Here is a 57,671-nt window from a genome sequence, read left to right on the forward strand (position 1 = left end):
AACTGTACGGTAGGCTGCCCGTAGTTCTTTTCATAGTGAAGCTCAATGATATCATTGGGAAGCTCAAGGGTAATATTTCCAATAGGGGTATCAATAAAGCCGTCGGTGATCAGTTTATACAGGCCTTCGACATCGCCGTTTAAGTTTAAGAACGAAAAAGACCTGAAAGTATTCAGATTAGCCGTATTCAGATCCTGGTAATTAATGGTAAATTTATCTTGCTTTTTATAGAGACCCACTGAGTTATCTTTACCAATTTCCACTAAAGTTTCATTTTTTAACACTTTGATTTGTGAGAAAACAGAAATACCGAATAAGCAGGTAAGTAGTAGAATTATTTTCCTCATTTTGCTGAATTTTAATGTTTTATAAAATTGGTGTGTTTAAACTATACATGAAAACGCTAAGAACCATCTCTGTTTCTTTAAGCAAAAGTAGCATTTTTTTTTAATATTTGTGAATAGCAATATATTGATGTTATGCATTTCGTTTTATCCGGGATATGCTGAAAACTGTCTGTTTAAAAGATTATCCAGAAACATGCCATTATAGGATACGTAAATGAATTTTTTGTAATAATAAATTATTTTGTTTCTTAATTTGTTAAAATACAGAAAAATAAGTTTTCTAATTCGTAAATTAAAATTTATTTTGATCTTTTTAATTAAATCTTGCCTCCTTGTTAAAGATCAAAAAAAGAAATAATAAAAGTATATGATATGAAAAAAGCTCTGAGTAAATCTCAGAGCTTTGTGAGCGCGGGAGGAGTCGAACCCCCAACCTTTAGAGCCGTAATCTAACGCTCTATCCAATTGAGCTACGCACCCGTTTTTAGGTTTGCAAATATAGCACTTTTTTGCTTTCTTTGAAAGATGAAACTGAGAATTTTACTATTATTTACGTTTTGGATTCTAATTTCCTGTAAAAGAGAACAAAAAATATCAGCTGCAGACTGGGTTTCCATTTCAGACAGGCTTCAGTACAAGGAACACAATGGTGTGCTGCAACTGAAATCAGGAAATTTCACCTATGATTTTAAAGCCGGGAAAGTTCCGTTTAAAAGAATTGTCCTGCTCAATGCGAGTATGGCCGGCTATATTACCGAATTGGAGGCTGAAAACCTGATCATAGGAGTCTCAAGCCCGGAATATATTTATTCTGAGAAAATTCACAGCCTTCTTAAACAGGGCAGAATTCAGAACATAGGAAGCGAACAGAAATATGAAGTGGAAAAGATCATTTCCCTAAAACCTGATGCTGTTTTCACCAATTACATTGCCAGTTTCGACAATACCTACCAGCTTTTGAAAAATAATGGCATTCAGGTAATTTTTCTGGATGAATTTATGGAACAGAAGCCCCTTGAAAAAACAGCTTATATTAAACTTTTCGGAAAGCTTTTAGGGAAAGACAGGGAAGCCGGGGTCAAATATCAGGAAATTCAAAAAAATTATACTAAGTTGAAGCAGATGGCTTTAAAAGCTAAAACAAAGCCCATTGTACTGGCCAACGAAATGTATGGAGATGTCTGGTATCTTCCGGGCGGAAAAACCTATACGGCCAACTACATCTCAGACGCCAATGCCGAATACATCCTGAAAAATAATCAGGATGAAAAAGCCGTGACGATGAGCTTTGAAGAAGTTTTTGCAAAATCCGGCACAGTGCAGTATTGGGTAAATGCAGGAAATCATACTTCCAAACAGGAAATGCTGAAAGGAAATCCTTTTTACGGTAAACTGGAGGTTTTTAGCAAAGGAAAAGTATATGGGATCAACGGAAAAGAGAAGCAGAAGGCCAATGATTTCTTTGAAAGCGGGGTGGTAAGGTCAGATCTTGTTCTTAAAGATTATATCAAAATTTTCCATCCGGAACTTTTACCGGAATATCAACTCACTTATATGAAAGAATTACAATAGATCAGAGTATTTTATTTACTTTTGTACTTCCTTTTAGAAAGTTATGTGGAAAAAAATTAAACAAATTCTGTTTATCATTCTAATACTGAACGTAGTATTTATCATTTGGGGAAGATTCCTCAATCCACCTATTACGATAACGCAGATCGGCGGGCTGTTCGAATATGGAAAGCTGCAGCGGGATTATATTTCCTCTGAAGAGATGGGAAATAATGTGAAAAAAGCAGTCATTGCTTCCGAGGACCAGAAGTTCTTCACCCATAACGGTTTCGATTATACGGCGATAGAAAAAGCCATGAAGCATAATGAAAAAGGTAAAAAACTGCGTGGCGGAAGTACAATTTCCCAACAGACCGCAAAAAACATTTTCTTATGGCAGGGAAGAAGCTGGGTGAGAAAAGGTCTTGAGGCCGTTTATACATTCATTATAGAGAAATTCTGGGGCAAAGATATTATCCTTGAAAGATATCTGAATTCCATCGAAATGGGGCAGGGAGTCTTCGGAGTGGAAGCTGCGGCAGAATATTACTTTGGGAAACCATCCAAAGACCTTACGGCATCAGAAGCGGCGTGGATAGCGGCTGTACTTCCCAATCCTAAAAAATATGACCCTAAAAATCCATCGCCTTACCTTAGAAAGAAGCACAGCTGGATCATGAGGCAGATGAGGAATGTAAGTTTGAAATAGTATCTTTGTACTGATGATATTTTTAAATACCGGTACGAAAACTGTTCAGAATGTTCTTAAAAAATATTTTTCTTTTAAGAATGAAACCCTCTCCCTAGAGCCGTTGGCAGAGTTTTTGGAAACGGTAAAAAAAGCAAATTTTGCCGATGTTCTCCGCTTTCTTAAAGATCATCCTGATTACACGGAAAATTTCAGATACTACATCCATAATATCTTTGCGGGAAGGCCTTTCAACCTGTCTTTGACGGAAGCCAATATCCTTTCCGAAAATGCTTTTTTTCCGGAATTTAAAAAAAGGATTCTTAATACCCTTTTACCGCCTGTAGAGAATGAGAAAACGGTCTGGTATATGATCGATAACATCAGCCTGAGGCCTAAAAAGGATCTGAAATACCTGCATAATCTTCCGGAAAATGAGCTTGATGAGCTTTTAAAGATGCTGGAAGCTTCGGATTTTATCATAAAACCGGAAGTAAAAAAGGAAATGCTTTTTGCCGTCAGCATTCTTTCATGGAGGGTTACAGGAATGGCCATGGAAGTGGAGGTCGTAAGGATGGCACCGGAGTACAGGAACTTTGATAACCCTTTTATCGCATTACAGAACGAATTAGAGGTGTTGGCAGAAGCCTTGGAAAATGATCCCGGACTTCAGCTGCATTCCAAAGACGACCGGTATAAACAGATCAAAATATACATTCATCAATGTCTGGAATTCGTTAATATTGCTTTTAAAAATTCATCAAAATATGGGATCTCAGGGAAGATCAACCAATCCCTTCTTAAGATCAGGCAGCAGATCCAAAGGATCTATGAAATTGTAAAGCTGCTGGTTATTAATAATGAAGAAGATGTTTTAATTAAATCCAAACAGTTGATATTTAATGTATTAAGCTATAAATCCCATAAAAATAATATTTCTGAACTCATTAATGACAGCACAAGGCTGATTTCCCACCTGATCACCAACCACACTGCCGAAACAGGGACCCATTACATTACTTCCACCCGGAAAGAATATATGGAAATGTTCTATAAGGCAAGCGGCGGCGGGATCATTGTAGGCGCATTATGTATTCTGAAAATGCTTTACGGGTATATTCCCGGAAGTGATTTTTCCCATGCATTCTTATATTCCATGAATTACGCAATGGGATTCATCATGATCTACCTGATGGGCTTTACCCTAGCGACAAAACAGCCTGCGATGACGGCAGCTACCATGACCAAAGTATTAGCAGAAGAAGAGAACAGCAAGAGGAACAATACGGAATTCGCCCATCTCGTTTCCAAGCTTTTCAGAAGCCAGTTCATTGCATTTGTAGGGAATGTGCTGCTGTCCTTTCCGATAGCTTTGGCAATCATCTATGGACTGGATGTCTTTTTCTCACAGAATCTGGCCGTTGAAAAATCAGATAAGCTTCTTAAAGACCTCGATCCGTTCGAATCGAAAGCTATTTTACATGCCAGTATCGCTGGGTTTTATCTTTTTATTTCAGGAATAATCTCGGGAAACATAGGTAATAATTCTGTTTTCTACCAGATCCCTGAAAGGATTGCCAAAAACCTTTCCATACGGAAGCTTTTCGGAGCCGGATTTGCCAAAAGCCTCTCAGGATATTATGCCAGGAACTGGCCGGGGATAGTTTCCAACTTCTGGTTCGGGATCTTTCTTGGGGCTACGGCTCCTGTAGGGCTGTTCCTTGGGCTGGATCTGGATATCCGCCACATCACCTTTGCTGCAGGAAATTTTGCCATAGGATTATATGGGAAAGATTTCTCTGTGGATTCCTATACTTTCTGGATATCTTTTGTTACTGTTTTCTTAATAGGTTTCTTTAATTTTCTGGTAAGTTTCGGATTATCTATGTTCCTGGCGTTCAGGTCCAGAAAACTGAATTTCGGGCAGGTAAGCGAAATTTATAAAGAAATATTCAGGTATTTTTTCAGGAATCCGTTGAAGTTTTTCCTTCCGATACGTTCAAGGCTGGATAAAAAGGCAGATAACCTCATGAGCAATACCCTGCCTACAAAATCTGAAGGTCATTAAACTTTTCAGCCCCGAATCTATCCTGGAATTTTTTGAGATAGAAGCTTCGGCGCATTTTAAAATCATTCTTCAATAAAGGAGAATTGATCCTGATGATAACGTTCTTTTCTTTAAGATCCACACTTATGACCTCTTTAAACAGGCTTTCATCAAGATATTCTTCAAGAAAGTCTTTAATTTCAAATGCAATCAGCTTATCCTCGAAACCATATATTCTGGCAAAGGACAGTACAAGCTCTGAGGATTGATATTCGCGTTTTTTCTTCTTCATCGTATTCAGTTTATAAGCAGTGAAGTTGGTCGTATATAAAAAACTTTTACATTTTTCAAACCTCAAAGATCACACTTTTTTCATTAATTCTTTTTACTACGCTTTCCGTACGTTCTTTATGCGTATCCGTAATAAACATTTGTCCGAAATTTTCCTTATTGACGAGCTCTATCAGGTGCGAAACCCTCTGGTCATCAAGTTTATCAAAAATATCATCCAGTAAAAGAATTGGGCTTTTTCCCGTCAGCTCTTTCACGAGGCTCATCTGGGCTAATTTCAGAGAGATCAGGAAAGATTTTTGCTGCCCCTGGGAGCCGGTTTTCTTTATTAAAACATCATCCATCTCAAAAAGAAGATCATCCTTATGAATCCCTTTGGAAGTATAAGTGAGCATCCTGTCCCTTTCAATATGCTGATTTAAAAGCTCTTTAAACACTTTGTCAGGCTGAGCAGAGCCGAAGCCTTCACTTAGATCCGATTGATAATAAACGGAAACAGCCTCTTTCCCCCCGGAAATAATGTGATAAAAATTTCGGACGATCGGATTCAGCCGGGAAGCAAATTCTTTTCTTTTTTCAAAAATTTTAGAACCGAATCTGGTGATCGGATCATCATAAATTTCCAGTGAATCCCTGTCAAAAACCCGGTTCTTGGCAAAGTATTTTAACAAGGCATTTCTCTGCTGGATCGTCTTCTGATACTGGATCAGGTCAAAAAGATATTCCGGATCCGTCTGGGAGATCATGGAATCCAGAAATTTTCTTCTGCTTTCCCCGGAATCCGAGATCAGGTTAGAGTCATAAGGAGAGATCATTACACTGGGCAGATAACCGATATGGTCTGCGAGCCTGTCATAGCTCTTATCATTCTTTTTAATGATCTTTTTGGCTTCTTTTGGCTGGGAAATTTTAATGATGTCTTCGCTTTCTTCATTCAGGATCTCCGCATCGATGGTGAAAAAATTTTCATCATTTTTAATGTTATTAAGATCTGTATTTCCTAAAAAGCTTTTTCCTACGGATAAGTAATGCAAAGCATCCAGGATATTGGTTTTTCCCACACCGTTGTTTCCCACAAAGCAATTGATCTGCGGTGAAAACTCGAACTTTTTCTCAGAATGGTTCTTGAAATTGTAAAGGGAAAGTCTCTTAATAATCATTTGTCAAAAATACTTCATTATTACCAGAAATAAAAAGGGAAGTGCAGCGCAGCTTTCCACTCCGAAAGAAAAATAAGCATCATCCCTTTCGTTCTCGGCGTAATAAATAAGAATACAGGTAATGATACAGGCCATAAAAAATGCCGGAGAATACACAAAATCCAGATAAAAAATAGCCAGGATATTACTTACAAAAATCAGTAAATAAGCAAGATACTTTGTATTTTGAATCCCCATTAATTGTGGAAAGGTACGCACCGTGTCTTTTTTCATATCCCTGATATCAAAAGGAAGTACGAGAGCCGTAACGAAAAAGAAACTTATGAAAAATACTGGTAAATTGAATTCCGGTAAAGTAAGCCAGCAATTGACAAGTGCCCAGACCAACCCTACATAAAAAACCTTTAAGAAAGGGATCTTCCGGATATATACCTCAAGGAAAAAGCTGTTGTACAGAAGCCCCAGAATGACAATGATGAACCATTTTATCAGCCTCGATTCATTGTGATTATTAATGATCAGAAGGGCACATACGATCCCTGCCAGGGCATTTAAGATCAATATTTTCGAGAAATGCTGGGTATGCTGGTATTTTGTATACAGATAACCGCTGAAATAAGTGATGAAAATAAGGAAAACAGAAGGGAAACGGAACGTGTTTTGCTCTTCCATGAAAAACACTGCAAAAAGGGTTCCTGTTATAGAGACATAAAACTGGCTTTCTATGACGGATTTTTTCAGTATTTTTAAAAGGTTCATCGATCAAAAATAATATTTATGAAAAGAATTTCCAAGATTTTTATGCTTTTGCTTCTCATGCTGAATCTATCGGCAGTTTCCGGTCAGAAATATTACGATGACCAATGGAAAAAAATAGAAGATAACAGTAAGAAAGGAGCCTATAAATCTAATCTTCCCATCGTTTTAGACATACAAAAGCAAGCCATGAAAGAAAACAATGCCCTTCAGCTTATCCGCTCCCTGAAAGCGGAATTCAGTATTGTGAATCAGACTAGAGATGATGATCAGAACGATGCTTCTTCTCAATTTTTCAGTAAGCTTCAGAATGCAGAAAAGCAATTGAAAGGCGAAGAATATCTGGTGTATAAAGTATTACTGAATGAGTTTTTCATGGATTATTATAATCGAAACTCCTGGAAGATCAACAGCAGGACCAATCTGAATTCTCAGGACATCTCACAGATTGAAACCTGGAGTAAGCTTGATTTTAAGAATTACTTGGATAAGAGTTATCAGGAGCTTGACCAGCAGAAACAGGCAATGAAAACCATCTCTTTGGGAAGATACAAAGATGTTTTTTCCAATACGAAGGATATGGCTTATTTTCCCACCTTATTGGATTGGTATTCCCTGAAAAAAGTAGATTTCTTTTCCAATAACGGGCTTTTTACAAAGAATGAGCTTACGGAAAACCGAACAAAGATCAATGCTGTTTTTGATGAACTGATCACTCAGAATAGCGGGAACTCCAGATTGTACTTTATGCATCAGAAAGTAGCGGAGAACTGTAATTTCACCCCATGCAAAGATCGGCTTGAACAGCTTCAGAGCCTTATAAAATCTGACATAGAAGGAGACTATAAAGTTCTGATCATGGAAGAAATCATGAACGAACTTACGGCTAAAAAGAAAGAAAAGGAGGCGCTTGCTGTTGCAGATCAGGCTAAAAAACAATATCCGAAATCTCCTTTCATAGAAAATATTAAAAACAGGGAAAAACAGATCATTAATCCGTCCCTGAATATTAAGTATGAGCAGCAGGCCCAAAGCAATCTGCCGATTCATCTGGTAGCAGAACATAAAAATGTTTCTGAATTTTCATTGGCCATTTATGAGGTGAAAGAAGAATTTGCAATCTTCTTGCAATATGCGCAGAATTCTTACGGGAATATGTTCGGAAAAGTGAATAAGAATCTGGTAAGAAAAGAAGTTTTCCAGTTGCCGGATCTCAAAGATTACCAATCTCATAAAACTTCTCTGGAGATCAAACCACTTCCGTCCGGGATCTATGTTGCAGAATATTCTGTGGCGGATTCAGATGCCCGAAACAACGGAAACGGGCAAAATTTTTATTTCCTGGTTTCCAATAACAGGATCATTTATCAGTCTAAAACAGATAGAAACCAGCTTTCCAACGAATTAAAATTGGTGAACAGTGAGAACGGGAAACCCATTGCAAATGAAAACCTGGCTTTTTATGAATTTGTAGCCAATAAAACTTTAAATAAAATAGAAGGTAAAACGGATGATAAAGGTATTTTCAAATTTCCGTCAACAGCAAGCAAGGATTATTACAGAACATTCCTGATACGGCAGCCTAAGACCAATGACTACCAGATCATGCAGGTGTATGGGAATGATGGTTATGCAGAAGGCTATAATCCGAATAAGCAGTCCCGTACCAAAGCCCAGATCTTTACCGACCGGGGTATTTACAGGCCGGGGCAGACCGTATATTTTAAAACGATCAATACAAGAATTGATAAAGAAATTGAATCCGTAGCTTCAGGTTTAAAACAAAAAATAACCCTGATTGATGCCAATGGAGAGGAAGTTTCTTCACAAAGCTTTACAACTAATGAATTTGGCTCTTATCATGGAAGCTTTATCCTTCCCAAAGGAAAACTGAACGGAGTGTTTTACCTGAGAACAGATAGTGAAGAAGGCTATAAAGACTTTAGGGTTGAAGAGTACAAAAGGCCAAAATTTGAAGTGACTTTTGATCCGGTAAAAGAGGAGTATAAATATGGACAGACCATTGAGCTGAAAGGAAAAGCCATGATGTTTTCTGGTGTTGCATTAAGCAATACTACTGTAAATTACGAAATTAAAAAACGCAACATCCGCTGGAGGTATTTCTGGTGGTATCCTCAGGAAGATGATAATGAAAATTCGATCCTGGGAGAAGCAAAAACAAATGAGAAAGGTGAATTTGTGATCCGTTTGGATCTTAAAAAAGATGAAAAACTTGAAGGGATCCAGATCGACAATTATGAGATCAATGCTTCGGTAACGGATATTAACGGGGAAACCCAATCTGCGGATACCCAATTGAAGGTTGCATCAGTGTCTCATTACATTCAGGCAGATCAAATTAAAAATGTATTTGCCAACGAAAATATAAAGCTGAAAGTCGAAACAAAAAATTATAATGAACAAAACCTGAAAAAACCATATCAGGTAAAATTATCCAGATTAGAAGCCCCGGACAGGATCTTCAGGGAAAACTTCAGATCCGAGGTTCAGAATCTGCCGAAATTCTCAAAAGATGAATTCATCAGCAAATTCCCACACGATCTGTATGATAAAAATGATGAACTGAAAAACTGGAAAGTTGAAAAAGTTCTTTTCAGTAAGACACAGGAGCCATCAGCTGACAACTCTCAACTCTCAACTCATCTGGACTTAGGGAAATTAGAAGCTGGCGATTATCAGCTGGAATTATATAATATTGAAGGAAAAGACACCATAAAATCTTCCCAAAACTTTAGTGTATGGGATAAGAACTCATTAAAGCCTAATCAAAAGACCTTCTTAACGGTTTTGGAACCTAAAGAAGAATTTTTAAGAGGAGAAAAAGCAAAAGTATATGCATATTCTAGCGTTCCTGATGCATGGGCCTATGTTTTTGTACAGGATGGTTCCGGGAAAACAGTTTCGGAAGTGCATCGTTTTAAAAACGGTATTTTGGAATATGTTGCTGAGATCCCGAAAGATAAAAGTGTGTCTGTTCTGAATATCCAGTTCCAAGTGGTGGCCTTTAATGATGTACAGACGCAATCTGTCAATCTGAAAATAAAAGATACCGAGCAGCCTTTGAAAATAGAAACGGTTACTTTCAGGGATAAATTGGAGCCGAATTCCAAAGAAAAATGGTCAGTGAAGATCTCAGGAAATGATAAAGAAAAGATCAATGCTGAGGTATTGGCCAATATGTACGATATGTCATTGGATCAGTTCGCAGCCAATAGTTTCAACTGGTATAAATTATATGTTCCTTATTCTGTTGTGACATCTTATGACGTCCGACAATATCTGCTTCAGAAGTATTATCAGAAAAGAATAGAATATGTCAATGGAGCGTATGTGGAAGTGCCTAATTTTAACTGGTTTGATGGCAATTTATTTTATGGAGGATTGAGAGGCGACTTTGCTGGTTTAGCGGTTCAGAATGCAGCTCCGGCTCCTGCAGCCATAGCTAAAGAAAAAAATATAGAAGAAGTAGTAGTTACGGGATATCGTACAGTATCAAAAAAGGCAGTAACCGGCTCAAATGTTCAGGAGGTTGAACGTGATGGAGATGGTGCTATAGACAAAGAAGATACAAAAGAATCCTTAGAGAAAATTCCTGTTCGTCAAAACCTGAACGAAACAGCATTCTTCTATCCCGACCTGAAAACCGATGCGGAAGGAAACGTAAATTTTGAATTTACTTCACCGGAAGCCCTTACAAAATGGAAGCTGATGTTCCTTGCCCATACCAAAGATGCAAGAGCGGCAACACTGGAAAAAGTAGTGGTGACCCAGAAAGAATTTTCAGTAACCCCTAATTATCCGAGATTTTTAAGAGAAGGTGACGAACTGAATCTACAGTCAAAACTGTCTAATTTATCTGATAAGCGATTAAGCGGTTCAGCCGTTTTACAAATATTGGATGCATTTACCAATGAAGATATTTCCTCTAAATTTGGATTGAACGCAGGAACTCAGAATTTTGACCTGAATGAAAACGGAAATACGGCTTTAACCTGGAAACTGAAAGTTCCGAACAATGTTTCTTCCATCATCGTAAAAGTGATAGCCAAAGCAGGTGCTTATTCCGACGGCGAGCAGCAGGCTATTGCAGTATTGCCAAACAGGATGCTGGTTACTGATGCCGTTCCGGTATTCGTAAAAGAAGGAGAAACAAAAACGTTTGAACTGGATAACCTTAAAAATACAAACTCTACAACGGTTTCCAATGTTTCCAATACACTGGAGCTTACGACAAACCCGATCTGGGAGATCATGTTTGCACTGCCAAGCCTGAAAAATGACCAGAATAATTCGGCAGATGTGGTCTTCAACAAATGGTTTGCAGATGTGCTGGCTTCGGAGATCTTCAAAGCGAATCCTAAAATGAAAACCGTTTTTGAAGAATACCAGAGCAAAGGATTACTGAATTCAAACCTTGAAAAAAATCAGGAACTGAAACAATTGCTGCTGGAAGAAACCCCTTGGGTACTGGAAAGCAGGAACGAAGAAGAGCAGATGCAGAAACTTGCATTACTGTTTGATACTAATACCATGAGAAATTCCATTAATCAGGACTGGAGCGATCTGGTAAAAACGCAGAATCCGGATGGCGGCTTCTCTTGGTATTCAGGATATCCGAGTTCTTACGGAGTGTCCATGTACATTCTTAAAAACTTAGGAAAGATCAATGTATGGCTGAAAGACAATGTGAAAGACTATCAGAGTTCTGCTCAAAATGAAATGGTTGCCAGACTGGTTCAGTATGTGGATAATGAGATCGATAAATACTGGGAGCCGAAAAAGGAAAATGTATGGAACAACTGGACATTGGATTACCTGGATACCCGAAACTATTGGGAAAAACAATATCCGTTGAAAGGAAAAGGAGCAACATTGAAGTCATTGGTAAAGCAAAAAGCAAAAACAGCTAAACTTACCGATTTCACTTTCTTCGTGCTGCATCGTGCTGCATTATTAATGAGTGATTACGGATTAAAAGATACTTCCGATAAGCTGATGAATTACCTTAAAGAAACGTCTACAGATACCAAAACACAAGGCGTGTACTGGAAGCAGAATCTTAATGACTGGGGCTGGTTCAGCTCAAAAGTGGTAAACCATGCCGGAGCGTTGGAAGTGTTCAGCAAACTGAAGCCAAACGATCAGAAATTCATTGAGGACATGAAGATCTGGCTGGTTACCCAAAAAGAAGTCAATTCATGGGGCAGCTCAAGAAGTACTTCCGAAGTGATCTTTACAATTCTGAATTCAGGGAAATCATGGACCAGTGCTGAAAGCGATAAAGCCACGATCGTTTGGGGCGGAAAAGAATTAAACCCTAAGACTCAGGCGACAGGATATGTAAAATCAGCAGTGAAAACCGATGTAGTGGATAAAAACTTAGGTACAGTGACCATAACAAAACCAGGTCCCGGAATTGTTCAGGGAGGATTGTTCTGGCAGTATTATGAAGATCTGGACAAGATCAGATCATCGGAAAGCTACATCTCCATTACCAAAGAACTATACCGAAAAGTAAAAACGGTAAACGGAGAAGAATTGCAGAAGATCTCATCCGAAACACCGTTGAAGGTAGGAGATAAAGTAACCGTAAGAATGATTTTGAATACCGATCGTCCGATGGAGTTTATCCATATTAAGGATATGCGTGCCGCAGGATTTGAGCCTGTGGATGTGTTGTCAGGCTACCAGTGGAAGAATAATTTAGGATACTATCAGTCAACAAAAGACGCTTCTACCAACTTCTATATCGAGTATATGCCGAAAGGAAAATATGTTTTCGAATATGATTTTACAGCTAATGCATCAGGGAAATTCTCAAACGGGATCACGACGATGCAGAATTACTATGCACCGCAGATGAATGCCCATACAAAAGGCACCAATATTCAGATTTTGGAATGATTTTTGGCTATAGGGTAGGAGTGAAATTTTAAAAATAAAATAAAATGAAATTTTCGAAAACCTTAATTACAGGATTGATTATGTTGGTGGGTGTAAATACTTTTGCCCAAAAGAAAAAAGCAGAGAAATTTGAAAAACTGGAGATAGAAATGTTTCCTAAAGCAAAAGAAGGTTATAAGCAGGTGTATATTCAGCTTCCTGTTGCGAAAAACGAAAATGACCTGAAAGTTGAATTTTTTGTGGGAACGGAAAAAATGCTGGACTGCAACAAACATTTTCTGATGGGGAACGTAAAAACTCAGGATCTGCAGGGCTGGGGATACAATTATTATGAAGTGGAGTCTAAAGGAGAAACCGGCGGTACCCTTATGGCCTGCCCGGATCAGAAGCTGACAAAGAAATTTGTTACCCTTCAGCCGGAAATCGTAAGGTATAACAGCAAATTACCTTTGGTATTTTATATTCCTAAAGACTTGGAAGTCCGTTACAGGGTATTGCGCCCTGATGCTGCTATGAAAAAAGCGGTTCAAAAATAATTTAGATTTAATTTTAATTATAGAAAAGCTTCCGGCAAATTGCGGGAAGCTTTTTATTTTTTATATATGACAAAAAAATCAAACACTAAAATAAAGCAGGTTTCTCATAAAGATCTTAGATAACCTATCACTCATCATTCATAACTTATCACCTGCCCACTTTTTCAGGGTTTTTACGGTTTTTCAAAAAGTATATAAAATCATTGAAAAAAACTGATATATTTGTTTTCGAAAGAATTAAACAAACTATGGAAAATGTATTTGATGCTAAAGATGCTCAGAACTATATTGACAGGATAAATAAGCTTATTCCGGACACTCACGGACTGTGGGGGAAGATGACCGTTGATCAGATGCTGGCTCACTGCAATGTTTCCTATGAAATGGTTTATGAGCCTGAAAAACATAAAAAACCGGGATCTATTGCCAAGTTTATTTTAAAAACTTTTGTAAAATCCAAGGTGGTAGGTGAAAAGGCGTATTCCAAAGGAGGACCTACCGCACCGCAGTTTATCATTACAGGAAGGAGAAACTTTGACGATGAAAAGAAAAGGCTTATCGGCTTTATCCAGAAAACACAGCAGATGGGGTCTTCGGCTTTTGATGGTAAAGAATCTTTCTCCTTCGGAAAGCTCAATGCGCAGGAATGGAATAATATGTTTGCAAAACATCTGAACCATCATCTGTCTCAATTCGGAGTTTAAAATTCAAAAAACAATATGAAAAAATTTTTATTATTCCTCCTTTTTATTTCTAACCTTGTCTTGGCACAGCAACAACAGATGCCGGATATTTCCAGCGTATGGCTGAATAACAGTAAACCTTATGTCGGTACAATAGGTAACGGGACACAGGAAATTAAGCTTAAGATCAATATTTCTGAGCAGAACAAGAAAAATAATCAGGAGTATTTCGTTTCAGGGTATTCAGTGGTAGATACAAACTACTCAAAATTTGAAGGAAAAATTACGGTCACCAAATACAAGGACTTTAAAAAGAAAGGAACCGTATTTGGGGAATATGAACTGGCAGAAGAAAATAAGGGGAAGCACTCCGGGATTTTCAAAGGCAAATTCATTTACACCTTCAAATGGAACAGGAAAACTGAGAAGATCGAGGGCCAGTACATAGAATTCATCGGAAACTGGGAAAGCTACGATAAAACCCTTGATTTTAAGACACGCTTGAAAAACCAATAAAAAACTTATACATCATGTTAAGAAAAATATTATCAGTGGTAGCAGGCATCATTGCAGGTTCTGTAATTGTAGGCCTCGTTGAATGGCTGGGACATTATCTGTACCCGCTGCCGGCAGGAATGAAAAGCAACGATATGGAAGCAATGAAGGAATATATTCCCAATGCACCTTTTATGGCCTTGTTTTTTGTGATTATTGCATATGCCTTGGGAGCCTTGGCTGCAGGTTTTGTTTCTACAAAAATTGCCAGAGACGGAAAGAACATATATGCCATTATTTGCGGGATCATCTTTGTCATAATTACCATCATTAACCTGGCTATGCTGCCTACCCCGGCGTGGTTCTGGGTTCTTGGGATTCTGGTCTGGGTACTCGTATTAGCAGGATATAAATTAGCATTAAATAAAAACAGAGCATGAAACTAGGAGCATTTTCAATTAGCTTAAGCGTTAAGGACCTTCAGAAATCTAAAGAATTTTACGAAAAACTGGGTTTCAGTTCCATGGGAGGAAACATGGAACACAACTACCTGATCATGAAAAACGGAAGCACTTTGATCGGGTTATTTCAGGGAATGTTTGATGGCAATATGCTTACATTCAATCCCGGGTGGGACGAGAACGCCCAGAATCTGGAATCTTTTGATGACGTTCGTGATATTCAGAGACATCTGAACAAAAACAATATCCAGCTTGATAAAACAGCGGACGAAGCGACTTCAGGACCTGAACATATCTTTTTAAAAGACCCGGACGGGAATATGATCCTGATCGATCAGCACAGATAACATTAAAAACATATAATTATGAAAATATTAAAAAGAATTATATTATTTCTGGCAGGACTGCTTATCATCTGGCTCATCATAGCCGCTTTTATTCCAGGTGATTGTAAATATGAAAAATCCATATCCATCAACGCGCCGGCAGAAAAAGTATGGAAGAATACCAATACCTTAAAGGCAATGGACCAGTGGAGTCCATGGAATGATCTGGATCCCAACATGAAAAAAGACTGGATGGGAGTAGCAGGCCAATCCGGTGAAAAAGTATGCTGGGACAGTAAAAAAGAAGAGGCAGGAAAAGGATGCCAGGAAGTAAAAAAAATAGATGCGGCAAACAAAAGGATAGACACATCAATCCGGTTCCTGACCCCTTATGAAAGTGAAGCAAATGCTTATGTGACTATCGTTCCGGAAGGAAACGGAAGTAAGGCAACATGGGGATTTACCTCGCAGATCCCTTATCCGTTTACCGTAATGAAACTGTTTATGAATATGGAAGATCAGATAGGAGATGATTACCAGAAAGGACTTTCGAGATTAAAAGCACTGTCTGAAAAACCTTAATTAAAAAATACAAATTAAAACTAAACATTAAAAACATTATGGCAACAGTAAACGTTTACTTAACATTTGACGGGAATTGCAGAGAAGCATTCGATTTTTATAAATCTGTTTTTGGAGGAGAATATCCTTATATCGGAACTTTTGGGGAAATGCCTGCTATGGGAGGGCAGGAGACTCCTGAAACAGATAAAGACAAGATCATGCACGTTTCACTTCCTATTTCCAAAGAAACGGTATTGATGGGGAGTGATACCGGAGGTGAATGGGCATCTCATTATAAAGCGGGAAATAATTTCTCTGTTTCCGTAGGTGCAGAATCCAAAGAAGAGGCAGATAAATTGTTCGGAGGTCTTTCTGCGGGAGGTCAGGTTACAATGCCTATGGCAGATACCTTCTGGGGCGCTTATTTCGGAATGTTTACAGATAAATTCGGGATCAACTGGATGGTTAACTATGATGATCCTGCGAAAATGCAGCAATAATAATTAATATTTTATATACGAAATATAGTTAAAAATAACCGGTGGATCATCCATCGGTTTTTATTTTGTAATACCTTTGATATCTCAAATTTTAAATCAATACAATTATGAATAAAATAGCAGTCGTTACCGGTGGAAACCGCGGTCTGGGAAAAGATATGGTACTGGCACTTGCCAAAGAAGGTAAAGATGTCATTTTTACCTACAACAGTAAAGAATCAGAGGCAGGAGATGTAGTAAAGGAAGTGGAAAACCTGGGAAGAAGATCCGCAGCTATTCAGTTAAGCGTAGATCGTCAGGAAGGCTTTGATGCATTTTTCAATGAGCTGTCCCGGGTTTTGAATGAAAAATTCAATGGAGCCAAAATAGATTACTGGGTCAATAATGCAGGAATAGGCCTTCCGACTGTTTTAGGAGCAACTGATGAAAGCTCTTTTGACACCTTAATGAACATCCACATGAAAAGCCCTTATTTCCTTGTTCAGAACGCGCTGAAAGTCATGAATGACGGTGGAGCAATTGTTAACATAGGAACTGGCTTAACGAGGTTTTCCATGGCAGGATACTCTGTATATGGCAGCCTTAAAGCAGCTATGGAGACCATGACGAGATACTGGGCGCTGGAACTGGGCAAAAGACAGATCAGGGTAAACGCTGTTGCTCCGGGAGCTATTGAGACAGACTTTGGCGGAGGTATGGTTCGGGATAATGATGAGATCAACAAAACCATTGCGGCGGCTACTGCGCTGGGCAGAGTAGGGCTTCCTGATGATATTGGATCTGTGGTTGCATTTCTTTGTTCCGACAGTGCCAAATGGGTGAACGGACAAAGGATTGAGGTTTCAGGAGGGATACATTTATAAAAAGTTGAACCTTTCAGAAGCAAAAGAATTGATTATTCCCGCATTTTCCTATTCCGGATCTGCAGAAAAATGGGCAGATCTGGGATGTGGAAGCGGGTTATTTACCAATGCACTGGCCACACTTTTATCCGACGGAAGTAAAATTTATGCCATAGACAGGAACTTTCAGACTATACAGTCTGTTAACAGAGAAGTTGAAATAGAATTCATTCAGGATAATTTTGAAGATGGAGTTTCAGATATTCAGGATCTTGATGGGATTTTAATGGCCAATTCTCTCCATTACATAAGGGAAAAGGAAAAACTGATTCAAAACCTGCTGCACAACCTGAAACCGGGCGGAAAATTCATCATAATCGAGTATGATACGGAGAATGCAAACCAATGGGTTCCTTATCCTGTCAGTTTCGGGAAATTAAAACTTCTTTTCTCAAAAGCAGGATTTCAGGATATTGATAAAACTGGTATAAGAAAATCTGTATACAATGATGATCTGATGTATGGTGCGGTGATATCAGGTTTAGAAGGAGGACAATAAAAACAGACAATTAAAAAAATAAAAGATGAAATTTACAATTGACGAAATTAAAACGGAGCATCAAAAAGTAAAAAGCGGTGCAGACTTTCCAAAATATATTCAGGCTATTAAGAATTTAGGAGTTTCTCACTATACAAGTTATGTATCGGACGGCAATACGGAATATTTTGACGAGGAAAACCAATCCGCTTCTACAGGAAGCAAATACGAAGCCTTAACGATTTCAGAAAACTTAAACCCGGATAATTTCAAATCCAGACTGAAATTGCATCAACAGGGCGGAACAGATTATCTTACATTCTGTAAGGACTGTGCAGAAAATGGTGTTGAAGGCTGGAGGATGGACCTGAACGAAATGACATGTACTTATTTCGATACCGCCGGAAATAATATTTTGGTAGAACAGATTCCATCATTATAAAGTACAATAACTTTAAGCTATTGATTAGCTTTTCTATTTTATTAAACCTGTGAGGTTTGGATCCAAACTATTTCTGTTTAATCATACCAAAATTTCCATATCAAAATTTTTTTCCTTATTATTGATAATTCATATTAATAATGTTTAATATGATAGATGATAATAATAAAGTTGAAATCAATTATGAAGATTGTAAAGTCACTGGCTTTGATTATTTTCAGCCTGGGTACTGCGTTATTCCATGCTCAGGATAATGACCTGGGAGCCTGGTATATGTATTTTGGAAATAATAAGATCAGTAAAAAATGGAACTGGCATAATGAGATACAGTACCGTAACTTCGATGCGGGTGGAGATCTGGAACAGCTTCTGATCCGTACCGGGATAGGATACGACCTTACGGAGAATAATAACAACGTATTGTTAGGGTATGGTTTTATCCTGAGCCAGCCTTATGTAAACGGAGAAAAGAAAGAAAATATTGAACACCGTATTTTTCAGCAGTATATTACAAAGCAAAAGTTCGGGCGTTTCAGTCTTCAGCATCGTTACCGGCTGGAAGAGCGCTTTTTGGAAGATGATTTCAGAATGAGATTCCGTTATCTCCTGGGACTGAATATTCCGATCAACAGAAAGGAAATGCTCCCCAAAACATTATATGCTTCGGTATATAATGAGATATTCCTGCATTTCAACAGTCCGGTCTTCGACAGGAATAGAGTGTATGGAGCTTTGGGATATGTTATCAGTAAGAATTTGAGGATCGAGGCTGGATATATGAACCAGATTCAGGAGAATAAAAACCGCGGACAGGTCCAGATCGGTTTTTATAATAATATTCCGTTTAACAAAAATTAAAAAACACTATGCATTCAGGAAAAAGATTTGGCTTTCGGGAGTTCGTGATGTGGACGAGGAGAAGTATTTATGTTCTGACGATTTTGGCGGCGATCCCCACAGTATTATATTTCTTCGGATGGAAGTTCCTTTCCTTTCCGTGGCAGCCCATTGCCATTATGGGAACAGCTGTTGCGTTTATTGTCGGGTTCAAAAATAATGCAAGCTACAGCCGGCTTTGGGAAGCCAGGCAGATCTACGGAGCCATCATCAATGACAGCCGAAGTTTTGGATATATTGTAAGAGACGCACTTTCTGAAAAAAACTCAGATAAAGTAAAAGAGATATTCAAACGTCATTATGCATGGTTAACTGCACTTCGTTTTCAGCTTCGTGAGCCAAGAGCCTGGGAAAATATGAATACGGTGCAGTTTGAAGAATATGCAAAGTATTATGAGATCCCTGAAAAGCTTTCCAAGCTGGATGATGAGCTGAAGAACTATCTCTCAGAGCAGGAACTTCAATATATCTTAAGCAAGAAGAACAGGGCAACACAATTAATGGCAAGCCAGAGTAGGGATTTGTCCGGAGTTTATGCAAGAGGAGAAATTAATGATTTCCAGTGGACGCAGATTAATCAGCAGTTGGTAAAGTTCACCGATAATCAAGGGAAAGCGGAAAGGATCAAAAACTTTCCCTATCCAAGGAATTTCTCGTCCATTACGACTTATCTTCTTTTGCTTTTCATTCTTTTTGTGCCTTTCGGGTTGTTGAAAGAATTTGATAAGCTGGGCGAAGGAACTGCTTTTGAGGGTTTGACCGTGTGGTTCAATATTCCGTTTTCACTATTGGTAACATGGTGTTTTCATACGCTGGATAATGTGGGGGAGGCTTCCGTAAACCCGTTTGAGGGAAGCGCGAATGATGTTCCGATCACCCAGATCAGCCGTACCATAGAAATTGATATGAGGGATATGCTGGATGAAGACAATCTTCCACCTGCCATCACCCCGAAAAATAACATTGTATTGTAAAGAGGAAAGATAAATTTCTTTTTATCTGCCTTGAAATTCAGATTCTAATAAAATAAAGAGAAATAAACGATGATTCACAATTATGTCATAATATCGATTGCAGTTTTACTCTCTGTGATGATATTGGTAATGATAGGGCAGAAACTGAAAGTAGCTTATCCCATTTTCCTGGTTATTGCAGGATTATTGATCAGCCTGATCCCGGGAATGCCGCATATAGAGATAGAGCCTGACTTGGTTTTCCTTATTTTCCTGCCTCCGATTCTTTTCGAGGCTGCATGGTTTACCTCCTGGCAGGATTTTCATAAATGGAGAAAGCAGATTTTTTCAATGGCTTTCGGGTTGGTTTTCCTTACTTCCGTAGTCGTGGCTTACCTTTCTTCCTCCATTATTCCGGGGCTTACCGTAGCCATGGGATTCCTGTTGGGAGGAGTGAATTCTCCACCCGATGCGGTGGCTGCAACATCCGTACTGAAGCACATGAAGATCCCAAGAAAGATCACAAGCATACTTGAAGGTGAAAGCCTTATCAATGATGCTTCGAGTTTAATTGTATTTAAATTTGCTTTGGCAGCGGTAGTCTCCGGGCAGTTTATCTTTGGAGAAGCAGTCAAAGACTTTTTTAGCATGGCTGTCGGAGGAATAGCAGTAGGAGTGGGATCCGGCTTACTTTTCGGAGCTTTGTTAAAGATCATTCCGTCCAATTCCAATATAGATACTATCATTACCCTGATCGTTCCATACATCATGTACATCGGTGCCGAACACTTTCATTTTTCAGGAGTATTGTCGGTTGTTACAGGAGGATTATTAATGTCATACAATTCACACTGTTATCTGAGTCATACCTCAAGGATACAGTCCGGGAATGTATGGAGTGTACTCATATTCCTGATGAATACCCTGATCTTCATCCTTATCGGGCTTGAGTTGCCGGTTGTAGTAGCCGCCATGAAGGACTACACCATTTCCGAAGGGATTTTATACAGTATTGTAATTGGCGGAGCGATTATCCTGACCAGGATTCTATACAGCTATGCCCTGATGTATTTCCCAAGGATTTGTTCCAAGGAATTAAGGATGAAAGTCCCTAAACCGGACTGGCGGGAACCCTTTATCATCAGTTTTGCAGCCATGAGAGGGGTGGTTTCTCTGGCAGCAGCATTATCTATTCCTGCATTCTTACCCAATGGAGAAGCATTTCCGCACCGTAATATTATTTTATTCGTGACTTTTGTCATTATTTTGATTACTTTAGTAGGGCAGGGACTACTTTTAACCCCGATTCTAAAGTTGTTAAAAGTAAATGATGCAGGAAGCGAACTACCGGCGGAGAAACAGGAAATTATCCTGATGAAAAAATTGAAAGAAACCGCTTTGCAAAAGCTGGATTCTGACTTTTCCGAACTGGCCGAAAAAAACAGCCTGATACGCCACCAAAAACATAAATTGGAAAATGAAATGATGATGATGGCGGATAAAGCCGAATGCATGGCTTCTACGGGAGATTATATAGCAGCTGTTAATGAGACCAAAGATGCCCTTCGCCAGATCATTCAGGCACAGAGAAACGAGCTTCACAGAATGAAGAAAGAAAAAATATTTGATGACCATGTGATGAGAACCATAGAAATGCAGCTTGATTTTGAAGAAGCCAAGATCACCGGTTTTTCACATGGATAGAACCATAATACTGAAAATATTAATATGAGTACTCCGATCCTTGTACAGTATAAAATAAATGCTCCCATTGAAAAAGCATGGAAAGCACTTACCGATAAAAGTGAAATGAAATCCTGGTATTTCGATATACCCGATTTCGAACCGGAAGTGGGAAAGCAGTTCAATTTTTACGAACCCGGTGATGCGAAAAAATACTACCATCAATGTGAGATCTTAGAGATCATTTCAGGCCGGAAGCTGAAGCATACCTGGGCTTATCCGGAATTTTCTAAAGAAAAAACCATTGTAACATGGGAGTTGCAGCCTGAAGACGATGGAACCTTGCTAAAACTCATCCATGAGGGTACCGATAGCTTCACAGATCTGGGTAAGGATTTTTCAAGAGAAAGTTTTACAGGAGGCTGGAACGGAATTATCGGGCAAAGCATGAAATCCTATCTGGAAAAATAACAGCATAAACGCAGAGAATAATTTTCTTTGCGTTTGATCTTATAAATCAGTAACCAGGTAAATTTTAATTGATAACTACAAAAGACATAAAAAGCTTTTAAATGAACTTTAAAAAGTACATAAGAAGAAAATCAGATATTTTCAAGAGTTAATGTATACTTAAATATACTTTTCAGAGATCTTCCAAAGAAACTTAAGTGTCTCAAAAACTTTTGCGCTTTTTGTGGTTTGATTTTTTTTTACAGAGAACATATGGCAAAATACAGCTTTCTCCGTCTGATACTCTGGACAGAAAATTTAGATGAAACAATAGGATTCTATACCCATACTTTAGGGTTTTCCCTTTTGGGAAAGAATGAGGACTGGCAATGGGCTTCCCTTCGTAAAGATGATGTTCAGATCATGCTTTCTAAGCCTAATGAGCATGAAAAATTGGAAAGAATAGGCTTTACCGGATCCTTTTATTTTAATGTGGATCATGTGGATGAACTTTGGGAAGACCTGAAAATGAAAACAAAAGTTTGTTATGAGATCGAGACCTTTGAATGGGAGATGAGGGAATTTGCTATCTACGACAATAATGGTTATATATTACAATTCGGACAGCCTGTAAATGAAATTAGCAAAGCGGAATAAAATTTGCTATTTTTGGGGAAATATTTAGAAATTCAATGAAAAAAAATATAATAGCGGGTTTTGCTGCCATTTTGTTGCTGGCATCATGTAATAAAGATGAAAAGATACTGAATAGTCTCAGTGACTATAACAACTCTATGGAAGGTAAAGGATATCATTTCGGGGATAAGCTGCAGCTTCCGAAAGAGGTTACGGACAATGCAGAAAGCATTACCATAAGCTTTGGAGATAAGGAAACCTCAGATCTTACAGTAGATTCTAAATTCTATACCTTAGGAGATAACGCTGTTACATTCAATATCAAAACAAAAGGAGGTGAAACGCTAAATCAGGATGCAACCATCAATGTTTTTGCAAAAAATCCTGAAAAAAACATGTCCTATCAGATCGTAGCCGAATATCCGCATGAACCTAAAAATTTTGTACAGGGTTTCCAGCTGGAAGGGAATACAGTTTACGAAAGTGATGGTCAGAACGGAGCTTCTCAGATTTTAAAATACACACTGGGAACTACAACCCCTCTTGCGTCAACTAAACAGGCACAGGAAGACTTTTCCGAAGGAAGCACTATTGTGGGGGACAAAGTCTATCAGCTGACATGGCAAAGCAAAAAAGGATATATCTATGACAAAAATTCATTAAAATTGGTATCCGAGTTTGCCTATCCTAATGTATTGGGAGAAGGTTGGGGGTTAACATATGATGGTAAAAGCCTTATAGCTTCCGATGGCAGCAAATTATTATACTTCCTGGATGTGAAAGACCCTTCAAAGTTAGTTAAGCATATTGCTGTGGCCGGAAGTGCCCAGGCATATGACCAGCTGAATGAGTTGGAATACCATAACGGATTTATCTATGCCAACGTATGGCAAAAACCGGTTATCCTGAAAATTAATCCGATAAACGGTGAAGTGGTAGGGAAATTCGATTTTACTGAGATCACCAAGCAAAATACCAAGGGAACTGACGATGTACTGAACGGAATTGCTTTTAAAGGGGACAATATGCTGATTACCGGGAAAAACTGGTCGAAAATTTATGAAGTTGCTGTTAAATAACTATCATTAAACAGTTTCCAAGTGAAAATATAATAAACGGCGTTCTTAAGGAACGCTGTTTTTATTAAAAAGAGATTTCCCGATTCCGTCGCAATGAAATCAATGATCAGAATAAATTTTTGTTATTTTTGATAAAATATTATAAAAACCGGTGAAAGAAAATATAATAACAGGTTTCGCAGCAGTCTTACTGTTGGTGTCGTGTGATAAAAATAGGATGATCCTGAATACTTTAAGCTATTATAATAACTCAATGGAAGGAAAAGGGTACCACTTTGGAGACCAGCTGAAGATTCCTAAAGATGTAACGGATAACGCAGAGAGTATCTCCATAAGTTTTGAAGATAAAGAAACTTCGGACATGAGCATAGATCCCGGATTTTATACATTGGGCGACAATGAAATTACGTTTAATATCAAGACAAAAGATGGTAAGGCTTTAACCCAGGACGCAACCATTAATGTTTTTGCAAAAAAAACCGAACAGAATATTTCCTATCAGGTGATAGTCGAATATCCTCATAATCCCAAGAACTTTGTGCAGGGCTTCCAGTTGGAAGGAAATACGGTGTATGAAAGTGACGGGGAAAAAGGGTCTTCACAGATGATAAAATACATATTGGGAACTACAGTTCCTATTGCCTCCACCAAACAATCCCGTAAAGATTTTTCAGAAGGATGTACCATTGTAGGGGACAAAGTATATCAGCTGACCTGGCAGAGTAAGAAAGGGTATATTTATGATAAGAATTCCTTAAAACTATTATCTGAATTTGCTTATCCTAATTTATTAGGAGAAGGCTGGGGGCTGACATATGACGGAAAGAAACTTATCGCATCTGACGGGAGTAAGTTTTTATATTTCCTCGATCCTGAAAATCCATCGGAATTGATCGGGCGTATTGCCGTGGCGGGAAGCGCTCAGAAATATGATCAGTTGAATGAACTGGAATACCATAAAGGTTTTGTATATGCCAATGTATGGCAAAAGCCTTTTATTTTGAAGATCAATCCGGTAACCGGTGAAGTAGTCGGGAAATTTGACTTTACAAAAATTGCTGATGAAAATGGCGAAGGAGAGAATGATGTACTGAACGGAATTGCCTTTAAGGGAGACCATATGCTGATCACCGGGAAAAACTGGCCGAAAATTTATCAGATTGCCATAAAAGAATGAAAAATTTTCAGGAATTTTTATTGGAATAGAATAAAGTATGTAAATTGGCAGTACTCTTTATGAGCATTGCATTAGAAAAAAATATTGAAATTAATACACCTCATACTGATCCTTATTTTCTGTTCATTATCTGCACAGAAGAGTCTTCCTTTAGATACTTTAAAGCTTAAGGAAGCAGGAGATATGTTTGCGGATGATTACGGAAACCTGTATATCTATAAGAATAAGGACTTCAGTCTTACCAAATATGACTCACTGGGAAAGCAGATCGGGAAAATGATGCTTACCGTTCCCTATAAAGTGCAGAGCGTACAAAATCCACTTACCGTTCCATTGTTTTCGGAAAATGCCCAGGAACTGAAATTGGTAGACCAGAACCTTAACGAAATTCAAAAAGTAGATTTCAAGCAGAAATTCGGGTTTATAAAAATGGCTTATGCAGAAGATCTTCAGCAGCTTTGGCTTTTGGATGACAGTGCAAAGCGCCTGATCCAGTATAACTTCAGAAACGAGACGACCATCAATTCTTATCCTTTTGATGCCGGTTTTGATGACCTGACGGACCTTCTGGTGTTTGAAAATAAGGTTTATATCCTGACCCGGAAATCTCTGATCGTCTATACCCTTAAATTTGAAAAACTTTTTGAAGTTCCTGTAGAAAACGGAAAACGTTTCAGAAGAGAAAATGAGTCCGTTCTGGTAATTACTAAAAATTCAATACTAAAATACATTCCTGAAAAAGAACTGGTGAAAGTTTTTGAGGATACCGATGCACAGATTGTGGATAAAAACACCCTTTCTTTTTTTGAAATCAAAGCCAACAAACTTTATCTTTACAGCCTCGAAAAAAGAACAGCTAAAGAACAGACAAAACAGGAACCCACTGAAGAAACTATAGGACAGCCTTCAGAGCCATCAGTAAAAGAGCCTGTTGAAAAGGAGGCTGAAAAGCCTGCCGAAACGACTGAGGTACCGGAGGAAAAAAAGGTGGAAAATACTCTGGAAAAGCTTATTGAAGATACTTCAGAAGTTCAGGCTGCGGGAATTGAGTTATATAATCATCAGTAAAAACAGTAAGGGAAAATATGCACATTGCGGTTACAGGAAATATCGGAGCGGGAAAAACTACTTTAACGACTATGCTTGCCAAGCATTACGGATGGAGTGCACAGTTTGAGGATGTAGATCATAATCCTTATCTGGAAGACTTCTACGCAGATATGAGTAAGTGGAGTTTTGCACTCCAAATCTATTTCCTCGGAAGTAGGTTCCGTCAGGTAAAGGAAATCCGGGAAAGCGGTAAAAATATCATCCAGGATCGTACGATCTATGAAGATGCACATATTTTTGCCGAAAACCTTAATGATATGGGACTGCTTTCGGACAGGGATTTCAATAATTATGCATCCGTATTCAGCCTGATGAAATCTTTTGTTTCAGCTCCTGACCTGCTGATCTATCTGAAATCCGATGTTCCCAACCTGGTTAAAAAGATCTATAAAAGAGGAAGGGAATATGAGGCATCCATCAGTATCGAATACCTTTCAAAACTTAACCAGAAATATGAAAAATGGATCTCAGGTTATACGGAAGGAAAACTGCTGATCATTGAAGTGGACGACCTTGATTTTGTGGAAAAGCCTGAAGATTTCGGATTTATTCTGGAAAAGATAGAAGCAGAGCTTAACGGTCTCTTTTAACAATTATTTATTATAAATTAAGACATCCGTAATCCGGCTTATTACTAAATTTGTTAAGAACAAGTTTATAAATTAATCAAAATGTTAGTGAAGGTATTACATAATGGAAATTGTTCAAAATCCAATGCCGTTCTGGAGTATCTGGATGAGAACGGAGTACCGTTTGAGATCATTAATATGATGGAAGACCCGCTGAGTATATTAGAGATCAGAACGGTACTGAAGAAACTTAATCAGAGCGTTTTTCATATCATCCGGAAAACGGAGAAACTGTATATGGATCAATTTGCAAGTAAGAATTATTCTGAGGAAGAATGGATCAGGATCCTGTCTGAAAATCCATCATTAATTCAAAGGCCGATCTTAATAAAAGGTTCCGTAGCAATGCTGGGAAGGCCTATTGAAAATGTAAAGTTTTTTATTGAAAAATAATTTGGAAACAACATTGAAAACATAAACAAAAAAGTCAGCTTCAAGCTGACTTTTTACTTTAAAGAAGGATCACGCCTTCTATTTTTGCTACTTCTTTATAAATATTCACCACCTGATCCGCATCGAGTACAAATGCATTAATGTTGCAGGCAGTATATTTTCCGTTTTTGCTTTCACGGTTTCCCAGTGTGAACTTGATACCGTCAAAAACACGGTAAATCTCCGTAAGCTTGGACTGGTCTGTCGGAATAATGAATTTAAATAAATAGTCTTCCGGAAAATCATGATGATCTTCCAGTTTCTCCTTCAAAGAATTATAAAAATCCTCAGGAGTTGCATGTTGGTTTCCTTGTAATATATCCATCTGCCAATATTAATTATATATAAATATAGTGAAAATTTCTCTATTTTCCAAGTGGCCCTAAAATGGATTTTGAATTCTGATGCTCATAATCTTCAATGATATTGAACAGCCCGTTCACCATCTGTTCGGATGCCAATTGGCTTAATCCGCCTGCATTCACCGTATTTTTACCTCCTCCCAACAGGCTGCCCAGCAGATTGCTTCCGGATAAAGCCGTATTAATGGTCTTTACAATCCCAAACTGGTTGAGCTTTTCATCTACTTTCGGGGCAATAGCAGCTACCAGTTGCTGGGAAGTTTTTTCTTTCAGGATCTGTGTAGCCGTAGTTCCCTGGATGATCCTCGTTACATCCTGTGCATTCAGATTGTTGACGGCGCCTTCCAGGATCGGTCTTGAGATGTTCACGGTATAGGATGCAGCCTGGGCAATATAGTCCCTTTCTTTGGCTACCAGTGAGGGAGCAATTTTTTCCAGTGCAGAATTAATGTCCCTTAGCTGCTTAGGTAATGCTTTATCAACGAGGTTATTTTGAAGGAAGGCTTCTTTATTGCCATAAATTCCCATCCCTTTATCTATACCGTTCAGCAAAAGCCTTTTTATAACAGATAATCCCAGATCAGTGGTTGCAAGGGTAGAGCAGGACTGCATTGCAGTATTAATAACAGCACCTGTTCCTATGACCAAAGCTGCGGCGATAATATATTTTTTCATGTATAAATTTTTCTGTTTTTTTATTATTCTCAAATTTTACGCCAAATTTAAAGAACTGAAACGGGTTGGGCAAAATTTCGGTAAGTTATTAATAACGATAGCTTTAAATAATAAATGCTATTGATTAAGATAGTAAAAAAATGCCCCGTTCTTTAAGAATTAATCTAACATAATATAATAGTTTCAAAATTTTTAAGATAATTTAACAATGTTAAGGATATTTTTATAATTTTGACTAATGTCTTTTTTTGAGAATAAGAAGATTATTAAGCAATAAGCCCGTTTATGGCTTTTCAGTTTTGATTGTACAAAATAAAAATTAACTATATGAAACAACGTGATTTAAAGTATTCATGTCTCATTGCTGTTTTATACTTTGGTATGAACGTCAATGCACAGGTTACCCCTCAGGACAGCACGGTTAAGGAGAAGAAAATTGAAGAGGTCGTGATGATCGGATATGGTACGGCTAAGAAAAGGGACCTTACGGGCTCTATTGCTAAGGTGGATGGAAGTGAAGTTGCAGATAAACCTGCTGCCAATCCGGTAAACTCTCTGCAAGGTAAAGTAGCTGGTCTTTCAGTTGTCAATTCAGGGCAGCCGGGATCGCAGGCTGATGTCAGGATTAGAGGTACTGTAACTATTAATGGAGTTAATCCGGTTTACATTGTGGATGGTGTTTTTGCAAACAATATTGACTTCTTGAATCCTGCAGATATAGAGTCAATGGAGATCCTGAAAGACCCTTCTTCTCTGGCAATTTTCGGTAGTAGAGGAGCAAACGGAGCAATCATTGTGACTACAAAGAGAGGAAAAACAGGTAGAACAACAATCAATCTGAGCTCTTCAATAGGTATAAAGTCATTAGATAATAGACCTGATATTACGAATGCGGAACAGTTCAGGACTCTTTATAATGAGGATCTGGTGAATCAGGGACTACCTGCTTATAATATGTTTAATATCTTTAATGCTGATATAAACTGGGTAGATGAAATCCGTCAAAAAGGAGGAATTATACAACAGCACAGTGTTACCATTTCAAATGGAAGCGAGAAAAACAGGGTGAGTTTTTCATTTGGATACCAGAAAGAAGAAGGATCCATAAAATATGAAGATTATGAAAGGTTTACTATGAAATTTAATGATGACCTTAAAATCTCAAAATCTTTACGTGCGGGTTTTGGATTGACAGGTTCTTATGGTAAATTACCACAACTTAGAAACTTCACCTCCTCACTTAATGCTACACCTGTAGTAGCTCCGGTTAATCTGAATCCTGGAGATCATTATGGATTATATAACTCTTTGCCACAACAAATTGGGGCCGCACAGATTGGTAATCCATTGGCATTGGTGGAAGGACACAGATATACCCAGTTGAATAAAGACTTCCAGTTCAATCCTAATGCCTATTTAGAATTCGATTTCTTTGATCATTTTACTTTCAGATCCAGCTATTTCCTTACCTATAGAAACGGTACAGGCAGAGGGTATGAACCAATATTTAATGTTTATATTCCGGAAACAAACTCAGTTTCACCTTATTCCGGAAGACTGTTAAGTACGGTAAACCAATTTGAAAACAGGGATGTTTCCTTTCAGCAAAACCAATTATTGACTTATAAAAATAAGTTTGGAGTGCATGATCTTACCGTAATGGCCGGTTTTGAAACTATTAACAGAGAGTATAATAGCATGACAGGAAATGCAAAAAGCAGCTTATCAAATCCGCTTGGACAAATGCCTAATAATCCTAGATTTTGGTATTTGAATTCAGATTTTGTAGATCCTGCCACAAGAACGGCTAACAGCAGCCAATACAAACAAAGACAGGTTTCGTATTTTGGAAGGATGTTATACAGCTATGATAGCAAATACATGTTAAATGCATCCTTACGTAATGATGGATCTTCCATGTTAGCTCCGGGTAATAGATTTGACTGGTTCTGGTCTGTAGGAGCAGCTTGGGAAGTTACTAAGGAAGATTTCCTTAGAAGTAATAATATCATTAACTATTTAAAAGTAAAAGGTTCGTACGGGGATCTTGGAAACCAGTTCACACCATACAGTTATTTTGGTTATCCGGTATATGTTGAGGGTGGAACAGGAGTCTTTAATGGTAATTTATATCCTGCTTTTATTAAACAGTATGAAGAAGCTGATGATTTAACATGGGAACATCTTAAATCCTATGAATTTGGTTTTGAGTCCATGTTCTTAGACAGGAGATTATCTTTAGACGCAACATATTATAATAAGAAAACGGAAGACTTATTGAATTACGTAATAGGTAATCCTAACTTTTTTATGAATGCGGGATCTATTGAAGCAAAAGGATTTGAATTTACCGCAGGATGGAAAGATAAAATAGGAGAGAACTTTACTTACTTCTTTAATGGAAATTTAACAACAACGAAGACCAAAGTATTAAATACGTTAGAAGATGGCTATCAGACCTTCTATGGCCCTGCTATATATAAAGAAGGGTTGCCTGTAGGGGCTTTTTATGGATATGTTGTAGATGGTTTGTATCAGTCTTATGCGGATATATTGGGTTCACCTGCCTCTACTATTGGAGATGTTGCGCCTGGGGATTTTAAATACAGAGATATTAATGGAGATGGAAAGATTACACCGGATGACCGTACAATGATTGGTAATCCAACTCCTGATTTTACCTATGGATTTAGCATTGGGGCAGATTATAAAGGAATCTTTGTTAATGCAGATTTCTATGGAGTTTATGGGAATGAAGTATTCAGAGACTGGGGAAATGGCAGCTCATTTGCACCGTTTAACTACAGAACTGAAAGAATGGATAGATGGACGGGACCAGGAACATCGAATTGGGAACCGAGAAGCTATTCCGCATCAGCATATAATAGGGAGTATTCTACTTATATGATTGAAGATGGCAGCTTTTTTAGAGTTCGAAATGTTCAGATAGGTTATAATTTTGGTAAGGATTTGATTTCCCGTTATGGATTAGAGGGATTAAAACTTTACTTCAATGTACAGAACTTAAAAACCTGGGATCATGTGAACGGATTCACACCGGAATTTGGTGGCTCTGCAACACAGTTCGGAGTAAACACAAGTGGTTATCCAAATCCAAGAATAACAAGTTTTGGTATTAGTGCAACTTTCTAAAAATAATTAAAATGAAAATTAAATTTATAAAAAATATATTTTTAACAGGGGTAGTTACCGCTGCTGTATTATCTCTTAATAGCTGTGGTGATGACTGGTTAGACCTTAAGCCGGAAGGAAGGCCTGTAGGCGAGGAAGTTCCAATTGGAGGATATGAAGCTATGGCCTTTGGGCTTTATGCCAGTTTACGAACCGAGGGAGGTGTTAGTGATTTTTCTTATGTGTGGACCCATTGTATTCGTGCGGATGATAATGAAAAAGGAAGTTCAGCATCAGATGCATCGGCAGATGGTAATGTCTTCAATAATTTTGGATATGTAGCAACTAATGGAAGCATAACCAGTGACTGGAACGGTCATTATAAAATCATATATGATTGTAATGAGTTGATTAATCTGGCTCAGGCTTCAGGAGATACCTCTACCGGTACGCTTACCAATATAGCAGAGGCAAAAGCAATCAGGGCTTTTTGTTACTTTGAACTAAGAAGAGATTTCGGAGAAGTACCTATTAATCTTAAAACGATAGATATTCCACAGGACGAAATTGCGCCTAAGAAAACTATTGCTGAGGTAGACGCTCAGATCATTCAGGATTTAACGGATGCTGAAGCAGCATTACCTTCACAATGGCCAAGCGCTTATTTGGGAAGAGCTACTAAAGGAATGGTGAACACCCTGTTAGCCAAATTATATTTATATCAGGGGAATTGGTCTAAAGCCTTAGAACATTCAGAGCTGGTTATAAATTCTGGTGTGTATACCTTAAATCCATCATATGATGCCGAGTTTACAAAGGCAGGTAATAATTCTAAAGAATCTATTTTTGAAATTCAAAAAACATATGATTATCCTACAAAATACACTAACAACTTCTATGAATCTCAGGGAGTAAGAGGTAGTGGGACCTGGGATTTAGGTTGGGGCTTTAACGTGCCGTCTACAGGACTTATTGGAGTTTATGAAACAGCGGATATACGTAAAAAAACGACGATACTTACTTCTGGAGGACCGGATATTTATAATTCTCTTACACTTCCAGATGGTCCGAACGACCCGTCTCCTGTTTTGGTTCAACAGTATTGGAATGGAAAAGCATACACATTGCCAGCTGAAAGAATACAATACGCCCAGACTAAAAACCATTGGGAGAATATTAAAATTCTTCGGTATGCAGATGCTATTTTAATTGCAGCAGAAGCAGCTAATGAATTAGGTCAGATTGCAAAAGCCACTACTTATGTAAACATGATCAGAACCAGAGCTGCTCTTGGAAATACTACAGCATCTAATCAGGGAGCTATGAGAGTAGCTATTAAACATGAAAGAAGAGTTGAGTTTGCAATGGAATTTGAAAGATTCTATGACCTGGTAAGATGGGGTGATGCCATTACAGCACTAGCTGCACAGGGATATGCTGATAGAAACAAGCATTTCCCGATTCCTCAGCAGGCGATCGATAAAGCGCAGGGAGTATTGATACAGAATCCTAACTATTAATTAATGAAGCAATAAAAATGAAAAATATAATTAAAATCCTAAGTTTACTTTCTATAGGCTTACTAATATTTTCTTGTCAGGATTTAGATAGACCTGAACTTGGAGATTATCCACAAGATACTAATGTCCCAGGAGGACCATTGAAATTTTATGTAGCTTTTGATGGACAAACTAATAATCCTCTTATGAATGCTGTTGATAGTATAAGAGCAAAGTTTCCTTCAAGTAACCCGCTTTCATCGATAGACGGGATCAATGGTAAAGGTTTACAAGGACAAAACTATAAATATGTAAAATATAACAGTGCTAATGATTTTGCTAAAGAGGCTAAAAGTTTTACTATTTCTGTTTGGGCTAAAAAAGGAACACTTAAAACAGACCATATCTTTAGTTTGCCCTCACCAAGTGATTATCACTGGTCTGCAGCTTCTATGTTTTTATTAACAGAAGGAAGTGTCTCTAGTCCGATTCTTAAGTTTTTTGTGAAAGATGCTACCGGTGAAAAATGGTTTGAATGGACAGGTGCAAATGCAGTTACAGGGTTTTATGATGGGAATTGGCATCATCTGGCTTTTGTATATGATGCTATAACCTCAAAAATGACTCTTTATAAAGATGGAATTGCTCACCCTAATGTACCGGAATGGGTAGGACATGGTAATGTAAATCTGGAGCCGGCTAAAATAACAGGTTTGAAAATTGGGGCTGGTCCTCAGGAATTTACTACTGAGCAGATTAACCAGGGTGCTGATGATTGGCTTAAAAATTCTTGGAATGGCGGTATTGATCAGTTTAGAATGTATGCAACTGCATTGAATGCTTCGGAAGTAAACAGTTTGTATACTAAGAAAAAATAATTAATGCGTAAAAAGATCATTATATTAACAACAACTGCCATATTTTTATGTGGCAGTTGTTCTTCTGATAATACAGCTGTAAACGAAACCCCGTCTACACCCAATACACCCCAACAAAATACTTATACCGATGCCCAGCTCATCGAAATGGTACAGAAAGATGTATTGAAATATTTTTGGGATTACGCAGAATCAAACTCTAAACTGGCCAGAGAAAGGTATCACACCGATAATCCGGGACAGGATGCTCAGGTAGTTTCTACAGGAGGATCCGGTTTTGGACTGATGACTATTTTAACGGGTATTAAAAATGGATATATTTCAAAGGCCGAAGCGGTTTCAAGGCTGACAACATCCCTTAATTTTCTGCAGAATGCCAACCGTTTTCATGGAGCATGGCCGCATTGGATGAATGGGGCTAACGGGCAGGTGGTTCCTTTCAGTCCTGCGGATAATGGAGGAGATCTTGTAGAGACAGCTTTTCTTGCCCAGGGATTAATATGTGTAAGAGAATATTTTAAAAACTCATCTGATGCAGCCGAACTTGCCCTCTCACAAAAGGCAGACACCTTATGGAAAGGAATAGAATGGAACTGGTATACCAAAGGAGAAAATGTTTTATACTGGCATTGGTCTCCCGATTTTAATTTCCAGATAAATCATAAATTACAAGGTTTTGATGAAACATTAATCACTTATGTTTTAGCCGCTGCTTCACCTACTTCCACCATTGACAAAACTGTTTACCAACAAGGGTGGGCCAGAAGTGGTAATATCAAGAGTATGGCCTCGCAGTATGGAATTCCTCTTATTGTGAACCACAATGTCACGGGAAGTACGATAGGTCCTATGTTTTGGTCACATTATTCATTTTTAGGGTTAGATCCGAGAGGTTTGTCCGATGAATATGTAAATTATGGCGATGCTACTCTCAATCATTCCAGGATTATGTATCAGTATTGCATCACAAACCCGAAAGGATGGCAGGGCTATAACTCGAAAAGCTGGGGGCTTACGTCCAGTTATTCAAGAGACTTAGATGGCTCTACCGGATATGCTGCACATCAACCTAATACTGATTTAGGAGTTATTTCTCCTACGGCGGCACTTTCGGATATGCCTTATACGCCAACAGAAAGTATGAGCATGCTGAGATATCTGTACAATGAAAATTATAACAAATATGTAGGAACCGCAGGTCCTTATGATGCCTATTCACTGCATTATAACTGGGTTACTCCAAGATATCTGGCGATCGATCAGGGAACCATTGGCCCAATGATTGAGAATCATAGATCACAGTTCTTGTGGCAATTATTTATGAATGCTCCGGATATAAGACAAGGTTTAATAAAATTAGGATTTCATTCCACACAACACGGATTTTAAAAGAATATTTAATGAAAAGGATAGTATTATCACTTGGTGTAGCATCATTATTTTTCGCTTACTCCTGCAAAAACTCCCCATCTTCAAAACAGCAGGGGGTTCAGTCTGAAATTGTGAAAAGCGATATTACCGATGAGCAGCTTATGGATAAAGTGCAGAAAGACGCTTTAAAATATTTCTGGGAATATGCAGAGCCCAATTCAATGCTGGGAAGAGAACGTTATCATGAAGACAATATTTACCCTGATAATGATAAGCATGTGATCACTACAGGTGGGTCAGGATTTGGACTGGCGACCATTCTTGTCGGAGTAGAAAGAGGTTTTGTTCCAAGAAAAGAAGCCGTAAAAAGATTGACCATAATGATGGACTTCCTGGCTAAGGCAGACCGTCATAAAGGAGCCTGGTCCCACTGGATCAATGGTGAAACTGGGAAAACAGTTCCTTTTGGAAAGAAAGATAACGGGGGTGATCTGGTGGAAACGGCATTTTTAACCTCTGGAATTTTAATGGTGCGGGAATACTTTAAAAATGGAAATACAGAAGAAAAAGCCTTGGCAAAAAAATGTGATGAATTATGGCGTGGAATTCAGTGGAACTGGTATACAAAAGGAGGCGAAAAAGTATTATACTGGCACTGGTCACCGGAATATCAGTGGGAAATGAACTTCCCGCTGCAAGGCTATAACGAATGCCTGATCACGTATATTCTGGCTGCATCATCACCTACCTATTCCATTGATACGGAAACTTATTATAAAGGCTGGTCAAGAAACGGGGCTTATCTTACAAACAAGACCAAATACGGTCTGCCTTTATATGTAAAACACAATGGAGCAGAAGAATATGGAGGTCCCTTATTCTGGGCCCATTATTCCTATATTGGGTTAGACCCTACCGGATTGTCCGATAAACTGGTGAAGAACTATTTCGATCTGAATAAAAATCAGGTTCTTATCGATTACAAATACTGTGTCGAAAATCCTAAGCAATGGAAAGGCTATGGTTCAGATTATTGGGGATTGACGGCAAGCTATACAAGAAACAAAGACGGAGGAGTAGGTTATACTGCACATATGCCATCCAATGACCATGGAGTGGTTACTCCGACAGCGGCTTTAAGCAGCTTTCCATACACTCCGAAAGAATCCATGGACTTTTTAAGGTTCATTTATACAAAGCAGCCTGAATTTATCGGTTCGGCAGGTCCCTATGATGCTACTTCGATCAATTATAGCAACTGGTTTACGCCAAGATATTTGGCTATTGATCAGGGAACCATTGCCCCGATGATCGAGAATCACAGGACCGGATTTTTGTGGAAACTGTTCATGAATACGCCGGAAATTCAGCAGGGACTTAAAAAACTGAGTTTTAAGTCAGCAAAGTATGGCATAAAATAGTTTTAATATCTTTATCAATAGGAATGGGCTTTAACCCGTTAAAAAAATAAATTTAAATGGCTTGCCAAAATTAAATGATAATATGAAATTCAAACTGAAATACATCCCGCTTTTATTGCTGCCTTTCTCATGGAATCTGAATGCCCAGGAAATAAAAGCAGAACTCAATAAAGAAGTCAGAAAGGTCGAGAAAATCTCCTATATATTAGATTATCCTAAGAATGCTAAAGGAAACGTTCCTCTTATTTTATTCCTTCATGGTTCAGGAGAAAGAGGTACCGATCTCGAAATGGTAAAAGCCCACAGCCCCTTCACCTATAAAAATCTGATCAAAGAACCGGTTGCCATTCTGGCACCGCAATGCCCTGCCAATTCATGGTGGAATACGGAAACCTTGTACCAGCTGGTCAAAGAGATCCAGGCTGCATATAAGATCGATGTTTCCAGAATATATATTACAGGGCTTTCAATGGGAGGCTGGGGAACCTGGAAGCTGGCTATAGAACATCCTGAAATGTTTGCTGCGGTAGCGCCTGTTTGTGCTCCTGCAGATCGTGTCATGGAAGCCAATGCGGAACAATTGAAAAATATACCCGTTAAGATTTTCCATGGCGGGAATGATGATGTTGTATCACCCATTAACTCGATTAATATGTATCAGGCCATAAAAAAAACTAATCCGACTGCCGAGTTGATCATTTTCCCTGACGATAACCACAACTCCTGGGATTCTACCTACTCGGATCCTGAGTTTTATAAGTGGATGCTTAACCAGAAATTAAAAAATTAAAGATAGATTTAGTTTTGATTAATAAATCTATATTCTCAAAATGAGAAAATAAAACAATACATTTGTAAAATTAAAGGATAAAACTATATGAAGAAGATCATAATCATTGCAACTTTAGCACTTTCGCCGGTATTTTCGGCACAGGAGACGGTCACCAAGCCGGTACAGTCTTATCAGACTGCCCAATATCAGGCAAAAAGAAAAGCATTTGTAGACAACCTTTTGTCAAAAATGACTTTGGATGAAAAGATCGGCCAGCTGAATCTGCCTACTTCCGGAGATTTTACTACGGGACAGGCCCAGAGTTCCGATATCGGGAAAAAAGTAGAGCAGGGCTTAGTTGGTGGGTTATTCAATATAAAAGGAGCGGACAAGATCAAAGCCGTTCAGAAAGTAGCCGTTGAAAAAAGCCGCCTGAAAATTCCATTGATCTTCGGAATGGATGTGATACACGGTTATGAGACTACTTTCCCTATACCATTGGGGTTGGCAGCATCGTGGGATATGGATTTAGTACAGCAGTCCGCCAGAATTGCAGCTAAAGAAGCCTCCTCTGACGGGATCAACTGGACCTTCTCACCGATGGTGGATATTTCCCGTGAACCAAGATGGGGCAGGGTTTCCGAAGGATCAGGAGAAGACCCGTATTTGGGAAGCGAAATTGCCAAAAACATGGTATATGGGTATCAGGGAAAAGATTTATCCTTAGGGAACACTATTTTAGCCTGCGTAAAACACTTTGCACTATACGGTGGAGCAGAAGCCGGTAGAGACTATAATACCGTAGACATGAGCCACGTAAGAATGTTCAACGAATATTTTCCTCCATACAAAGCGGCCGTTGACGCAGGAGTAGCCTCTGTGATGGCTTCCTTCAATGAGGTTGACGGAGTTCCCGCCACCGGAAACAAATGGCTTCAGACCGATGTTTTAAGAAAAATGTGGGGCTTCAAAGGCTTTGTGGTTACCGACTATACCGGGATCAATGAAATGATGGACCACGGAATGGGAGACCTTCAGCAGGTTTCTGCTTTGGCATTAAAGGCGGGGATTGATATGGATATGGTAGGTGAAGGATTCCTGAAAACCCTGAAAAAATCTTTAGAAGAAGGAAAAGTCACCCAAGCAGATATCGATACGGCAACAAAAAGAATTCTTGAAGCAAAATACGACTTAGGCTTATTTGATGATCCTTACCGTTATGGAGATGCAAAATTGGCAGCCAAAGAAGTCTACAATATGGAAAACCGTAACGTAGCCAGGAATGTGGCAGCTCAATCAATGGTCTTAATGAAAAATGAAAACCAGGTGCTTCCATTAACAAAATCAGGAACAGTAGCCGTGATCGGGCCATTGGTGAATAACTCATTGAATATGCCGGGAACCTGGAGTGTGGCAGCAAAACACGCCAATGCAGTGTCCCTGATGAAAGGCCTTCAGGATAACCTTGGGAAAGAAGTAAAATTCATTTCTGCCAAAGGAGCCAACATAGATTACGATGCAAAATTGGAGGAGATCTATGCAGCACACGGAAAGAATACGGATAGAGATAGCCGTTCAAAAGAAGTGCTTCTCAAAGAAGCGGTAGACGTTGCGAACAAAGCAGATGTGATCGTTTTAGCCATCGGGGAGTCTGCAGAAATGAGCGGAGAATCCTCCTCAAGAACCGAGATCACCATTCCGCAATCCCAGGTAGACCTGTTGAACGAATTAAAGAAGACCGGAAAACCTATCGCGATGGTACTTTTCACAGGCCGTCCGTTAGCTTTAACCAACGTAAAAGATGCACCCGATTCCATACTGAATGTTTGGTTTGCTGGTTCCGAAGCGGGTAATGCCATTTCAGATGTTCTGTTCGGAAAAGTAAACCCTTCCGGGAAACTGCCAATGACCTTCCCAAGAAGCCTTGGACAGGTTCCGATTTATTATAATGCTAAAAATACGGGCCGTCCGCTAAGTCAGGATAAAGTAGATAAATGTGTGTACGAAAGATTCCGTTCCAATTATATGGATGAATGCAATACCCCGTTATATCCGTTCGGATACGGCTTGAGCTATACAAAATTCAATTATTCCGATATTGCAGTTTCAAACCAGAATCCTAAAGGGAACCAAACCATTCAGGCCTCTGTTACTGTAACCAATTCAGGAAACTATGACGGAGCGGAAGTAGTTCAGCTGTATATCAGGGATCTTGTAGGAAGCATTACCAGACCGGTAAAAGAATTGAAAGGCTTCCAGAAGGTTTTCCTGAAAAAAGGAGAATCTAAAAAAGTTACCTTCGATATTACCCCGGAAAACCTGAAATTCTACAACGGAGAATTAAAATATGATTGGGAACCGGGAGAATTTGAGATCATGATCGGGACCAATTCCGATGAAGTAAAACGCTCAAAAATCAACTGGAATAAATAAATTAACAAAAAGTCATTCGAAAGGATGACTTTTTATTTTTTGGTATGGTTTTTACTCATGCTGTTCTATTAATAATAAAGTAAATATGAAAAAAACAATTGTATTAGGAATGATGTTAGTAGGGTTATTTACCTTTGCCCAGGACACAAAACGTGTAGTAGGAGGTGACAGAGACACTCATGGATGCATAGGATCTGCAGGATACACCTATTCTCAGGTTAAAAACGACTGTATAAGAGTATTTGAACAGAAAATCAAACTTCCCGAAGTAAAACCAAAAGGAAGCTCTACTTCCATGACTGCGGTTATTTTCAGTAAAGACATGAAAAATGCTGAGATTTTTCTTCCTGATCAGAATTCCGGAAGCCTGATCCTTACAAGGGCAGGAAAAGGAAAAACGTGGAAAAGCGGTAAATATATTCTGGTTCCTTACAAAAAAATAGGTTACCAGCTTAAAAAGGATAATATTGTAATTTATCAGTAATCATATACCTTGAATACATACATAAAAGCCATTCGCGAGAATGGCTTTTATGTATTTCATTATTGAGACTTAGTCATTAATTCCCTGTAATAAAAATATTTTAAATGAATTATCGCTCCAATAATTACTCCAATACGGTCTATACGGAGGATATTCTTTGAAGCTTTTATATGGCTTATATTTTTTATATTCCTTATAAGGTTCATATTCTGTATATCCTATGAATGCTGATTTCAATGCACCAATACTGTCACCCTTATGATCTCTGACTATCCCTTTTATCCACCAGCCTAAGTGCTTTCCATTGAATCCATAAATATTGTCACCGGATAGATAGGCAACAGGATTTCCGTTCCATAAATAAATTGTCATATCATCATCGTCTGTATCCATATAGGCAATGGGTGCTCCTTCAGAATTAAAAAGAGAGATTTCCTGCGCTTTTAAGATCGTTGTAAATAATAAAACAGCTATTAATATTAAATACTTCATCACAATTTGGGTTATACAAAAATTTGTAATCTGTACCCAATTTACACATTTTTTGTATATGCTTAAATGTTTTCCCAGAGACTTTAAAATCAGCTTAAGTGCCCAAAAAGCTTTTTTGTTTTTTAGTTTGGTTTTCCTGATGAATTTAAATCCTCTAATTTTAAAGTCAATTTGTAAATATGTTGCTGGATAATGTTATAGAAATATAAACCAGCTTTTATTTTTTGATATGATTGAACAAAAAATCCGCGCTATCTGCAAGCTCTGCGAGAGAGAAAAACAAAAAAACAAAATTTAAAAGAACCTTCCCCAATTTTCATCTCTCACTGAAAAACCCTATTTTTGCATATCTAAAAAGTAAAAGAAAAAAATGAATTCCTACAAAAATCCATTGGAAGAGCGCTATTCCAGTGAAGAAATGTTGTTTAACTTCTCGCATAACAACAAGTTCCGTACCTGGAGAAAGCTTTGGATCGCTCTTGCTGAAATCGAAAAAGACCTTGGACTTGAAATTTCTGATGAGCAGATCGCTGAATTGAAAGCCAATGCTGAAAACATCGATTATGATAAAGCGGCTGAATATGAGAAAAAATTCCGTCATGATGTGATGGCTCATGTTCATACCTATGGAGATGTGGCGCCTTCAGCGAAAGGAATCATCCATTTGGGGGCTACCTCGGCTTTTGTAGGTGACAATACAGATCTGATCCAGATCCGTGACGGACTTCTAATCCTGAAGAAAAAACTGGTTAACGTTATCAAAAGCCTTGCAGATTTTGCTATTCAATACAAAGACCTTCCGACGTTAGGATTTACCCATTTTCAGCCGGCTCAGCTTACAACGGTGGGAAAAAGAGCGACACTTTGGCTGCAAAGCTTAGTGCTTGATATTGAAGAACTCGATTTCTTTCTGGAAACCTTGCGTTTCAGAGGCGTAAAAGGAACTACAGGTACTGCGGCAAGCTTTTTAGAATTATTCAACGGAGACTATTCCAAAGTAAAACATCTGGATAAAGAACTTTCAAAAAGGTTTGGTTTCGATAAGGTTTTTGGGGTTTCAGGACAGACCTATGACAGGAAAATAGATGCTAAAGTTGTGGCTTTACTGTCAAATATCGCGCAGTCTGCCCACAAATTCACCAATGACCTTCGTTTGCTTCAGAACCTTAAGGAAATAGAAGAGCCATTTGAGAAAAACCAGATCGGCTCATCCGCAATGGCCTACAAGCGTAACCCGATGAGAAGCGAAAGGATCGGGGCATTGGCAAAATATGTAATGTCACTGACAACCAGTTCTGCAATGGTAGCATCTACCCAATGGTTTGAAAGAACCCTGGATGACTCTGCCAACAAAAGATTAACAATTCCGCAGGCATTTTTAGCTGTTGATGCGATCCTTTTGATCTGGAACAACATCATGAATGGAATTGTGGTTTACCCGAACAGAATCAACAAACATATTGAAGAAGAGCTTCCTTTTATGGCCACTGAATACATCATCATGGAAGAAGTGAAAGCGGGAGGAGACCGTCAGGAGATCCATGAAGTGATCAGGGTTCACTCTATGGAAGCTTCTAAAAAGGTAAAAGAAGAAGGAAAAGAAAATGACCTGATTGAAAGGATTCTAAATGATGATTCATTAAAACTGGATAAATCAAAATTAAAAGAAGTATTGGATCCGAAGAACTTTATCGGTTTTGCTCCTGTTCAGACGGAAGAATTCATTAAAAATGAAGTTCAGCCGATTCTGGATCAGAACAAAGACCTGATAGGATTGGAGGCTGATCTTAAAGTATAAAATAGTATGCAGTCTTTCCGGCTGCATATTTTATTTCCAACCAAAAGAAGTATGAAAAAGTTCCTTTTGCTCATTTCACTCATGCCCGTGTCTGCTTTCTCTCAAAAGGAAGAGGTATTGAGATACTTTATTACAAAGGACACTTTGGTTGGAGTAAAAAATCAGAAAGGAGAGATTATTGTTCCTGCGCAGTTTATAATCTATTCGGTGCTTGAGGATGGAGATCTGGTAAAAGGAAACACTATTTTCTTTGATGGCTGGAAAAAAGAGGAAGGAGATGTAAAGAATGTATGGGGATATGTCTATGATAGAAGAGGAAACTTCCTTTACAGGCCTTACTTTTATGATAATGGGGCCGACTTTTTTGAAGAAGGAGTGCAGAGATTTGTTAAAAACGGAAAAATAGGGTTTGCGGACAGAGACGGAAAAGTGGTTATTGAGCCTCAACATGACTTTGTATCGCCTTTTACATTCGGGTATGCTGCTTTTTGTGACGGATGCGACTGGGAGAAAACCGAAGACGAACATAAGGCAATAGTTGGAGGAACATGGGGTGTCATGAATTGGAAAGGTGAAATTGTTCGGCCTATAGCCAAGGGTTCGGAAAAAGATGTAGAACTGAACGGAAAATATTACCCATATCCATTCCAATACAATGATAAAGAAAAGAATATCCTTCAGTTCTTTGAAAAACAGAACAGGCTGCTTTCAGATATCCATTATGTGAATCTCTATAATGAACTTTCCAAAGATCAAAAGAAACTGTTCTTTGAGATTGTTGAGCGGCCGAAACATAATTTTCCGTACTATCAGGTAAATACCTATGATTATGAGAAAATGGAAGCAGGAATATCTGACTTTAAATTTTTGGTTTCAGAAAATGGGAAATCTGTCTTTGCAATGGATTATGGAGATAAAAAAATTCCTTTTGAAAAATGGCTGAAAAAAGAAATAAAAGCAGCAAGGCAGTACCAGAAAGAGCATACGGATAATCCCAATAAATTTAATAAATAAATCTAATAATATTTAATATCCGACATCTAATGTCTAACAACAAAAGAATTTTCGTAGAAAAAAGAGGAATTTTCGATGTAGAAAGTCCAAAAATTTTTGATGAAGTAAAAGCGGTGGTACCGTCCGTAAAAAATGTGAAAGTATATAATGTATATGATATTTTCGGATTGAATGACGGTGAATTCGGAAAAGTGGTCAACAATACTTTTGTAGATCCCGTTACCGATATATTGCACACAGAAAATCCTGCGGGATCCATTCACTTTGCCATGGAATTTTTGCCCGGGCAGTATGATCAGCGTGCAGACTCTGCACAGCAGTGTATCGCTTTATTAACAGAAAATGAAAGATCTACAGTAAGAAGCGGTAAATTAATCGAATTTGAAGGCGTTTCTGAAGCTGATTTAGCCAAAATAAAAGACTTACTGATCAATAAAGTTGAATCTCAGGAAAAAGATTTATCAATTTTAGATATTCCTGCGGAAGAAACGCCGTCAAAAGTTATCATTCATGAAAATTTTATCAATTTTGATGAGGCTCAACTTGAAGAATTCTTTAATAATCACGGCTTTGCGTTAGGCTTGGACGATTTGAAATTCATTCAGGAATATTTCAAAGCTGAGCAGAGAAACCCTACCGAAACCGAATTGAAAGTTTTAGACACCTATTGGAGCGACCACTGCCGTCACACCACCTTTGAAACGGAACTGTCAGATATTCAGTTTGAAGGGAAATTCAAACATACATTGGAAATTATTTTCAATGACTACATCGAAAAAAGAAAATTCCTAGGCCGCGAACTGAAACCGATCTCTTTAATGGATCTGGCAACCGTTTGCGGAAGATATTTCCATAAAACAGGCAAACTGGAAAATCTTGTCGTTTCCGATGAGATCAATGCCTGTACCATTCAGATCGAGGCAGAATACGACGGTAAAAAAGAACCGTGGTATCTGTTATTCAAAAATGAAACCCATAACCACCCGACAGAAATTGAGCCATTTGGAGGGGCCTCCACCTGTTTGGGAGGGGCAATCAGAGATCCATTATCAGGAAGATCTTTTGTATTCCAGGCGATGAGGTTAACCGGAGCCGCAGATGTATTGGAACCGGTGGATCAGACCTTACCGGGAAAATTACCTCAAAAAACGATCACCAAACAGGCCGCAAACGGATACTCTTCTTATGGTAATCAGATCGGTCTGGCGACTACAATGGTTTCCGAGATCTATGATGAAGGCTACAAAGCCAAAAGAATGGAAGTTGGTTTCGTTGCGGGGGCAGTTCCTGTAGATTGGGTAAGACGTGAAAAGCCTGCCAATGGAGATTCTATCATTATTTTAGGAGGGGCAACAGGCCGCGATGGAGTTGGAGGTGCAAGCGGAAGTTCAAAAGAACAGGATGAAACTTCTATCCATACGATGAGTTCGGAAGTGCAGAAAGGGAATGCCGTTGAAGAACGTAAGATCCAGAGATTATTCAGAAAGCCCGAGGTTACAAAGCTCATCAAAAAATCCAATGACTTCGGAGCAGGAGGTGTTTCCGTAGCCATCGGAGAGATTGCAGATTCTTTAGAAGTAAACTTAGACGTTTTACCGCTAAAATATGAAGGATTGAACGGAACCGAGCTTGCCATTTCCGAATCTCAGGAAAGAATGGCTGTGGTGGTTGATCCAAAAGATAAAGAACATTTCATCAGATACTGTGAAGAAGAAAATATTGTAGCTGTAGAAGTGGCAAAAGTTACCGACTCGGGAAGAATGCAGATGTTCTGGAAAGGAGATAAGATCGTAGACCTTTCAAGAGAATTCCTGAATACGAACGGCTGTTCTAAAAATCAGGAAGTAAAAATTACTCACCTTGAAGAAGTAAAACAGGAAAACCAGTCATTTACGGAAGAAGCATTTTTTCAGATTTTAGGGGATAAAAATGTGGCTTCTCAAAAAGGATTATTGGAAATGTTCGATTCTTCCGTAGGAGGAACAACGGTCACCATGCCTTTAGGAGGAAAATATCAGCAGACCTTAATGGAAGGATGTGCCCAGGTATTGCCGGTTTTAGGAGCTAAAGACGTAGAAACGGTTTCCCTGGCAAGTTGGGGATTTGATGCCGGAATTTCAAAGCAAAACTCACTTCTGGGAGCTGCTTATGCTGTAGTGGAAAGTGTGGCTAAGATCGTTGCAATGGGCGGCGATTACAAAAATATCAGGCTGAGTTTTCAGGAATACTTTGAAAAATTAGGCCAGAATCCTGAGAAATGGGGGAAGCCTTTGGCTTCTTTGCTTGGAGCTTATGATGCCCAGATCAACCTTGGGTTGGCAGCCATTGGAGGTAAAGACTCCATGAGTGGAACCTATCAGGATCTGAACGTTCCGCCAACATTGATTTCATTCGCCTGTGCAAACGGGGAAAAGAAAAACATCATTTCTCCGGAATTTAAACAGGCAGGAAATAAATTGTATTTTTTCAATCATATTTCACAGGAAAACGGACTGCCCGACTATGAGAGTTTAAAGGCCGTTTTTGAATTTATTTTTGAAAACATCAAGGCTGGAAAAATTGTTTCGGTTAAGACCATTAAAGAAGGAGGTGTTGCTGTTGCTTTAGCAAAAATGAGTTTCGGAAACAGGTTAGGAGCGCAGGTAAATATTGCTGATGAAAGCATCATGTTAGCTAAAAATATCGGAAGCCTGATCATTGAATCTACAGAAGAATTTAATGATAATAACCTTCAATTAATCGGTGAAATTAAAAATTCAAACGTTTTAAATATTAATGACTTGAGTTTTGAAATCGAAAAATTACTTAAAGTAAATACAGATACATTTGAAAATCTCTTCCCAACCACTGAAAAAGACAAAATAACAATTGAGATCGATGAAAAACTGAACTCAGTTACCCCAGGAAATATCATCATTAAAAAACACGGACTAGCCGCCCCGAAAGTTTTTGCACCTGTTTTCCCGGGAACAAACTGCGAATATGAAACATTGAATGCATTTCAGAAAGAAGGAGCGGTGGTCAGCAGTTTACCTTTGAAGAATATCAACCACCAGTTGCTTGAGGAATGCATTGATGCCTGGGTGAAAGAAATTAAACAATCGCAGATTTTAGCATTTTCAGGAGGCTTCTCTGCAGGAGACGAACCCGACGGTTCCGCCAAATTCATTGTGAATGTTCTGAAAAACGAAAAGATGAGAAATGCAGTTCATAATCTGTTGGAAAGAGACGGGATGATCATTGGGATCTGTAATGGTTTTCAGGCTTTGGTTAAATCCGGATTATTACCATACGGGCAAATCAAAGATTTGGATGAAAATTCTCCAACTCTTGCTCATAATGCTATCAGAAGACATATTTCTCAAATGGTAACTGTGAAAGTGATCAATGATGAAAGCCCTTGGCTGAAAGGAATGAAAGGTCAGGTATTCACCATTCCGATTTCTCACGGAGAAGGGCGTTTCATGGCCTCAGAAGAAGAAATTGAAAAACTGTACAGGAACGGGCAGATAGCCACTCAATACATCGATTTTGATGGAAATATCGCCCATGGAATGCCATTCAACCCGAACAACTCATTATTCGGGATAGAAGGGGTTACCAGCCCATGCGGAAAAATTTATGGAAGAATGGGGCACCCTGAACGTTTTGCAGAAGGTCTGATGAAAAATATCCCGACTGCGAATTACCACAATATTTTCAAAAACGGGGTAGAGTATTTTAAATAAGAAGTAGTATAGCAATACGCGAAATGACTGTCAATATTGGCGGTCATTTTTTACCACAAAAGTCACAAAAGAACACTTAATGTTTTTTGAAAATCTTTGATTTTCTCCTTATGTGAACTTTAATCTTCAGCAATCTTAAAGCTTAAATAACTAAAGTTTCTTAATATAAAAGCTTTTGTGACTTTTGTGGTGAAACTAAATATGAAACTAAAGTATTACACTACAAAATAACATAAACCATCTAACATCGTCTTTGTCATTCCGAATAAAGGGTATATTTAATTCTTAATCGGAATATGAATTGTACTCACTAGAATCTATCAGTTTAATTTTCTATCTTACATTTTTTTATTCTACAAATCTAAAGGAAGGGAATCTAAACAATGCAGAAATACTTTAAATAATTACCCAGATAATTAATCCGCAATCATTGATCATCATTATTTTTAGATCTATGCCTGCTGATTCAATTGAACTGCTACATGATATTTAATAAAGTTGCAGTTTAAAGCAGATATTTCCTCCCTAAAATTTAATAAACCATTATAATACATTATCTTTGCAAACGAAAATTTAAAGAGTTTAAATAATAACCGTACTCAATACGGAGTACTAGAGACGAACAATTTATGAGTATACCTCAAGCGTTTACAGAAACGATCACTCTTGCAGACGGCAGAGAGATCACTATTGAAACGGGGAAACTGGCAAAACAGGCCGATGGATCCGTAGTTGTAAAAATGGGCGGAACAATGCTTTTAGCAACGGTTGTAGCCAATAAAGAAGCCAATCCCGGTGTAGATTTTTTGCCGTTAACGGTAGATTACAGAGAAAAGTTCTATGCAGGCGGGAAAATTCCCGGAAACTTCTTCCGTAGAGAAGCAAGGCCTTCAGATCAGGAAATATTAACCATGCGTTTGGTAGACAGAGTCCTTCGTCCGCTTTTTCCTGAGGATTTCCATGCTGAAGTTCAGGTAATGATCTCTCTGATCTCTTATGACGGCCAGTCTATTCCTGATGATTTAGCCGGTTTAGCGGCTTCTGCGGCTATCGCGATTACAGATATTCCTTTCGATGGGCCAATGTCTGAAGTAAGAGTAGTAAGATTTGACGGACAACTTGCGATCAATCCGAGTTATGAAGCACTTAAAAATTCAGAGCTTGATATTATGGTGGGAGCTACCAAAGACTCCATCGTAATGGTAGAAGGAGAGATGAAGGAAATTTCTGAGCAGGAAATGCTGGAAGCCATTATTTTTGCTCATGCCGAGATTAAAAAACAGATCGAAGCTCAGGAAAGATTAGCTGAAAAAGTAGGAAAAGCTTTCCCTAAAAGAGAATATTCTCACGAAGTTCACGATGAAGACATTCGTGAAAAAGTATGGAAAGAATGTTACGATAAAGTATATGAAGTGGCAAAAACCCCTTCAGCTAAAGAAGAGAGACACGAAAAATTCAAAGCGGTTCTTGATGAGTTCCTGGCACAATATGTAGATAATGTGGAAGAACTTGAAAGAGTAACCCCTTTTGCAAAAGTATATTATCATGATGTAGAGAAGGAAGCTATGCGTCAGATGATCCTTGAGGATAATATCCGTCTTGACGGCCGTGATCCTCAAACGATCCGCCCGATCTGGTCCGAGATCGATTACCTTCCGGGATCTCACGGTTCAGCAGTTTTTACAAGAGGTGAAACGCAGTCTTTGACGGCAGTGACTTTAGGCTCTATAAAAGACGCGAACATGGTGGACAGCGTAATTGCACAATATGACGAAAAATTCTTCTTACATTATAATTTCCCTCCGTTCTCAACCGGTGAAGCGAGGCCTTTAAGAGGAACTTCAAGGAGAGAAGTAGGGCACGGAAACTTAGCTCAAAGAGCTTTACAGGCAGTTATCCCTGAAGAAAATCCATATACGATCAGAATTGTTTCTGATATTTTAGAATCGAACGGTTCGTCTTCCATGGCGACTGTTTGTGCAGGAACATTGGCATTAATGGATGCCGGAGTGCAGATCACAAAACCTGTTTCCGGTATTGCAATGGGACTGATCACTGATGCAAAATCAGGTAAATTTACCGTACTTTCCGATATCCTGGGAGATGAAGATCATCTTGGAGACATGGACTTTAAAGTGACAGGTACTGCAGATGGTATTACAGCTTGCCAGATGGATATCAAAATCCAGGGGCTTTCTATGGATATCATGGAAAAAGCTTTGATGCAGGCAAGAGACGGAAGATTACATATCTTAAATAAAATCACGGAAACCATTGCCCAGCCAAGACCGGACGTGAAGCCGCACGCTCCGAAAATGGTAGTAATGGAGATCTCCAAAGACTTCATTGGTGCTGTAATTGGGCCTGGTGGAAAAATCATTCAGCAGTTACAGAAAGATACGGATACCGTTATTGCCATTGAAGAAGTTGGAGAAATCGGACGTATCGAAATTGCAGGAACAGACAGAGAGAAGATCAATGCAGCGGTTGCCAAGATCAATGAAATTACTTTCGTACCGGTAGTAGGAGAAGTATACAATGGAAAAGTGGTGAAAGTAATGGATTTCGGAGCTTTCGTAGCGATTGCTAAAGGTACTGAAGGCCTTCTTCATATCTCGGAGATCGAGTGGAAGCGTCTGGATAAAGTTCCTTATGCGGAAGGAGATGAAGTGGAAGTGAAGTTCATGGGTTACGATGACCGTAAGAAAATGAAGCTTTCCCGCAAAGTTCTTTTACCAAGACCTCCGAAGCCGGAGTCTAAGCCAAGACAGGAACAGCAGGTAAGATCCGAAGGTGAAAACCCGGAAGGACAAGCTTAAAAATAGAAACCACCGAAATTTCGGTGGTTTTTTTATATGAATTAATTAACCACAAAAGCCACAAAGCTTGATTTAAAAATACTTAAGCTTAATAAAATGTAGCTTAAAAGTAAACAGAAAGCTTATTATTTTTTTAGCCTTAGGTGAACTTTATCTTTAGAAATTATCTTAACTCAGTTTACTTAAGTGTAAATGAAAAGGAAAAACTTTTGTGACTTTTGTGGTTAAATAAAAAACCGTCTACTACTAGACGGTTTAAAAATATGTTTACCAGATCTTAATTCTATCTTCCGGTTTCTTATACAATTTATCTCCCTGTTTCACATCAAAGGCTTTATAAAAAGCATCTGTATTTACAAGCGGCCCGAATGCCCTGAACATTCCCGGGGTATGCTCATCCGTTTTGATCTGGTTGATCAAAGCAGCTTCCGTATATAATGTCCTCCAAATTGTTCCCCAGCTCAGGAAGAATCTCTGATCCTGTGTATACCCACTTATTTTGCCTAAGTTTCCTTTATCTTTCAGATACATCTGCAATGCATCATAGGCAATATTTACCCCTCCAAGGTCTGCGATATTTTCACCATTGGTGAAAGTACCGTTTACAAAAGTTCCTTTTACCGGTTCATATTTATCAAATTGAGTAGCTAGCGATTTTGTTGCCTTTTCAAAATTGGCTTTATCTTCAGGAGTCCACCAGTCTGCCAGGTTTCCGTCTGCATCAAACTGGGCTCCTGAATCATCAAACCCGTGGCTCATTTCATGCCCGATCACTCCACCAATCCCGCCGAAATTCACTGCCGGGTCAGCCTGTGGATTAAAGAATGGAGGCTGAAGGATAGCCGCCGGGAATACGATCTCATTATTCTGCGGGCTGTAGTAGGCATTTACCGTTTGCGGAGACATGGTCCATTTGGATTTGTCTACAGGTTTCCCCACTTTGTCAAGGTTTTCTTTGTATTTCCACTCAGAGATATTCTGAAGATTCTTATACAATGAACCGCCTTGGGATTCTGACAGGATATTGAGCTGGGAATAATCTTTCCATTTGTCGGGATAGGCCACTTTTACTTTGAATTTATTGAGCTTGGTAAGGGCTTTTTCTTTAGTGGTGGAAGACATCCATGTTAAGTCATTGATGTGCTGTGCGAAGCTTTTTTTCAGGTAATCTATCAGCTCAACCATCTGGGCTTTGGCTTCTGCCGGGAAATACTTTTCTACATACAGTTTTCCGAAGGCTTCCCCCAAACTGCCATTGATAAGCTCATATCCTCTTTTATTAAGAGCCCTTTGCTCTTTTTGTCCGCGAAGGTATTTTCCGTAAAACCCGAACTTCATATCATCCAGCTGCTGAGAAAGGAAACCGGCGCTTCCCGATAGCAGATTGAATTTTAAATAATCTTTAATGATAGGAATATTCTGCTGGGTAATGAAGGTATCAAGGTTTTTGTAATAATTCAGTTCGCCTACGATCACTTTATCCGTATTTACGCCCACTTTTTTCAGGTAAGCCGGCAGATTGATGTTTTTCACCATACCGGAAAGATCAGACATTGTTTTAGGGTTATTCTGAAGGTTGATATCACGAATCTGCTCATTGGTGAGCAAGGTCTTTGCAATGGATTTTTCGAAATCAACTATTTTTGAGGCTGATTCCGGGGCGTTCTTGTATCCCAGTACATTCAGCATGGAAGCTACATATTTTGTATATTCTTTAATAGCTTCCGTATTCTTATCATTTACTTTCTGGTAATAATCCCTTCCAAGCCCTAAACCGGCACTTCCAAGATATACCGCATTCATTTTTGAATCCTTAAGATCTGCACTGGCACCCCAGGCATAAAAAGGATTATCTCCTTTCAGAGTAGAGGTGGTCAGGTATTTTTCAAGATCGGCCACCGTTTTTATGGCGTCTATTTTTGAAAGGTCTTCTCTGATGGGATTAATGCCGTCCTTGTTTCTTTTTTCCATATCCATATAGGAGGTATACAGATTCTGTATCTTTCTGCCTTCGCTTCCGTCAGCAAACTTATCTTTCAGAAGAGAGTTTAAGATCACCAGGGAATTATTGTCCGTACTTTCACGGAGCTGGTCAAAACTTCCCCATCGGGAGCGGTCGGATGGTATCTTGGTTGTTTTCATCCATGTTCCGTTCACAAAGCTGTAAAAATCATCCTGCGGACGGACGGTAACGTCCATTGCAGATATATTCAGCCCTTTTTCTGAAGGATCCTTGGTAATACTGCTCATGGCCGCGTTAGGGCCTGATTGTTGTGCCTCTGCTGTGCCTAAAGCAGATAATAATGCAATGGCGAGCAGGCTTATTTTAACTTTTTTCATAGCGGTTGTTTTTATCGTTTGACTTAATTTTGTTTTTTGTCTTCTCCGGATTATCCGTTCCCGATTCTTTGTTTCAGGTCTTCGGCACCACCGGTTTTCCTTGGCTGCCCTGCTTTTCCTGATCCGAAATTATAGGTATAGGAAAGAGTAACGACACGGGTATCCCTTTCTACTTCGAAATTTTCCACATAATTGTTGAAAGTAGTCCGCGCTCTTGGATTGCTGGTATAGAATATATCGTTGAAAGCCAGCTTCAGGGTACTGTTGTTCTTGAATTTCTTCTGTGCGCCCAGATTCAGGTACCAGTTCGGTTTTACATCCATATAGGCATATACTTCTCTGGCTCTGTAATTCCCGGTAAGTTCAGCAGTAAATCCGTTTCCAAGCTTGAAAGAATTGATGCTGTTCATATTGAACGTAAAGTTCCCTTTATTATTGATCTGTGTTCCTGAAACATTCCCGGTGTAAGACCCATAGTAAAAATTGGCGCTGTTGTTCATGTCCCACCATTTTGTAACCTTCACTGGAGCGATCAGATACAATCCGAAATAAGAGGCTGAATTCAGGTTTTCAATGGTTTGTACCGTAATATTCTTCCCGTCCTCTACTACAGGCTTTATCACATCTGTAATATTATCCGACGTTTTGCTGTAGCTTAAAGTGGCAAAATATTTATTGCTTAAACTGTAGGTCAGCTCATAATTCATGGTGGTTTGTGGGTTCAGGTCCGGATTTCCGGCTCTGTAAGTAGTAGGATCCAGATAGTATTTGAAAGGATTCAGCTGGTTGTAGCTTGGCCTTGTGATTCTTCGGCTGAAATTGGCCTCAAGGTTATTCTTGTCATTAAGGTCATAAGAAAATACTGCGCTTGGGAAAAGCTGGGTATAATTCTTCTTATTCACCTGGTTGGTCGTGAGCTGGGTACCGGTAATATTCGTATTTTCTATCCTCAGACCGAAATTGGTACTGAATTTCTCCCATTTTTTAGACACATTCCCATAAATAGCATTGATGTTTTCTTCATAAATATAATGGTTGGTCTTGCCCATGTCCATTACCGGGGTTCCAAGGCTTACATCAAAAAACTGAAGGTCACTGTCTGCTTTCACAAAACTTGTTTTAATGCCGGCTTCCGCTTTCCAGTTATTTTTAAAGGCTTTTGTAAGGTCAGATTTAAGGGAATAAATATTTAAACTTCCGCCTATATCCCCTTTTAAAAGGTAAGGATTTGCCGTCTCAAGACCTGTAGCAAGATTTCCTGAAAGGTCGTATGTTCTGGTATCAAAATTCTGTAAAGTAGTATTGGAGTAGTTGATGTAATCAAAATCTGTCGTGATCTCAGAACCCAGGGAATCGATCGTATATTTATGGTTCAGGTTGAAAGATGCATTTTTCCAATGGTCTTTTGAACGGTTCTGCGTAGTAAAAGTTCTTTCAGGAAGATGATCACTACCAAGGATTACGCTTGAATTATCCCCTTTTGGGTCAAATTTATTGCTGATAAACCCTATGGAAAATCCAAGTATGTTTTTATCATTCATGTAATAGTCCATTCCTGCTTTGGCGATATGATTTCTAAAGTTCATTTTCAGGAAATTGTCCTGCAGGTAGGCTTTTTCAAAAGTATTGCCCTCATTATAGAAGTTTCTGTCCAAAACCAGATGGTTGAAAAATTCCCTGTAGGCAAAGCTATAGTTGGCAAAAACGTTTACCTTTTTATTTCTGTGGTTGATGCTGAAATTATTGTTGTTCTTAATATACCTTCCTGTCCCCAAAGCCGTAGTGATGCTTCCGTTGGTTCCTTTTCTCTGGTCTTTTTTAAGCTTGATGTTAATGATGGAGGTTCCTGCCGCATCATACTTGGAAGACGGATTGGTAATGAATTCAATCTTGTCGACACTTGCAGAAGGAATCCCCCTTAAATAATTGGCAAGCTCTGTTCCCGTCATTGGTGTGTTTTTACCGTCTATCTGTACCAGAAGATTTCCTCTTCCACGAAGGCTGATGTTATCATTGCTGTCCACATTCACGCCCGGTGCCTTTTCAAGAACCTCAAAAGCTGAGTTTCCGGTGCTTGCAATACTGTTTTCTACGTTCAGGATCATCTTGCCGTCCTGTCTTTCAATATAAGGTTTGGATTTTGTGATCACCACGCCTTCAATCAATTTTTCATTCAGCTGAACAGGTGGAAGCGTAGTGTTGCCTGTAACAGCAATAGGTTCTGATTTGTAGGCTTCTGCACCGTTTTTATTGATCTTTACCAGATAATTTCCTGCTACCAGATCATTGAAACTGAAATTTCCTTTCTGATCCGCTATCTCTGTTTTCACTAATTTATTTTCAGAATCGAATAAATTAATTTCCACCTGATTAACCTGTTCGGAATTAATATTTCCCGATAGCGAAAAGCTCTGTTGTGATGTCTGTGCTGAAAGTGTGCTGCTGAAAAAAGACATCAGCCAGACAAAGATGAGTAAGAATATTCTTGCCATAGTGTTTATTATTTAGTATTAAGACAGTTTTCTGATATTTTGAGCAGTGCTGAATTCATGACTTCCAGTTCTTCCCCGGTTACATGTTCCAAAGCGGTTTTTCTGTTGCTTTCAACCAGTGCCTGCACTTCTTTGATGATCTTCTTTCCTGATTCGGTTACTTCCAGAAGGGTTTTTCTGCGGTCTTCCGGGTGTGTATGACGGATAATATATTCGGATTTTACCATCAGGTCAATGATCCTGGTTACGGAAGCATTGTCTTTAAAGACCAGATCCCCGATCTCATTCTGGGTGATCCCCGGATTTTCCAGAATAGCTTTGATGATCAGCCACTGATCGATAGTAATAGAATAGCCATTCGCTTTTAATTGCCTCTGAGCATAATTCCTGTAAGCCCTGATCGCTTTATCTATATTGTAAAATATAATCGAATCTAATTTTTCCATGGTGTGTAAACTTTCTTTCTTAATTAAAATGATTTATCAATTATTGATATGTCAATTAATAAGTTGCAGAGATTTTTATTTTGTTACAATCCTAAGTTGAAATTTTTGTAAATGAAGATTTACCTGATCTTTCGATGGATTTTAAATCTCACAGGTTTTAAAAACCTGTGAAGTTTGCTTGTGAAGATTGTATTAAAGAAAAACCACCCTATTTCAGGTGGTTTTAATATATTAGATTGTTTTAAATAACCGGTCAATCTTCTTTCTTGTAGAATCATCCGGGCTTACTTTGTAGAATTCTTGAAGCAGATCCATGCTTGTGGGTTTTTTAGGATAATGGTTGTTCCGGAGAAAATTTCTCAGGGCCATATTTACCTTAGCTTCCCCGATCAGTTGGCTTAATTTTACCATGGCGACCGCTCCTTTAGAGTAGGCAATATGAGGACTGTCTCCGGTTACCCTGTAAATGGGCGTATTTTCAGATAATCCTTTTTCATTGTCGTAGATCTGCTGATGAACTTTTATTCTTTCCATCATTTTTTCTGTGCCGTGCATTTTTTTATAAAGCATCATTTCGGTATACATGGCAAGAGTTTCGGTAAGCATTACGGAACCTTCTCTGTCATCAGGATTGATCTGGCTGTTACCCCACCAGAGATGGGAAAGCTCATGTCCTGCAAGCTCATTGATGACATCCTGCTTTTTATCTGCATGAATATTGGCATGGAAAACCATATCTTCAGGCATAAAAACAGCAGAAGGATAGGCAGTTGCGGCAAAACCTTTAGTATAGGAAGAAATTTCTGCAAAGCTGATGGTTTTAAAAGGATATTTTCCAAAATTCAGGGTGCAGTAATCCAGAGTGATCTTTATATTTTCGATGAGGTGATCCACATTTTCAGCATGCTTTTCATGATAGAAGACATGAATGGCAATGCCTTTGTAATTAACACTTTTCTGTTTATATTTCGCAGAAGAAACGGCAAAACGGAACGGGATATTATCCGCTTTATAATGAAAGAACTTTCTGTCTCCTCTTCCATATTGCTGAATGAGATCCCCGGTTCCTATGGCGGCCTGGCCTTCTTCAGTAGAAACGGTCATGTCTAAATTGATAAAATCTTTTTCAAAAACTTCCGGGGCTTCCGGTTTTTTTAGTGTCATCTTTTTCTTTAGTCCGGATTCTGTACGTACTTTTTCATCTTCAATTTCCCGATCTTTCTGATAACCGATGACAGGGTAATATCTGCTGATCCTCATAAAAGAACCGTTCCCGATGATGGCATTAAAGGATTCATGGCCATTTACGGCAAACCACTGATAGGAAATTCTGAAATCAAGGGTTGCTGTTTCATAAGGTCTTAAAGGGTGTTTTAATTGAATTTCCGTAGTCTCATGCCTGATCTCTATTGATTCGTAAGAGGTTTTAAGAACCGCCGTGCCTATTTCTAAGTCAGGATGAAAATTGATCAGGATTGTATTAATTGTTTTATCGGTCTGATTTTTCAGAATATATTTCCCGGAGATCAGGTATGAATTTTGGGATGGATGAAGCTCAATTTGGGTAGTCACATCAGTAATGACTGGTTGCGGAAGATCTTCATATATCCGGAATTTTTTTTCGTAATTGACAGCCTGAAGAATAGCTTCACTTTCAACTTTCGGGATATAACCTTTCATGAAAAGGCTTCCTGTAAAAACTCCCAGGATTAATAAAACCCCGGCAAAAGCTGTCTTTTTTATATTAAACTTTCTTGTTCTGACCAGAGTGTTGATCATCCATAAGGAGGCAATCAACCCAGCTCCGAATAAAAGCCGTTCTGCAAAAGAGGTGGCATAAACTCCATATCCATTAAAGTCACTGTAGGTGCCTTTATAATCTGAAAATATTCTTAACAAAGGATAGGAAAGTACTTTCTTTGAAACCGGGCTGGCCAGTATCAGAAGAGTCAAAACTGAAACTCCCAACGCAATAAACCTGTTCCTGATACGGTCATTGAGAATAAGAATAAAGCCTGAAAACAGGATCAGGGGAAATGTATTGAAGAGAACAGCTCCACTGTAAGCTTTCCAGTCAATGTGAAAATAATTATACATCAGTTGGAAAACCAATCCCTCAATGATCAGAATTGCAGTGAAGAATAGTAATAAAATACTGATGGACAAAAAATGACCGCTTAATTTACTTCCTGAGAAATAAGTGCTTTTTTCTATAAGCGAAAACCCTGAAACATGGCTTCTCCAATACAGATCGTTGATAAAATACACAGAGATCAGCATGCCGAGCAGGTGGAAGTTTTCTGAAATCGTAGTGGCC

General features: G+C 38.6%; 47 protein-coding genes and 1 tRNA gene (2 of these 48 running past the window's edge). 36 read left to right on the forward strand and 12 right to left on the reverse strand.

Going from position 1 to position 57,671, the window contains the following annotated elements; genetic code table 11:
* Both HNP38_RS00790 and HNP38_RS00795 read right to left on the reverse strand, forming a co-directional pair.
* On the reverse strand, positions 1 to 347 hold the 5' portion of the coding sequence (locus HNP38_RS00790; protein WP_184182975.1) for a hypothetical protein. The gene continues 235 nt to the left of window position 1, outside the view; only the first 347 of its 582 coding nucleotides appear in the window; its start codon is at positions 345 to 347; its stop codon lies beyond the left edge, outside the window.
* A 406-nt stretch (positions 348 to 753) separates the two neighbouring features.
* Positions 754 to 827 (reverse strand) — tRNA-Arg (locus HNP38_RS00795).
* 45 nt (positions 828 to 872) lie between these two features.
* Here HNP38_RS00795 and HNP38_RS00800 point away from each other — a divergent pair.
* Genes HNP38_RS00800 through HNP38_RS00810 form a run of 3 tightly spaced genes read left to right on the forward strand, consistent with a single transcriptional unit; the run spans position 873 to position 4,654 of the window.
* Positions 873 to 1,919, forward strand: a complete 1,047-nt coding sequence (locus tag HNP38_RS00800) for an ABC transporter substrate-binding protein (RefSeq protein WP_184182978.1) — start codon at positions 873 to 875, stop codon at positions 1,917 to 1,919.
* A 43-nt stretch (positions 1,920 to 1,962) separates the two neighbouring features.
* Positions 1,963 to 2,607 carry a monofunctional biosynthetic peptidoglycan transglycosylase gene (gene mtgA, locus HNP38_RS00805; protein WP_184182981.1) on the forward strand — a complete coding sequence of 215 codons (645 nt, stop codon included), beginning with the start codon at positions 1,963 to 1,965 and terminating at the stop codon, positions 2,605 to 2,607.
* Between the two features lie 13 nt (positions 2,608 to 2,620).
* Positions 2,621 to 4,654, forward strand: coding sequence for a recombinase (locus tag HNP38_RS00810; protein ID WP_184182984.1), 2,034 nt, complete (start codon positions 2,621 to 2,623; stop codon positions 4,652 to 4,654).
* Here the strand turns inward: HNP38_RS00810 and HNP38_RS00815 are convergent.
* From HNP38_RS00815 to HNP38_RS00825, 3 genes are read right to left on the reverse strand one after another with little or no spacing between them, the layout of a single operon-like run.
* Positions 4,632 to 4,925 carry a hypothetical protein gene (locus HNP38_RS00815; RefSeq protein ID WP_184182987.1) on the reverse strand — a complete coding sequence of 98 codons (294 nt, stop codon included), beginning with the start codon at positions 4,923 to 4,925 and terminating at the stop codon, positions 4,632 to 4,634. The two genes, HNP38_RS00810 and HNP38_RS00815, sit on opposite strands and share 23 nt — an antisense overlap.
* A 55-nt stretch (positions 4,926 to 4,980) precedes the next feature.
* Positions 4,981 to 6,084 carry a DNA replication/repair protein RecF gene (recF, locus tag HNP38_RS00820; RefSeq protein WP_184182990.1) on the reverse strand — a complete coding sequence of 368 codons (1,104 nt, stop codon included), beginning with the start codon at positions 6,082 to 6,084 and terminating at the stop codon, positions 4,981 to 4,983.
* Between the two features lie 3 nt (positions 6,085 to 6,087).
* Positions 6,088 to 6,843, reverse strand: coding sequence for a hypothetical protein (locus HNP38_RS00825; protein ID WP_184182993.1), 756 nt, complete (start codon positions 6,841 to 6,843; stop codon positions 6,088 to 6,090).
* Between the two features lie 18 nt (positions 6,844 to 6,861).
* Between HNP38_RS00825 and HNP38_RS00830 the strand changes: the two genes are divergently transcribed.
* From HNP38_RS00830 to HNP38_RS00930, 21 genes are all read left to right on the forward strand, one after another.
* The gene (locus HNP38_RS00830) at positions 6,862 to 12,765 is read left to right on the forward strand and encodes an alpha-2-macroglobulin family protein (protein ID WP_184182996.1); all 5,904 of its coding nucleotides are present in this window, start codon (positions 6,862 to 6,864) and stop codon (positions 12,763 to 12,765) included.
* 44 nt (positions 12,766 to 12,809) lie between these two features.
* Positions 12,810 to 13,301, forward strand: a complete 492-nt coding sequence (eco, locus tag HNP38_RS00835) for a serine protease inhibitor ecotin (RefSeq protein ID WP_184182999.1) — start codon at positions 12,810 to 12,812, stop codon at positions 13,299 to 13,301.
* A 248-nt stretch (positions 13,302 to 13,549) separates the two neighbouring features.
* Positions 13,550 to 14,005 carry a DUF1569 domain-containing protein gene (locus tag HNP38_RS00840; RefSeq protein WP_184183003.1) on the forward strand — a complete coding sequence of 152 codons (456 nt, stop codon included), beginning with the start codon at positions 13,550 to 13,552 and terminating at the stop codon, positions 14,003 to 14,005.
* A 15-nt stretch (positions 14,006 to 14,020) separates the two neighbouring features.
* Complete coding sequence (locus HNP38_RS00845) at positions 14,021 to 14,500, forward strand: hypothetical protein (protein WP_184183007.1); 480 nt, start codon at positions 14,021 to 14,023, stop codon at positions 14,498 to 14,500.
* 14 nt (positions 14,501 to 14,514) lie between these two features.
* On the forward strand, positions 14,515 to 14,919 hold the full coding sequence (locus tag HNP38_RS00850) for a hypothetical protein (protein WP_184183009.1): 405 nt from the start codon (positions 14,515 to 14,517) through the stop codon (positions 14,917 to 14,919).
* Positions 14,916 to 15,287 carry a VOC family protein gene (locus HNP38_RS00855; RefSeq protein WP_184183012.1) on the forward strand — a complete coding sequence of 124 codons (372 nt, stop codon included), beginning with the start codon at positions 14,916 to 14,918 and terminating at the stop codon, positions 15,285 to 15,287. Before HNP38_RS00850 ends, HNP38_RS00855 begins: the two co-directional genes overlap by 4 nt.
* An 18-nt stretch (positions 15,288 to 15,305) precedes the next feature.
* Positions 15,306 to 15,848 (forward strand): SRPBCC family protein, encoded by a 543-nt coding sequence (locus HNP38_RS00860; protein WP_184183015.1) that lies wholly within the window; start codon positions 15,306 to 15,308, stop codon positions 15,846 to 15,848.
* Positions 15,849 to 15,886: 38 nt separating this feature from the next.
* Positions 15,887 to 16,330 carry a VOC family protein gene (locus tag HNP38_RS00865; RefSeq protein WP_184183018.1) on the forward strand — a complete coding sequence of 148 codons (444 nt, stop codon included), beginning with the start codon at positions 15,887 to 15,889 and terminating at the stop codon, positions 16,328 to 16,330.
* A 107-nt stretch (positions 16,331 to 16,437) separates the two neighbouring features.
* Positions 16,438 to 17,193, forward strand: a complete 756-nt coding sequence (locus tag HNP38_RS00870; protein WP_184183021.1) for an SDR family NAD(P)-dependent oxidoreductase — start codon at positions 16,438 to 16,440, stop codon at positions 17,191 to 17,193.
* A 4-nt stretch (positions 17,194 to 17,197) separates the two neighbouring features.
* The gene (locus HNP38_RS00875; RefSeq protein ID WP_228460893.1) at positions 17,198 to 17,731 is read left to right on the forward strand and encodes a class I SAM-dependent methyltransferase; all 534 of its coding nucleotides are present in this window, start codon (positions 17,198 to 17,200) and stop codon (positions 17,729 to 17,731) included.
* Between the two features lie 25 nt (positions 17,732 to 17,756).
* Positions 17,757 to 18,152 (forward strand): DUF1398 domain-containing protein, encoded by a 396-nt coding sequence (locus HNP38_RS00880; protein ID WP_184183024.1) that lies wholly within the window; start codon positions 17,757 to 17,759, stop codon positions 18,150 to 18,152.
* A gap of 183 nt (positions 18,153 to 18,335) precedes the next feature.
* Positions 18,336 to 19,010, forward strand: coding sequence for a DUF2490 domain-containing protein (locus HNP38_RS00885; RefSeq protein ID WP_184183026.1), 675 nt, complete (start codon positions 18,336 to 18,338; stop codon positions 19,008 to 19,010).
* 8 nt (positions 19,011 to 19,018) lie between these two features.
* Entirely contained in the window at positions 19,019 to 20,023 is a 1,005-nt protein-coding gene (locus tag HNP38_RS00890) for a bestrophin family protein (protein ID WP_184183028.1), read from the forward strand.
* 69 nt (positions 20,024 to 20,092) lie between these two features.
* The gene (locus tag HNP38_RS00895; RefSeq protein WP_184183030.1) at positions 20,093 to 21,706 is read left to right on the forward strand and encodes a Na+/H+ antiporter; all 1,614 of its coding nucleotides are present in this window, start codon (positions 20,093 to 20,095) and stop codon (positions 21,704 to 21,706) included.
* Between the two features lie 24 nt (positions 21,707 to 21,730).
* On the forward strand, positions 21,731 to 22,156 hold the full coding sequence (locus HNP38_RS00900) for an SRPBCC family protein (protein ID WP_184183032.1): 426 nt from the start codon (positions 21,731 to 21,733) through the stop codon (positions 22,154 to 22,156).
* Positions 22,157 to 22,408: 252 nt separating this feature from the next.
* Entirely contained in the window at positions 22,409 to 22,792 is a 384-nt protein-coding gene (locus HNP38_RS00905) for a VOC family protein (RefSeq protein ID WP_184183034.1), read from the forward strand.
* A gap of 35 nt (positions 22,793 to 22,827) precedes the next feature.
* Entirely contained in the window at positions 22,828 to 23,850 is a 1,023-nt protein-coding gene (locus HNP38_RS00910) for a glutaminyl-peptide cyclotransferase (RefSeq protein ID WP_184183036.1), read from the forward strand.
* Positions 23,851 to 24,001: 151 nt separating this feature from the next.
* Entirely contained in the window at positions 24,002 to 25,027 is a 1,026-nt protein-coding gene (locus HNP38_RS00915) for a glutaminyl-peptide cyclotransferase (RefSeq protein WP_184183039.1), read from the forward strand.
* An 84-nt stretch (positions 25,028 to 25,111) separates the two neighbouring features.
* A complete protein-coding gene (locus HNP38_RS00920) occupies positions 25,112 to 26,095 on the forward strand; it encodes a hypothetical protein (protein WP_184183042.1) in 984 nt (327 codons plus the stop codon).
* A gap of 17 nt (positions 26,096 to 26,112) precedes the next feature.
* Positions 26,113 to 26,727, forward strand: coding sequence for a deoxynucleoside kinase (locus HNP38_RS00925; RefSeq protein WP_184183045.1), 615 nt, complete (start codon positions 26,113 to 26,115; stop codon positions 26,725 to 26,727).
* An 81-nt stretch (positions 26,728 to 26,808) separates the two neighbouring features.
* Positions 26,809 to 27,159, forward strand: a complete 351-nt coding sequence (locus tag HNP38_RS00930) for an ArsC/Spx/MgsR family protein (protein ID WP_184183047.1) — start codon at positions 26,809 to 26,811, stop codon at positions 27,157 to 27,159.
* 58 nt (positions 27,160 to 27,217) lie between these two features.
* Here the strand turns inward: HNP38_RS00930 and HNP38_RS00935 are convergent, their stop codons facing one another.
* Together HNP38_RS00935 and HNP38_RS00940 are read right to left on the reverse strand one after the other, a co-directional pair.
* Complete coding sequence (locus HNP38_RS00935) at positions 27,218 to 27,523, reverse strand: DUF493 family protein (protein WP_184183049.1); 306 nt, start codon at positions 27,521 to 27,523, stop codon at positions 27,218 to 27,220.
* Positions 27,524 to 27,563: 40 nt separating this feature from the next.
* Positions 27,564 to 28,235 (reverse strand): DUF4197 family protein, encoded by a 672-nt coding sequence (locus HNP38_RS00940; protein WP_184183051.1) that lies wholly within the window; start codon positions 28,233 to 28,235, stop codon positions 27,564 to 27,566.
* A gap of 327 nt (positions 28,236 to 28,562) precedes the next feature.
* Between HNP38_RS00940 and HNP38_RS00945 the strand changes: the two genes are divergently transcribed.
* From HNP38_RS00945 to HNP38_RS00980, 8 genes are all read left to right on the forward strand, one after another.
* Positions 28,563 to 31,388, forward strand: a complete 2,826-nt coding sequence (locus tag HNP38_RS00945) for a SusC/RagA family TonB-linked outer membrane protein (RefSeq protein WP_184183053.1) — start codon at positions 28,563 to 28,565, stop codon at positions 31,386 to 31,388.
* Positions 31,389 to 31,399: 11 nt separating this feature from the next.
* On the forward strand, positions 31,400 to 32,887 hold the full coding sequence (locus tag HNP38_RS00950) for a RagB/SusD family nutrient uptake outer membrane protein (protein WP_184183055.1): 1,488 nt from the start codon (positions 31,400 to 31,402) through the stop codon (positions 32,885 to 32,887).
* A gap of 17 nt (positions 32,888 to 32,904) precedes the next feature.
* Complete coding sequence (locus tag HNP38_RS00955; protein ID WP_184183057.1) at positions 32,905 to 33,744, forward strand: LamG domain-containing protein; 840 nt, start codon at positions 32,905 to 32,907, stop codon at positions 33,742 to 33,744.
* A gap of 3 nt (positions 33,745 to 33,747) precedes the next feature.
* Positions 33,748 to 35,133: a glucoamylase family protein gene (locus HNP38_RS00960; protein ID WP_184183060.1), complete on the forward strand. Its 1,386-nt coding sequence runs from the start codon at positions 33,748 to 33,750 to the stop codon at positions 35,131 to 35,133.
* 11 nt (positions 35,134 to 35,144) lie between these two features.
* Positions 35,145 to 36,536 carry a glucoamylase family protein gene (locus tag HNP38_RS00965; RefSeq protein ID WP_184183062.1) on the forward strand — a complete coding sequence of 464 codons (1,392 nt, stop codon included), beginning with the start codon at positions 35,145 to 35,147 and terminating at the stop codon, positions 36,534 to 36,536.
* A gap of 82 nt (positions 36,537 to 36,618) precedes the next feature.
* Positions 36,619 to 37,326, forward strand: coding sequence for a prolyl oligopeptidase family serine peptidase (locus HNP38_RS00970; RefSeq protein ID WP_184183064.1), 708 nt, complete (start codon positions 36,619 to 36,621; stop codon positions 37,324 to 37,326).
* Positions 37,327 to 37,413: 87 nt separating this feature from the next.
* Entirely contained in the window at positions 37,414 to 39,741 is a 2,328-nt protein-coding gene (bglX, locus tag HNP38_RS00975) for a beta-glucosidase BglX (RefSeq protein ID WP_184183066.1), read from the forward strand.
* An 85-nt stretch (positions 39,742 to 39,826) separates the two neighbouring features.
* On the forward strand, positions 39,827 to 40,225 hold the full coding sequence (locus HNP38_RS00980) for a hypothetical protein (RefSeq protein WP_184183068.1): 399 nt from the start codon (positions 39,827 to 39,829) through the stop codon (positions 40,223 to 40,225).
* 69 nt (positions 40,226 to 40,294) lie between these two features.
* Here HNP38_RS00980 and HNP38_RS00985 read toward each other — a convergent pair whose 3' ends face one another.
* Positions 40,295 to 40,717, reverse strand: coding sequence for a 4-fold beta flower protein (locus tag HNP38_RS00985; RefSeq protein WP_184183072.1), 423 nt, complete (start codon positions 40,715 to 40,717; stop codon positions 40,295 to 40,297).
* Positions 40,718 to 41,087: 370 nt separating this feature from the next.
* Between HNP38_RS00985 and purB the strand changes: the two genes are divergently transcribed.
* The 4 genes from purB to HNP38_RS01005 all read left to right on the forward strand — a co-directional run bounded on the left by purB (position 41,088) and on the right by HNP38_RS01005 (position 50,076).
* Positions 41,088 to 42,515: an adenylosuccinate lyase gene (purB, locus tag HNP38_RS00990; RefSeq protein ID WP_184183076.1), complete on the forward strand. Its 1,428-nt coding sequence runs from the start codon at positions 41,088 to 41,090 to the stop codon at positions 42,513 to 42,515.
* A 51-nt stretch (positions 42,516 to 42,566) separates the two neighbouring features.
* Entirely contained in the window at positions 42,567 to 43,529 is a 963-nt protein-coding gene (locus HNP38_RS00995; protein WP_184183079.1) for a WG repeat-containing protein, read from the forward strand.
* A gap of 29 nt (positions 43,530 to 43,558) precedes the next feature.
* Positions 43,559 to 47,257 carry a phosphoribosylformylglycinamidine synthase gene (locus tag HNP38_RS01000; protein WP_184183082.1) on the forward strand — a complete coding sequence of 1,233 codons (3,699 nt, stop codon included), beginning with the start codon at positions 43,559 to 43,561 and terminating at the stop codon, positions 47,255 to 47,257.
* 629 nt (positions 47,258 to 47,886) lie between these two features.
* A complete protein-coding gene (locus HNP38_RS01005) occupies positions 47,887 to 50,076 on the forward strand; it encodes a polyribonucleotide nucleotidyltransferase (RefSeq protein ID WP_184183085.1) in 2,190 nt (729 codons plus the stop codon).
* 267 nt (positions 50,077 to 50,343) lie between these two features.
* On the opposite strand, the gene HNP38_RS01010 is transcribed toward HNP38_RS01005, so the two are convergent.
* From HNP38_RS01010 to HNP38_RS01025, 4 genes are all read right to left on the reverse strand, one after another.
* Entirely contained in the window at positions 50,344 to 52,416 is a 2,073-nt protein-coding gene (locus HNP38_RS01010) for a M13 family metallopeptidase (protein ID WP_184183088.1), read from the reverse strand.
* A 50-nt stretch (positions 52,417 to 52,466) separates the two neighbouring features.
* Positions 52,467 to 54,908 carry a TonB-dependent receptor gene (locus tag HNP38_RS01015; protein ID WP_184183091.1) on the reverse strand — a complete coding sequence of 814 codons (2,442 nt, stop codon included), beginning with the start codon at positions 54,906 to 54,908 and terminating at the stop codon, positions 52,467 to 52,469.
* 8 nt (positions 54,909 to 54,916) lie between these two features.
* Positions 54,917 to 55,354, reverse strand: coding sequence for a MarR family winged helix-turn-helix transcriptional regulator (locus HNP38_RS01020; protein ID WP_184183094.1), 438 nt, complete (start codon positions 55,352 to 55,354; stop codon positions 54,917 to 54,919).
* Positions 55,355 to 55,585: 231 nt separating this feature from the next.
* Positions 55,586 to 57,671, reverse strand: the 3' portion of a protein-coding gene (locus tag HNP38_RS01025; protein ID WP_184183096.1) for a M1 family aminopeptidase. Its footprint extends 1,085 nt past the window's final position; only the last 2,086 of its 3,171 coding nucleotides appear in the window; the start codon falls outside the window, past its right edge; it ends in the stop codon at positions 55,586 to 55,588.

The sequence above is a fragment of the Chryseobacterium defluvii genome (assembly GCF_014204415.1).
In the GTDB taxonomy this organism is placed as follows: domain Bacteria; phylum Bacteroidota; class Bacteroidia; order Flavobacteriales; family Weeksellaceae; genus Chryseobacterium; species Chryseobacterium defluvii_A.

What these genes read in the sequence shown, in the direction of transcription:
- HNP38_RS00825 (WP_184182993.1), bottom strand. Translation starts at nt 6,843, where the DNA reads ATGAACCTTTTAAAAATACTGAAAAAATCCGTCATAGAAAGCCAGTTT.
- HNP38_RS00850 (WP_184183009.1), top strand. Translation starts at nt 14,515, where the DNA reads ATGTTAAGAAAAATATTATCAGTGGTAGCAGGCATCATTGCAGGTTCT.
- HNP38_RS00925 (WP_184183045.1), top strand. Translation starts at nt 26,113, where the DNA reads ATGCACATTGCGGTTACAGGAAATATCGGAGCGGGAAAAACTACTTTA.
- HNP38_RS00935 (WP_184183049.1), bottom strand. Translation starts at nt 27,523, where the DNA reads ATGGATATATTACAAGGAAACCAACATGCAACTCCTGAGGATTTTTAT.
- purB (WP_184183076.1), top strand. Translation starts at nt 41,088, where the DNA reads ATGAATTCCTACAAAAATCCATTGGAAGAGCGCTATTCCAGTGAAGAA.
- HNP38_RS00970 (WP_184183064.1), top strand. Translation starts at nt 36,619, where the DNA reads ATGAAATTCAAACTGAAATACATCCCGCTTTTATTGCTGCCTTTCTCA.
- HNP38_RS00815 (WP_184182987.1), bottom strand. Translation starts at nt 4,925, where the DNA reads ATGAAGAAGAAAAAACGCGAATATCAATCCTCAGAGCTTGTACTGTCC.
- HNP38_RS00985 (WP_184183072.1), bottom strand. Translation starts at nt 40,717, where the DNA reads ATGAAGTATTTAATATTAATAGCTGTTTTATTATTTACAACGATCTTA.
- HNP38_RS00870 (WP_184183021.1), top strand. Translation starts at nt 16,438, where the DNA reads ATGAATAAAATAGCAGTCGTTACCGGTGGAAACCGCGGTCTGGGAAAA.
- HNP38_RS00830 (WP_184182996.1), top strand. Translation starts at nt 6,862, where the DNA reads ATGAAAAGAATTTCCAAGATTTTTATGCTTTTGCTTCTCATGCTGAAT.
- HNP38_RS00945 (WP_184183053.1), top strand. Translation starts at nt 28,563, where the DNA reads ATGAAACAACGTGATTTAAAGTATTCATGTCTCATTGCTGTTTTATAC.
- HNP38_RS01010 (WP_184183088.1), bottom strand. Translation starts at nt 52,416, where the DNA reads ATGAAAAAAGTTAAAATAAGCCTGCTCGCCATTGCATTATTATCTGCT.
- HNP38_RS01000 (WP_184183082.1), top strand. Translation starts at nt 43,559, where the DNA reads ATGTCTAACAACAAAAGAATTTTCGTAGAAAAAAGAGGAATTTTCGAT.
- HNP38_RS00865 (WP_184183018.1), top strand. Translation starts at nt 15,887, where the DNA reads ATGGCAACAGTAAACGTTTACTTAACATTTGACGGGAATTGCAGAGAA.
- HNP38_RS00910 (WP_184183036.1), top strand. Translation starts at nt 22,828, where the DNA reads ATGAAAAAAAATATAATAGCGGGTTTTGCTGCCATTTTGTTGCTGGCA.
- eco (WP_184182999.1), top strand. Translation starts at nt 12,810, where the DNA reads ATGAAATTTTCGAAAACCTTAATTACAGGATTGATTATGTTGGTGGGT.
- HNP38_RS00840 (WP_184183003.1), top strand. Translation starts at nt 13,550, where the DNA reads ATGGAAAATGTATTTGATGCTAAAGATGCTCAGAACTATATTGACAGG.
- HNP38_RS01005 (WP_184183085.1), top strand. Translation starts at nt 47,887, where the DNA reads ATGAGTATACCTCAAGCGTTTACAGAAACGATCACTCTTGCAGACGGC.
- HNP38_RS00980 (WP_184183068.1), top strand. Translation starts at nt 39,827, where the DNA reads ATGAAAAAAACAATTGTATTAGGAATGATGTTAGTAGGGTTATTTACC.
- HNP38_RS00810 (WP_184182984.1), top strand. Translation starts at nt 2,621, where the DNA reads ATGATATTTTTAAATACCGGTACGAAAACTGTTCAGAATGTTCTTAAA.
- HNP38_RS01015 (WP_184183091.1), bottom strand. Translation starts at nt 54,908, where the DNA reads ATGGCAAGAATATTCTTACTCATCTTTGTCTGGCTGATGTCTTTTTTC.
- HNP38_RS00965 (WP_184183062.1), top strand. Translation starts at nt 35,145, where the DNA reads ATGAAAAGGATAGTATTATCACTTGGTGTAGCATCATTATTTTTCGCT.
- HNP38_RS00845 (WP_184183007.1), top strand. Translation starts at nt 14,021, where the DNA reads ATGAAAAAATTTTTATTATTCCTCCTTTTTATTTCTAACCTTGTCTTG.
- HNP38_RS00880 (WP_184183024.1), top strand. Translation starts at nt 17,757, where the DNA reads ATGAAATTTACAATTGACGAAATTAAAACGGAGCATCAAAAAGTAAAA.
- HNP38_RS00995 (WP_184183079.1), top strand. Translation starts at nt 42,567, where the DNA reads ATGAAAAAGTTCCTTTTGCTCATTTCACTCATGCCCGTGTCTGCTTTC.
- HNP38_RS00930 (WP_184183047.1), top strand. Translation starts at nt 26,809, where the DNA reads ATGTTAGTGAAGGTATTACATAATGGAAATTGTTCAAAATCCAATGCC.
- HNP38_RS00800 (WP_184182978.1), top strand. Translation starts at nt 873, where the DNA reads ATGAAACTGAGAATTTTACTATTATTTACGTTTTGGATTCTAATTTCC.
- HNP38_RS00885 (WP_184183026.1), top strand. Translation starts at nt 18,336, where the DNA reads ATGAAGATTGTAAAGTCACTGGCTTTGATTATTTTCAGCCTGGGTACT.
- HNP38_RS00855 (WP_184183012.1), top strand. Translation starts at nt 14,916, where the DNA reads ATGAAACTAGGAGCATTTTCAATTAGCTTAAGCGTTAAGGACCTTCAG.
- HNP38_RS00900 (WP_184183032.1), top strand. Translation starts at nt 21,731, where the DNA reads ATGAGTACTCCGATCCTTGTACAGTATAAAATAAATGCTCCCATTGAA.
- HNP38_RS00960 (WP_184183060.1), top strand. Translation starts at nt 33,748, where the DNA reads ATGCGTAAAAAGATCATTATATTAACAACAACTGCCATATTTTTATGT.
- HNP38_RS00890 (WP_184183028.1), top strand. Translation starts at nt 19,019, where the DNA reads ATGCATTCAGGAAAAAGATTTGGCTTTCGGGAGTTCGTGATGTGGACG.
- HNP38_RS00860 (WP_184183015.1), top strand. Translation starts at nt 15,306, where the DNA reads ATGAAAATATTAAAAAGAATTATATTATTTCTGGCAGGACTGCTTATC.
- mtgA (WP_184182981.1), top strand. Translation starts at nt 1,963, where the DNA reads ATGTGGAAAAAAATTAAACAAATTCTGTTTATCATTCTAATACTGAAC.
- recF (WP_184182990.1), bottom strand. Translation starts at nt 6,084, where the DNA reads ATGATTATTAAGAGACTTTCCCTTTACAATTTCAAGAACCATTCTGAG.
- HNP38_RS00895 (WP_184183030.1), top strand. Translation starts at nt 20,093, where the DNA reads ATGATTCACAATTATGTCATAATATCGATTGCAGTTTTACTCTCTGTG.
- HNP38_RS01020 (WP_184183094.1), bottom strand. Translation starts at nt 55,354, where the DNA reads ATGGAAAAATTAGATTCGATTATATTTTACAATATAGATAAAGCGATC.
- HNP38_RS00950 (WP_184183055.1), top strand. Translation starts at nt 31,400, where the DNA reads ATGAAAATTAAATTTATAAAAAATATATTTTTAACAGGGGTAGTTACC.
- bglX (WP_184183066.1), top strand. Translation starts at nt 37,414, where the DNA reads ATGAAGAAGATCATAATCATTGCAACTTTAGCACTTTCGCCGGTATTT.
- HNP38_RS00940 (WP_184183051.1), bottom strand. Translation starts at nt 28,235, where the DNA reads ATGAAAAAATATATTATCGCCGCAGCTTTGGTCATAGGAACAGGTGCT.
- HNP38_RS00955 (WP_184183057.1), top strand. Translation starts at nt 32,905, where the DNA reads ATGAAAAATATAATTAAAATCCTAAGTTTACTTTCTATAGGCTTACTA.
- HNP38_RS00905 (WP_184183034.1), top strand. Translation starts at nt 22,409, where the DNA reads ATGGCAAAATACAGCTTTCTCCGTCTGATACTCTGGACAGAAAATTTA.